Genomic DNA, 56753 nt, shown 5'->3' with positions numbered 1-56753 from the left:
GATCTGCGTCATGTCCCCGCAGGCGCGCATCACATCCGCCATCTTGTCCGAGTCGTACTCGTTCATCTGGCAGCCATAGGTCTTGATGTACAACTTGTTTTTCATGCGGCGTTCCGTTCTGGCTGGTTCTGCCCGCCGGACAACAACCCTCAAACAAAAGGGATATTCCCGACAAATATACTCATATAATTATTTCTGCCCGTGCTAATTCGGCACGGGACATCTTCAAAAAACAATTTAGCCAAAGGGGAATACATGTCTTACATCGCAGATTTCACTGCCATCGGCGTTGCCATCTTCTCGGTCGGTTTTTCTGTCTGGATGGTGCTCCAGATGTTCGCCAAAGAGTAATTGTAATCCACGCGGGCCGGAGGCAATCTCCGGCCCTGCTTCCTTTTTTCTACCGTCCCCGTAGCCGAGCTACAGAGTCGGGTATTCCCCTCCTAACATCTTGCTCATCCAAATGTTTGTGCTACGATTGCCCCTGCTTTTTTTGTTGGTATGTTCAACTTGAATCTCTGGGAGGGGAAACATCATGTCTTTCATCGCTGACCTGTCTGCCATCGGTACTGCTGCTGTTGCCGTTATTTTTTCGCTGTGGATGCTGAAGCAGCTGTTCTCGGATTAAGTTCGTCGAGCACGCTCGCGGTAAAAACAGAACCCCGGCCCAAACCGGGGTTCTGTTTTTTCTCGGCAGTTTGTCAGAATCCCGACAACCCGATCGACCCTGCGGTCAAGGTCGTCTTCGTCCAAGCCTGCCCGTCATCACCCCTGATGTATCGCGGCCTCGCGCCAGATGCGCCACAGCGCATCCCTCAGGCTGGCACGTACCGTTTGCAGATACACCGCGCTGGCGCTCAAGTCGCGCACCAAACGCCGGTGTGCCTTGCCCAAGTTGTGATACGGCATCTTCGGGAACAGGTGGTGGGTGGCATGATAACGCAGTCCGACCGGCGCCCAGAGTGCGGTTAAAAACAGATTGCCCGGCACATTGACGGAGTCAAGAAACTGCTCTCCAACCGTCAACCGGTGATCCGGCGGATTGCGGTAGGCGTGTGCGGCCAGCGTGCGCAACGCGTTGATTGAAAAAATCAGCGCCATGATGGCGTACCACAGCACCAGCACTTGATAGCCCAGAATATCCAGCGCAACACCCGCAAGCAACACGACCGCAAACACAAACGCGCCAAACTCCTGCAAGACCCAGCGGTGGTCGTTGCGAATGGCTTTGGGCGACCGCACGTAATTCAGATCTATCGTCAACGAAGAGGCGCGCGCCCACACCCAACGGCGCACGGGCGGGGAAACCCATGACAGCGGGGTCAGCAACAGAAAGCGCGCCACCACCAACAGGGGCAACACCAGCGACAACAGCACATACACGATCATGCCGAAAGGCGGCTGAAGGGCAAAGGGAACATATTCCCCATCATTGCCCGTTCCATAGACATCCCGTTTATGGTGGTCGTTATGCACGCCATCGTAGGTAAAGGATGGCGTCAGCAGGGGAATGCCGCAGGTGAGGTTCCACACCACCCGAAACACGCGGAACGTTCCCTTTTTCAGATGCGCCAATTCGTGAATAAAAATGACCGCGCGATAAAATGCCAGTGCGGCGATCAGATACGCCGCGATTTGCCCCACGGAAAACGCGGGCACACGCAACGTCACGGCGACCGCCCCCCAGGCGAGCAAGATATGGAACAGAAAATCCGCCCAGTAAATCCACGGGGTTGGCGTCATCAAGTCGCGCACCAATGCGCGCGCCTCGGTGAATGGAAATTCGGAGGGATTTGTCACGGCAAACTCGGGATTTTCGTTCAAAATGGGTTGTCATTTTAACATGGCCGTTCGTGGCGCACGCCGGGAATTCCCCATACCGTATCCCCACTGAAATGACCGCGCCCGGTCTGTCTTTGGGCTGGCTCTGCGATGACCAGCCGTCTGCAATGACGCCCTTTCGGTTCGTGCGTTTCACCGCTCATCCGGGCGCAGCGCCGGATAGCGCCCGGTGCCGGTGCCCGGGCGGAACGCCGCCCATTTGCGCGAACTTTCCAGGCTGGCCTGCTTGTCTTCCGCGCGCACGCCATGCCGGTTTGGAAAATAGCCTTCCAGCCAGCGCACGATGGGCATGAACTCCTGCCGCTCTTTCGCGCTGTCGTTTTCGTCCAGCTCGAAGAGCCCCACACCCTGCTCGGACGCCTGCAAATAGATTTCGCTGTCGCTCAAACTGGCAAGGAAAGGCATCTTGAGCGAGGTCAGGAATCGTTCCAGCGCGGCATAGGCGGTACTGCCGCGGTTGCGCACCCGGCTGGCAACGACGGCCATGCGCGCGGTGGCGGTGCGGGCGCCGCCCACCAGAAACAGATCCTTGATGAAATCGGCGGAGGCGCGGATGTCGATCGGCGAAGGCGCGACCGGAATGAGGATGAAGTTGGCTTTGCGCACCAGCTCCTTCAGCAGCAATCCGCCGATACCGGCCGGCGCATCGATGAGCAGCACTTCGGTTTCAGGCGGGACAAAGCCCTGACGGCTGCCCAGGCGCACATTACCCTTCGCCGGTGCGCCGCTGGCGGCATGGATGACGGGCAGGTTCTTCGGCCGCGCCTGCAGCCAGTGCAGGCTGGAACCCTGCGGGTCGTAGTCGATGATGGCCGTGCGGCGCTGGCGCGTGGCGTAGTAGCCGGCGAGATTGGTGGTCAGCGTGGTCTTGCCCGATCCGCCCTTGGAATTGATCACCAGTATGGTCAGCACTTATCCCCCCCTTCACCCAGCAGCTTCACACTGCCCCACTGGCGCCGGCTGATCGGCAACTTCTCGTCCAGTCCGTGCAATTTCAGCAGCCAGCCGCTTTCGCCCTCGTCGCCGCCTTTTTCGAAACCCGCCACGGCCGCCTTCGCCACCAGGCAACTGCGGTGGATGCGCGCGAAGCGCGCAGCATATTCCTTTTCCAGCGCGGTCAGCGCCTCCTCGATCAGGTACTCGCGCTGGGCCGTGCGCACCGTGACGTATTTCATTTCCGCGCGCAGATAGAGTACCTCCTCGATCGGCACCAGGATGACTTTGCCGCGCTCGTGCACCGACAGATGGGTGCGCGCCTCCGGCATCAGCTCCTGCAACAGCTCGGTGCGCAGCGGCACCGCGTCGCGCGCGCGCGTCAGCGCCTCGAACAGACGGCCGAGGCGAATCGGCTTGAGCAGATAATCTATGGCGCGCCGTTCAAAGGCCTGGATGGCATATCCATCGTAGGCGGTGGTGAAGATGACGACCGGCGGATGCTCAAGTTTGTTCAGGTGCTGCGCCAGTTCCAGCCCGTCCATCTGCGGCATGCGGATATCCATCAGCACCACCTCGGCCGGCGTTTCGCCCAACTTGTCCAGCGCTTCCTGCCCGTTGCCCGCCTCGCCCACCAGATGCAACTCGATCTGCGCGGCGCAATCGTCGAGCAGTTCTTTCAGGCGGCGGCGCGCCAGCGGTTCGTCGTCCACCACGAACACGGTCATCGGCAGGGTAACGGTATCGTTCATGTCTGTTCCTGTTTCAGCCAGGGAATGATGATATGCACCGCGTAACGGTCGGCGTTGTGTTCCACCCGATACTCGGCCTCGACATCGAACAGCAACGCCAGGCGCTCGCGGATATTCGCCAGGGCCATGCGGTTGCCGCCCGTCGCCACGGCTGCCGCGGGCAGCGGGTTCTGCACCTCAAGGTGCAAGCGCTTGTCCGCCGTGTAGAGACTGACCTCGATGAGGCCGCCGACCGCCAGCGGCTCGATGCCGTGATAGACCGCATTTTCCAGCAGGGGCTGCAACACCAGCGGCGGGATCAGCGCATTGTCCGGCATGTTCATGATATGCCAGCGCACTTGCAGACGCTCGCCCATGCGCAACTGCTCCAGCGCCAGATAGCGCTGCGCCAGCGCGACCTCGTCTTGCAACGCCACCAGCTCATGCGTGTCGCTCATCGCCATGCGGAACAGGTCGGCCATGTCTTCCAGCGCGGCCTCCGCCCGTTTGGGTTCGGTGCGCACGATGGCGAGCACGGCATTGATGCTGTTGAACAGGAAATGCGGGCGGATGCGCGCCTGCAATGCCTGCAAACGCGCTTCCTGCAACACGGGCGACAGCGCCTGCGCGCGCCAGCGGAAATAACCCAGCAGCAGCGCTACGATGAGCGCGCTTAACAACAGGCGGCGCAGCTCGGCGAATCCGCCGTACCCGTTCGCGGCCGCGAACAATTCCCCGCCCATCCGGCCCAGCGCGAAAGTGAGCAGCACCACCCCGGCCACGATCAGCATTGCCGCCTGCCCGTACGCCAGCCGTCCCAGCGCCGGATCGAGCGCGTACAACAACAGCAGGGCACTCAACAGCACGGGTTGCAACAGGGCGGAACCGAGCAGCACTTGTTGCCACAGATCGTCTGGCGATGCCGCTGCGGCCAGCGCCAGAAACAGCGCCGTCGCGTTCACCAGCAGCACGATGCGCAACACCGTGCCCATGTTGCGGAAGTCGGGCAACCATCGGGGCTGAATGTTTTGATTTATACTGCGCGTCCGTTTCATCGCATAACTATTTATTTGGGTACCCACCCTCCTCCCAACCTTCTTCCGGCGGGAGAGTTGCAAACGCCGCGCATCCGCGCGGATCTATTGGCATGAGTGGGCACTCATTCTGGACAAGACATGGCAACGATGCAAGACAATGCAGCCTGGTCGGGACGTTTCAATGAGCCCGTGGCAGAACTGGTGAAGCGCTATACCGCTTCGGTGGATTTCGATCAGCGCCTGGCGCTGGTCGATATCCAGGGCTCGCTGGCGCATGCGCAGATGCTGGCGGAGTGCGCCATCATCAGCACCCAGGACCTGCAGGACATCCGGCGCGGACTGGCGCAGATCGAAAACGAAGTCATCAGCGGCGACTTCGACTGGCAGCTCGATCTGGAAGACGTGCACCTCAATATCGAGAAGCGCCTCACCACGCTGGTCGGCGACGCGGGCAAGCGCCTGCACACCGGCCGTTCGCGCAACGATCAGGTGGCGACCGACATCCGCCTGTATTTGCGCCACGAAATCGACAATCTCGTGGCCTTGCTGAAAAACCTGCAGACTGCCTTGCTCGATCTGGCGGAACCGAACACGCACACCATCCTGCCCGGGTTCACCCATCTGCAGGTGGCGCAGCCGGTCAGCTTCGCCCACCACCTGATGGCCTACTTCGAGATGCTGCAACGCGACACCGAACGTTTTGTCGACGCGCGCCGCCGCGTCAACCGTCTGCCGCTGGGCGCGGCGGCGCTGACCGGCACCAGCTACCCGATCAAGCGCGAGCGCGTGGCCGAGCTGCTCGGCTTCGAGGCGGTGTGCCAGAACTCGCTGGACGCGGTGTCCGACCGCGACTTCGCCATCGAATTCACCGCCGCTGCCGCGCTGGTGATGACCCATCTGTCGCGCCTGTCGGAGGAACTGATCCTGTGGATGAGCCCGCGCTTCGGCTTCATCGACATCGCCGACCGCTTCTGCACCGGATCAAGCATCATGCCGCAGAAGAAAAACCCCGACGTGCCAGAACTGGTGCGCGGCAAGACCGGCCGTGTGAACGGCCATCTGGTCGCCCTGCTGACCCTGATGAAAGGCCAGCCGCTGGCGTACAACAAGGACAATCAGGAAGACAAGGAACCGCTGTTCGACACCGTGGATACGCTGACCCAGACCCTGCGCATCTACGCCGACATGATGCGCGGCATCACCGTCAAACCGGATGCGATGCGTGCAGCGGCTTTGCAGGGTTATGCCACCGCCACCGACCTGGCGGATTATCTGGTGAAAAAAGGCCTGCCCTTCCGCGACGCGCATGAAGCCGTCGCGCTGGCGGTGCGTCATGCCGAGCAGAAAGGCTGCGACCTGGCCGAACTCAAGCTCGATGAATTGCAGCAGTTCTCCGCGCTCATCACGGACGACATCTACGGCGTGTTGACGCTGGAAGGCTCGCTCGCCGCGCGCAACCACACCGGCGGCACCGCTCCGCAACAGGTGACGGCAGCCATCGCGCGTGCGCGCAAGCTGCTTGCCGGGTAAGCCCTTGCCGGATCGCAAAAGAAAGGGCGCAATCAATTGCGCCCTTTTGTTCTCTGTGGGTCGGGTTTTAACCCGACATTGTCGGACTGAGGTCGGACCCACAGGTTTTATCCCAGGCTCAAATCTGGCCAACTCCCGTGGGGCGCGATCAAGGTTTAGTGTTTCTCCTGGTGCCCGCCGAACTCGTAGCGCAGCGCCGACAGCAGCTTGTTGCCATAGTCGTCCTCGTTGCGCGAGCTGAAGCGCGAAAACAGCGCGGTGGTCAGCACCGGGGCCGGCGTGCCGGATTCGATGGCGGCGATACTGGTCCAGCGCCCTTCTCCGGAGTCGGATACCTTGCCGCTGAATTTGGACAGGCTCGCGTCGCCTTGCAGGGCGTGCGCGCTCAGGTCCAGCAGCCAGGAACTCACCACGCTGCCGCGCCGCCACAACTCCGCCACTTCCGCCACATTGATGTCGTAACGGAACGCTTCCGGTTCGCGCAGCGGGGTGGTTTCCGCGTCGGTCTCGCGTTTTGCGCCGCCGACGTTGGCGTGTTTGAGCAGGTTGAAGCCCTCGGCGTAGGCGGCCATCATGCCGTACTCGATGCCGTTGTGAACCATCTTGACGAAGTGTCCCGCGCCTTCCGGGCCGCAATGCAGATAGCCCTGTTCGGCGCTGCTGGGTTGACCTGCCTTGCCTTCGGTGCGCGGGGCGGATTCGACGCCCGGAGCGAGCGAGACGAAGACCGGCTGCAGACGCGCAAAGGTCTGCGCTTGCGCGCCGATCATCAGGCAGTAGCCGCGTTCCAGTCCCCAGGTGCCGCCGCTGACGCCGACATCGGCATATTGAATGGATTTTGCAGACAGACTTTTCGCGCGCGCGATGTCGTCCTTGTAGTACGAGTTGCCGCCATCGATAAGGATGTCGCCCGCGCCCAACAGCGGGGTCAACTCGGCAATCGCGGCATCCACCACGGCGGCCGGCAACATCAGCCAGATGGCGCGCGGTGCCTGGAGCTTGCCCACCAGCTCCGCCACGCTGGCGGCGGCGGTCAATCCCTCCTGCGCCAGCGTCTGCACCGCCGCCTGATTGCGGTCATATACCACGCAGTCGTGTCCCGCCTTGTGCAGGCGGCGCGCCATGTTGGCGCCCATGCGCCCCAGTCCGATCATTGCGATTTGCATCTTCTTCTCCTTGGTTAAACTTAAACGTAAAAATCTTGCTCCACCGCGTCACGCGGATGCGCGCCGGGCCGTTCAGCTCACGGGCACGGCAGCCTTATCCAGAAACCATTCGGCGTCCTTCACCCCTGCGGCGGGCAGCGCCTCGCCGCGCGCAATGCGTTGCAGGGCGTCGCGCTTGCCGCTGCCCGCCACCAGAAACAGTTTGTGCCGCGCCGCGTTCAGCGTGGCGAGGCTCAGGCTGACGCGTTGCGGCGGCGGTTTGGGCGCATCGAACACCGCCACCGCGGGCTCAGCGCGTTGCAACGCCGGGTTGCCCGGAAACAGGCTGGCGGTGTGGCCGTCCTCTCCCAAGCCCAGCAGCACGAGGTCGAGTGCGCCCGCCTGCGCCAGCCATTCGCTGTAGCGCGCGGCGGCCGCTTGCGCGCCCAGTTCCGCCGGAATGGCGTGCAGATGCGTGGCGGGCAGCGCCACGTGCCGCAACAGGCTGTCTTGCGCCATGGTGTCGTTGCGCTGCGCGTCGCCCACGGGCAGGCAACGCTCGTCGCCGAAATAGACCTGCACGCGCCCCCAATCCACCGGCATCGCGCGCAACGCGGCGTAACAGCGGCGCGGAGTTTCGCCGCCGGCCAGTGCGATGCGGCAATGCGCGCGCTGCGCCAGCGTGGCGGCGATCAGTTCGGCGATGCGCGCGGCACAGGCGGCCGCCAGCGCATCGGCATCCGCGCTGACATGCAGCCGACTGGCATTGGGCAAATCAAACGCGTTCATGCCGCCCCCGCCTGCGCCGCGAACAGCGCGGGACCGTACAGCGCGGCACGGTCGTTCAGGATGACCTTGACCGGCATCGCCTGCAGCAGCGGACGCATGCGTCCCTTGTCGTTGAACGCGGCGAGAAAGCCGCCCGTCTGCAACAGCGGCAGAATCTTCGGTGCGATGCCGCCGCCAATGAACAGGCCGCCGCGACTCATGGTTTTCAGGGCCAGATTGCCGGCCTCCGCGCCGTATAGCGCGACGAACCAGTCCAGGGTTTCCACGCACAGCGGATCGCGCTGTTGCAGCGCGGCAGTGGAAATGGCGGCAGCGGCGTTTGCCCCCGGCACGTCTTGCGCCAGCCAGTCCGGCAACGGCGCATGACGATGCTGGCGCAGGAAGGAATAGAGATCGGGCAAGGCCATGCCGGACACCACCCGCTCCCAACTCACGTGTTCGCGCTGCTGTTGCAAGTGTTGCAACAGTGCAACCTCGAGTGCGTTGCGCGGGGCGAAGGTGGCGTGCCCGCCCTCGCTGGCAAAGGGATGATGGCGTTGCCCATCCCAATACAGTCCCGCTTCGCCCAGTCCCGTGCCCGCCGCGATCACCGCCTGGTTGCCCTGCGCGCCGGGCGTTCCGGCTTGCAGGGTGAGCAGGTCGGCGTCGCCCAATGCGGGGATGCCCCAGGCCGTCGCTTCCAGATCGTTCAGCAGATGGCAGCGCGCGAACCCGAAGCGGGTTTGCAGGGCATCGGCCTCCAGCCGCCAGGGCAGATTGGTGGCCTGTGCCACGCGACCGTTGACCGGCCCGGCCACGCCGAACGCGGCGGCGCGCACCGCTCCGGTATCGCCCAGGAATTCGCCCAGCAAGGCATCGAAGGTCGGGTACTGTTGGCTGGCAAAACTCTGCTCGCGCCGAATCTCGACCCGCGTGCCGTCCACCTCGGCCAGCGCCAGCCGGGTCTTGGTGCCGCCGATGTCGCCGGTCAGAAACATCTTAATAGGCTTCCAGCTTGCCGCCATTCAGCGCCAGGGAATGGCGCCAGAACTGGTCTTCGCGGTCAAACAGGCGATAGGTGCCGCGCGGGCCCCAACTGCCCGCGGCATAGGTATTGATGAACTCGCGTTCCATCGCCCACACCTTGAGCACCGGATCAACCACGCGCCAGGCCGCTTCCACCTCGTCGATGCGCAGGAACAGCGAATGGTCGCCCGCAATCACGTCCAGCAACAGGCTTTCATAAGCATCGAAATCCTGGTCGCCTTCCTTGCGGTAGGTCGCATCCAGGCTGATGGTGCGCGTTTGCACGTCCAGCCCCGGCACCTTCACCTGCAATTCCATGCGCATGCATTCGTCCGGCTGGATGCCGAGCATGATCCAGTTGGGCTGCTGCGGTCCCTGCCGCGCATGGCGCAGCAAATCCTGCGGCGGATTCTTGAAGCGGATGCAGACCGCCGAACTGTTCTCGGCGAGGCGCTTGCCGGTGCGCAGGTAGAACGGCACGCCCGCCCAGCGCCAGTTGTCGATGAACAGTTTCATCGCGGCATAAGTTTCGGTGGTGCTTTCCGCCGCCACGTTCTTTTCCTCGCGGTAACCGGGCACGGTCTGGCCGCCGATGGTGCCGCTGGCATACTGGCCGCGGAAGGCATGCGCGTGGACCGCATTCTGCGTGATGGGGCGGATTGCCTTCAACACTTTCACTTTTTCGTCGCGCAGATGCTCGGCCGACATCGTTACCGGAGGCTCCATCGCGACCAGCGCCAGGAGTTGCATCAGATGGCTCTGCATCATGTCGCGCAGCGCCCCGGCGCCCTCGTAATAGTCGGCCCGTCCTTCCACCCCCAGCGTTTCGGAATGGGTGATTTGCACATGGTCGATGTAGTGGTGGTTCCACAACGGTTCCAGCAACAGGTTGGCGAAGCGGAACACCATCACGTTCTGCACCGTGCCTTTGCCGAGATAGTGGTCGATGCGGAAGATTTGCGGTTCGTCCAGATGGCGGTACAGGCTGGCTTGCAGGGTTTGCGCCGAGAGCAGGTCATAGCCGAACGGCTTTTCGACCACCACGCGGCGCCAGCCGTTCTTCTGCTTGAGCAGGCCGACGCCGCCCAGTTTTTCCACGATGGCGGGATAGTCGGCCGGGCGCACTGCCATGTAATACATGATGTTGGGGGGGAAATTGGGATCGTCGTCCAGCAGCTTTTGCAGGCGCGCGTAAGCGCCATCGTCGCCCGGAGGCACGGCAAAATAATGGAGGCGCGCGCAAAAACGTTTCAGCACCGTCTGGTCCAGCTTTTCGCCATAACGCTCGTGCACGATGTCGCCCACCATCGCGTGCCAGGCATCGGTTTCGTAATGCGTAATATCGCAACCGAGAATGACCAGGTCTTGCGGCAGTCGCCCCAGCATTTCCAGATGGAACAGCGCGGGGATCAGTTTTTTGCGGCTCAAATTGCCGCCCGCCCCGAAAAAGACCAGGGTGCAGGGTTCCAGCGTTTTCATGGTGTGTCGTCCTTGTGAGATTGGGTGTGTAGCAGGCAGAGCAGATTGGCAACCAATCCGGTCCAGCCGGTCTGGTGCGATGCCCCCAAACCTTGTCCCGTGTCGCCGTGATAATACTCGTTGAACAGCAATAAGTTGCGCCAGTGTGCGTTGTCCTGGTGCGGATCGTCGCGGGCGAAAGCGGGAATATGGCCTTCGGCATCCCGCTGAAATATGGCCGTTATACGCTCCGCCAGCAGGCACGCCACCTCGCGCAAAGTCATCTCGCAATCATCCAGACAGGGCACGGCCACCTTGAAATTATCCCCGAGATACTGATGAAACTTCAGCAGCGTTTCAATCAGCAAATAGTTCACCGGCAACCACACCGGCCCGCGCCAGTTGGAATTGCCGCCGAACAGCCCGCTGTTCGATTCGCCCGGCAGATATTCGATCAGCGCGTGCCCCACCGCAGGCAGCCAGCCCAGATCATGGTGCGTGGCATGGATGCGGCTGACGCTGCGCACGCCGTGTGCGGACAGGAACTCGTTCTCGTTCAACAGGCGGCGCAGAATCGGCGGCAGCATGGTGTGGTCGGCCAGTGCCAGCAAATGCTCGCCGCGCTCGTTGGTGTGTGCCGGACAGGCGCAGATGGTGTGGCCGTCGAACATGCCGCCGGCATGGGCCAGCAGCATTTTTTCGAAGCGCGGCACATTCTTCAGCAGGCGCGGCTCGACCACTTCACAGGCGAACAGCGGGATGATGCCGACCATGGAAAACACGTCGATGCGGTGGCGCTCGCCCTGCGGCGTAACGATCACATCCTTGAAGAAGCCGTCCTGTGCGTCCCACAGTGACGGGCTGTGATCCACATTGCCCGCCATCACGTTCGCCATGGACAAAAACTGGCTGTAGCACTGCAGGGCAACCTCTTCGTAATCCGGCTCCTCCACCGCCAGTTCGAGCGCGATCAGCGTCATGTTGAGCGCGAACATCGCCATCCAGCCGGTGGCATCCGCCTGTTTCAGCCGGTAGCCTTCGGGCAGCGGCTGCGAGCGGTCATACACCGAGATGTTGTCCAGCCCCAGAAAGCCGCCCTCGAATACGCCGTGGCCTTCGCTGTCCTTGGCATTCAGCCACCAGGCGAAATTGAGCAGCAGCTTGTGCAGGCTGCGCCGCAGAAAACTGCGGTCGCCCGTGCCGCCTTGTGCACGCTCCATGCGGTACAGTTTGAGCACCGCCATCGCCTGCACCGGCGGATTGACATCGCCGAACGCCCACTCGTAGGCGGGAATCTGGCCGCCGGGGTGCAGCGTGTCCTCGCGCAGCAAGGTGCCCAGTTGTGCCTTGGCAAACTCGATATCCAGCAGTCCCAGCGACAGCGTGTGGAAGGCCAGGTCCCACGCCGCAAACCACGGAAACTCCCAACTGTCCGGCACCGACATCACTTGCGCCAGTTTGAAATGACGCCAGTTTTTGTTGCGCCCGAACTGGTGTGACGCTGGCGGGCGTGAAGTATCGCCATCCAGCCAGCGCGCCACGTCGTAGTGATAGAACTGCTGGTTCCACAGCATGCCCGCCAGCGCCTGGCGCAGGACGGTGCGCTCTGCTTCCTTGCCCGGCAACAGGGCGCGATAGAAATCGTCCGCCTCCCGTTCGCGTTGGGCAAACGTCTCTTCGCTGGCAGCAAAGGGTTCCAGCAGCGGCGTAGCGGACAGCACAAGTTCCAGCGTCATGGTCTCGCCTGCCGCGACGGTCAGCGTATGCCAGGCGGCGAACTTGGTGCCGGTGTGCGCCGGATTCACCGCCGCCGCTTCGCCCTGCACCACGCGCCGGTGAAAGGCATCTTTGACGAACGGTGTGCGGTTGGACTGCCCCCAGAGTTTTTCCGCATTGCTGTCGTTTTCGGTGAACAGGGGTTGCGCGCTTTGCCTGCCGTACAAATGATAGTCGCCCAGGCCTTCGACTTTCGCGCGGATCGCCCAGGCCGCCCCCTTGGGCGCATCCGTCAGTGCCAGATGCGGTTTGAATCCAATGTCATCGCCCCATGCCCAGGTATTGCGGCACCACAGCGTCGGCAGCAGATGCAGGGTGGCCGTTTCCGGGCCGCGATTGCTCGCCACAATGCGAATGTGCATCAGTTCCGGTGCGGCCTTGGCATACGCGACTTCGATATCCCAGTAACGGTCGTGCACAAACACGCCGCTATCAAGCAGATTGAACGGCGGATCGGCGCGCGTGCGGCGCGCGTTTTCATCGACCAGTTGGCTGTAGGGAAACGCCGCCTGCGGATATTTGTAGCGGTAGCGTAAAAAACTGTGGCTGGGGGTGGCGTCCACGTAAAAATACACTTCCTTCACATCCTCGCCGTGGTTGCCCTGATTGCCGGTGAGTCCGAAGGCGCGCTCTTTCAGGATGGCGTCCTGGCCATTCCACAACGCCAGCGCAAAACACAGGCGTTGCTGTTCGTCGCAGAGGCCGCCCATGCCGTCTTCGCTCCAGCGATAAGCGCGCGAACGCGCCTGATCGTGGTCAAAATATTCCCATGCCGTGCCGTCCGCGCTGTAGTCCTCGCGCACCGTGCCCCAGGCCCGCTCGGACAGATATGGCCCCCACAGTCGCCAGGGTTCGCGGCCTTCTTTTTGCGCGGCAAGGCGCTGCTGTTCTGCCGCACCGGTTTTGCTGTTCCGTTTCATGACGACCCTTTCTGTTGGTGCGCGCGTTGCCGGTGCCGGATCTTCCACCACGCCTCCAGCAGACAGGCGACCGACCAGGCCTGACTGGGCGCACCGCGCGGTATATGCGGCGCATCGCCATCGAAGATTTCACTCACGGTCCCGAGTCCGGCATCGGAAAGATGTTGCGGCAGCGCATTCAGCCGCGACAAAGCCAGCGTCGCATCATCCGTGACCCGGTATTCGGCCAACATGTAATGTCCCAGCAGCCACGCCCACACCGTACCTTGGTGATAGGCGCTGTCGCGGGAACGGACATCGCCTGCGTAGCGCCCACGGTAGGCGGGATGCGCGGGGTCGAGCGAGCGCAAGCCGAAGGGGGTCAGCAAACGGTCGCGGCAGATGGCCAGCACGGTCTGCCGCGTGTGCGCATCCAGCGGCGAGAACGGCAGGCTGACGGCGAAAATCTGATTGGGGCGGACGGCATCATCATGCGCCTGCGCACCATCCAGCACGTCATACAGACCCAGACCATCGGCGCGCACGAAACGCTGAAAACCGTGCCGGGTGTGCGCAGCCATTTCCCGGTATTCCGCAGCGCGCGCCTCGTCTTTCATCAGGCCGGCGAATTGCGCCATGGTTTGCAGGGCGTTGAACCACAGCGCGTTGACCTCGACCGGCTTGCCGTGACGCGGCGTGATGACCTCGTCCCCCACCTTGGCATCCATCCAGGTCAGTTGCACCCCGGCCTCGCCCGCATGCAACAAACCGTCGCCGGCATCCATGCCGATCCCATGGCGCGTGCCGTCGCGGTAATGCGCGATGATCTGCTGCAGCACCGGCCATGCCTGGACGATGGCGTGCGTATCGTTGATGGCGGTGAGATAGGCGCACCACGCTTCGATGTACCACAGCGCGGCATCAACCGTGTTGTATTGCGGCGCATCGCCGTCGTTGGGAAACCAGTTGGGCAACATGCCGCGGTCCACCAGCGGCAGGTAGCCCAACAGCAATTCGCGTGCTTCCGCATAATGTCCCGTGGCCAGCAACAGGCCGGGCAGGGCGATCATGCTGTCGCGCCCCCATTCGCCGAACCACGGATAACCGGCGATGAGCGCGAAACGTCCAGGCGGTATGCGCAGCACAAAATTTTCAGACGCCAGGATCAACTGGTCCACACCGGACGGCGTATCGGTGAATGCCGGCACCGTCATCTTGACTTGCGTCAATCGCGCCAGGTCCCGTGCCTGAGCGCGCCGCATCGCCTCTTCCACATAACACACCGGTTCATCTTTTTCGATGGACGCGGTCAGTCCGACCCAGTGCCCGAGGTGAATGGGAAAGGTCATGAATCCGACGCACAAGTGGCGGTCGCGGCTGGAGAGGCCGCGTTCGCGCTCCTCTGACAGGTCAAAGTTTTCTACGCAGAAATGCGCCTGTTCCGCCACCCCGCAGCGCGAGTGAAAATGCAACGTGGGGCAATCGGGATACTGCACATCCAGCTCGTGGTCGCTGATTTGCAGCGCGGGTAAAGCCGTGTCGTAACCGCTTTCGCCATGATGGTCGCGGGTGTTGGTCATCAGGCGCAGACGCAACTGCAACTTGCGCTGGTGCGGGTTTTCCAGCAGGCGCCAAGCCAGATGGGTGCTGTGCCGGCCGTGTTCCATCCAGATGCGCGCTTCGAGCAGCAGGTCATCCAGACGGTAGCGCCACACCGGCATGCGCCCGTCCAGGCGGAACGATTCAAGCGCCAGATTGCCCTGCGGCTCAACAACGCCGCCGCCCCAGCGATTGGTATGCACGGGAATGACACGCTCTCCTTCCAGTAACTCGGCATCCGCTTTGGCGAACAGCAGATGACGCTGCAGGGCTCGCCCGATCGGCGCGACCAGCAAACCGTGGTAACGCCGGGTCAGCGTGCCGGCCACCGTGCCCCCGGCATAACCGCCTTTGCCATCCGACAACCACCACTCGCGCTGCTCCGCCTGCGCCAGATCGGTGCACAGTGCGCGGTCGAGTTGCACCTGTTGCGGCAGTTCGGTTTTCATCGCAATGTCTGATGAGGGTGGCGGAATAACATCCGGTCAGAGCTGCTCTGCCAGCCTGTTTTCGAGCTTGATCTGGTCAGCCGTAAAACCACGGATACCTTCCGCCAGCTTCTCGGTGGCCATGGCGTCTTCGTTCATCAGCCAGCGGAATTCGGCTTCGCTCAACGGCTTCGGGCGCGGTTCGGTCGCGCCGTTATCAACCAGTTTGCGTTCCAGAACGCCCTCGGTCGTGTCCAGTTCTTTCAGCAGCGCGGGCGCAATGGTCAACCGGTCGCAACCGGCGAGCGCAAGGATCTCGCCCATGTTGCGGAACGAGGCGCCCATCACGATGGTCGGGTAACCGTGCGCCTTGTAATAGGCATAAATTTTTCGCACCGATTGCACGCCCGGGTCTTCTTCCGCCGCAAAATCCTTGCCGGTTTTGACTTTGTACCAGTCGAGAATGCGCCCGACGAAGGGCGAGATCAGGGTTGCCCCGGCTTCGGCGCAGGCGCGTGCCTGGGCGAAACCGAACAGCAGGGTGAGATTGCAATGAATGCCCTCGCGTTCGAGAATTTCTGCCGCGCGGATGCCTTCCCAGGTCGAGGCGATCTTGATCAGCACGCGCGCGTTGCCGACCCCCGCCTCGTTGTACAGCGCGATCAGCTTGCGCGCTTTTGCGATCGTCGCGGCGGTGTCGAACGACAGGCGCGCGTCCACTTCGGTCGAGATGCGGCCGGGAACGGATTTGAGCACTTCCACACCGACCGCGACCGCCAGCTTGTCCATTGCATCGTGCGCCAGCTGTGCGCGGTCATTGCCCTGCAATTTTGCCCAGGCGATCGCATCAACGATCAGCGGCCCATATTCCGGCAGCGTTGCCGCCTTGAACAAAAGCGAGGGATTGGTGGTGGCATCCTGCGGGTGGTGGTGGCGGATGGCGTCGATGTCGCCGGTGTCCGCCACGATGGTGGTCATGCTTTCGAGTTGTTGCAACAGCGTGCTCATACAACCTCCTGGATTGGCCTTTGCTCGCGAATCGAGCATCGGCCTGCCTAGGTAGTCGAGAGAAACGCCGCGCCCTTACATTTCAACAGGTGCGGTCACCACGGGGCACTGATGGACAGCCGCCCAATGGAGTATCCGGGTTCAGTTTATGCGCAGACCTTCGATACCGCTCATCACGTCGCGGTCCTTGGTGGCCTGGCCTTCGAGCTTGATCTTCAGGCGCAGGTCGTTGACCGAGTCGGCGTTCTTCAGCGCTTCCTCGTAACTGATCATGCCGGCCTCGTGCAGGTCGAACAGCGCCTGGTCGAAGGTCTGCATGCCGATCTCGCGCGACTTGGACATCACCTCCTTGATCTCGTGCACCTGTCCCTTGAAGATCAGATCCGCGATCAGCGGAGAATTGAGCAGGATTTCGAACGCGGCCGCGCGACCCTTGCCGTCCCGTTTCGGGATCAGGCGCTGCGAGATGAGCGACTTGACGTTGAGCGACAGGTCCATCAGCAATTGTTCGCGGCGTTCTTCCGGGAAGAAGTTGATGATGCGGTCCAGCGCCTGGTTGGCGCTGTTGGCGTGCAACGTCGCCATGCACAGGTGTCCGGTCTCGGCGAAGGCCACCGCGTATTCCATGGTCTCGCGGTCGCGGATCTCGCCGATCAGGATCACGTCCGGCGCCTGGCGCAGGGTGTTCTTCAGCGCGTTCTGCCAGTTGTCCGTGTCCACCCCGACTTCGCGGTGGGTGATGATGCACTTGTCGTGTTCGTGCACATATTCCACCGGGTCTTCGATGGTGATGATGTGGCCATAGCTGTTGTGGTTGCGGTGGCCGATCATCGCGGCGAGCGTGGTGGATTTGCCGGAGCCGGTGCCGCCGACCAGGATCACCAGCCCGCGCTTGGTCATCACCACATCCTTCAGGATCGGCGGCAGGCTCAAATCTTCAAAGCTCGGAATTTTGGTGGTGATGGTGCGCAGCACCATGCCGACGCGCTGTTGCTGCATGAACACATTGACGCGGAAGCGCCCGATGCCGGGGGGATTGATGGCGAAATTGCTTTCGTGGGTCGATTCGAATTCGGCCGCCTGGCGGTCGTTCATGATGCTGCGCGCCAGTTCCTGGGTGTGTTGCGCGGTCAGCGCCTGGTTCGACACCGGGGTCATCTTGCCGTCGATCTTGAACGCGGGCGGAAAACCGGCCGTCACGAACAGGTCGGACGCATTCTGCGAGATCATCCCGCGCAACAGGTTGTGAACGAGTTCGGTCGCCTGGTTTCTTTCCATGAGAGTTCTCCTTGATCAGCCCGGGAACAGGTCCTTGTTCGCGGCTTTGCCGCGCGCTTCGGCCGAACTGACGACGCCGCGTTTCACCAGGTCGGTCAGGCACTGGTCGAGCGTCTGCATGCCGATGCTGCCGCCGGTCTGGATGGCGGAATACATCTGCGGCACTTTCGCTTCGCGGATCAGGTTGCGGATGGCGGGGGTGCACAGCATGATCTCGTGCGCGGCGGCGCGGCCGCTGCCGTCCTTGGTCTTGAGCAGGGTCTGCGAGATCACCGCGCGCAGCGATTCGGACAACATCGCGCGCACCATCTCCTTCTCGTCGGCGGGGAACACGTCGATGATGCGGTCGATGGTCTTGGCGGCGGAGCTGGTGTGCAGCGTGCCGAACACCAGGTGGCCGGTCTCGGCGGCGGACATCGCCAGGCGGATGGTTTCCAGGTCGCGCATTTCGCCGACCAGAATCACGTCCGGGTCTTCGCGCAGGGCCGAGCGCAGGGCATTGTTGAACGACAGCGTGTGCGGGCCGACTTCACGCTGGTTGATCAGGCACTTCTTCGATTCGTGCACGAATTCGATCGGGTCTTCCACGGTCAGGATGTGGCCCATCTCTTTTTCGTTGATGTGGTTGACCATGGCCGCCAGCGTGGTCGACTTGCCGGAACCGGTGGGGCCGGTCACCAGCACCAGGCCGCGCGGATACTCCGAGATGGCCTCGAAGATCTTCGGACACTTGAGGTCTTCGAGGCTCATGATCTTGGAGGGAATGGTGCGCATCACCGCGCCCGCGCCGCGGTTCTGCACAAAGGCATTGACCCGGAAACGCGCCAGATTCGGCACTTCGAACGAGAAGTCGACTTCCTTGTTCTCCTCGTAATGCTTGCGCTGCCCGTCGTTCATGATGTCGTACACCATGGCGTGCACTTCCTTGTGTTCCATCGGCGGCAGGTTGATGCGGCGCATGTCGCCGTGCACGCGGATCATCGGCGGCAGGCCGGCAGAAAGGTGCAGGTCGGAGGCTTGGTTCTTCACGCCGAAGGCGAGCAGTTCGGTGATATCCATATATAATTCCCCAGTCGTTAAACAACCGCCAACACCGCGCAGGCCGCCGGATTATGACTGCAATCCTTTCCAACTTGCAAGCCGTGAAGCGGGCCATTGCCGCGGCGGCCAGCGCGGCGGGGCGCCGCGGGGACGCGGTGCGGCTGCTGGCGGTCAGCAAGACCTTTCCGGCAACTTCCGTACGCGAGGCATACCAGTCCGGACAGACCGCTTTCGGCGAGAATTACCTGCAGGCAGCGCTGGACAAGATCGACGCCTTGCGCGACCTGCCCCTGGAGTGGCATTTCATCGGTCCCATCCAGAGCAACAAGACGCGCCCCATCGCCGAAAACTTCGCCTGGGTGCACGGCGTGGAGCGCTTGAAGATCGCCGAACGCCTGTCCGCGCAGCGCCCGTCGCAGCTGCCGCCGCTCAATCTCTGCCTGCAGGTCAACGTGAGTGGCGAAGCAAGCAAGAGCGGGGTCGCGCCGAACGATTTGCTGCCGCTGGCGCGGGCGGTGGCCGGCTTGCCGCATCTCCGCCTGCGCGGCCTGATGGCGATTCCGGCACCGGCCACGGACGAGGAGGCACAGCGGGTTCCCTTTGCGCGGATGCGCGAATGGCTGGAATTCCTGAACCGGCAAGGCCTGCAGTTGGATACACTGTCCATGGGCATGTCGCATGATTTTGCGGCGGCGATCCGGGAAGGTGCGACCCTCGTGCGCATTGGCACCGCCATCTTTGGCGCACGTCATCAGGGAGAAAAGAAATGAATATCTGTTTTATCGGCGGCGGCAATATGGCCAAGGCGCTGGTGGGCGGCATGCTCAAGCGCGGCTATGCCCCCTCCAAGATCCGGGTGGTCGAGCTGGAAGAAGCGCGGTGCGCGGCGCTCCACGAGGAATTCGTGGTGCGTGCGACGACCAACATGAGCGATGCCGTTTCGTATTGCGAGATCGTGCTGCTGACGGTGAAGCCGCAACAATTGCGCGGGGTATGCGCCGATCTGGCCCCCCTGCTGACGGGGCAGCTGGTGATTTCGATTGCCGCCGGAATTCGCGCGCGGGACATCGCGCGCTGGCTGGGCACGCACCATGTGGTGCGCGCCATGCCGAACACGCCGGCGCTGATTCGCCATGGGGTGACCGGACTGTATGCCCTGCCGCAAGTACCGAAAAAAGGGCGCGAGCAGGCGGACTCCATCCTCGAGGCGGTGGGCACCACGTTGTGGGTTGAGCAGGAAACGCAACTGGATGGCGTCACCGCGATTTCGGGCAGCGGTCCGGCCTACGTGTTCTATTTCATCGAGGCCCTGCAGCAGGCGGCGCGCGAACTCGGCCTGGACGAATTGCAGGCGCGGCAACTGGTGCTCGATACCTTTATCGGCGCGGCCAAGCTGGCCGATGCCAGCCCGGAAGATGTGGCCACCCTGCGTGCCCGGGTCACGTCCCGGAACGGCACCACCGAACGTGCCTTGGTCAGCATGGAATCGAATCGCGTGCGGCAACACATCATCGCCGCCGCTCATGCCGCGGCCCGCCGTTCGCAAGAGCTGGGCGACGAGCTCGGGAAGGATGACTGATGCTGGCGGAAGCCCTGCAACTCCTGCTCGATGCCCTGCTGCAACCGTTTGCGGCCGTCCTGTTGTTTCGTTTTCATGCGGTATGGCTGCGCGTCCCGATGCGCAACCCGCTGGGGGAATTCGTGATGGCGGTTACCGATTTTCTGGTGCTGCGCGCGCGCCGTGTGATTCCCGCGGCGTGGGGGCTGGATAGTGCCACCCTGTTGCTGGCATTCGGTTTTGAATTCCTCTACCTTGCGGCCTTTCTAGCCTTGCAGGGATACGCCTATGCACATTTCCCGCTCACCGGATTGCTGCTGTGGACGGCGGTCAGGCTGCTCAAATTGAGCCTCTATCTGCTGATTGCCAGTCTGCTGGTCGAAGCCCTCTTGTCCTGGTTCAATCCGCACACGCCGATCGCCCCCCTGCTGGCCGCGGTCAACCGGCCATTCCTGCAACCCGTACGCCGCATCATGCCGCCGCTGGGAAGGGTCGATCTCTCCATCCTGCTGCTGTTTCTCGTGTGCCAGATGGTGCTGATCGTGATTGTCGGCGGGCTGGAGCAGTTTGCTACGCGCCTGCTTTGAGCAGGCGGATGCGGCGGAACCAGCCCCCGGCCAGTGCCGGGGTGTCTTCCACCACCTGCAGTTCCGGCACGGCGCGCAGCACCTCCTCGAACACCACATCCATGCGCGTGGCCAGTCGACGGGTAAGCACGTTGAACAGGCGGCGCAGCGGCGCGCTTTGTCCCGGCTGCAAGAACTTGTCGAACAATAAAATGGTGCCGCCGGGTTTCAGCACGCGCGCGGCTTCCGCCAGGCAGCGCTGCGGGTCGGGCACCACCGCCGTGATGAGGTGCAGCACGACCCAGTCGAACTGCGCGTCGGCAAACGGCAGCGCCATGCTGTCGCCCAGCACAAAATCCACCTTCAACTTTTCGCCGCGCGGCCGCGCGTGAGCCAGCATCGCCGGATTGAAATCCAGCGCGGTGTAATGGTGTTTTTCGGGCACCCAGGGCAGGTCCAGCCCGGTACCGACACCGCTGATGAGCACGCTCCCGGGAGTATCGGCGGGCAGGGCGGCAAGCGAATGCCTGCGCGCCGTGCGCATCGGGCGTTCGATGACGAAATCGTAAATCGGCGCGATGAAGCTATAGCTCACCCGCAGCAACGGGTTACGGCGGTAGGGTTGCTCGCTCATGGTGGGTCCAGAGGTTGGATGCCGCTTACTTTAGCCTGTGCCACCGCCTGTGCCAATGCCCCGATCGCTTCCGTACGGGGAAAGCTCTTGCGCCAGGCCAACGCGATGCGGCGCGAGGGTACGGGCTTGGTGAAGGGCACGATGCTCAGCAGCTTGCTGCGGTAGCGCGCGCTGTTGGCCGAAGCCGGCAACACGGTGATGCCGAGGCCGGATGCCACCATGTTGCGGATGGTCTCCAGCGAGGTACCGTGCTGCACGTTGTCGTTCCTGCGGCTGCCGGGGCAGGCCTCGTCCACCTGATTGCTGTAGCAGTGGCCGGAATCCAGTAACAGCACTTTCTCCTGTGCCAGTTCGGCCGGTTTGACACTGCGGCGCGCGGCCCAGCGGTGGTCGTTGCTCACCACCACCTCGAACGGTTCGTCATACAGGGGATGGGTGAGGATGCTGGAGTCCCCGAACGGCAGGGCGATGATGATCACATCCAGCTTGCCATTGCGCAGCAAAGCTTCGAGGTTGGCAGTGATGTTCTCCTCTACGTCCAGCGCCATCTGCGGGGCGAGTTTTTTCAACTGCGGGATCAGGTCGGGCAACAGGTAAGGGCTGACGCTGTGAATGATGCCGAGGCGCAGCGGGGTGATTAGCTGGTTCTTGCCCTGCGCGGCGATCTCGCGGATGCGCTCCGCTTCTTCCAGAACGCGCTGGGCCTGCTCGACGATGACGCCACCGATGGGCGTGACGCTGACCTCGTTCTTGCCGCGCTCGAAAATCTGCACACCCAGTTCGTCTTCAAGCTTCTTGATCGCCAGCGACAGCGCGGGCTGGCTGATGTACGCCTTCTCCGCCGCGCGGCGAAAGTTGCGTTCCTGCGCCACAGCGACGATAAAGCGAAGTTCGTTGAGCGTCACACCAGCCTCCTTGGGGAGTCATTCCCGCGCAGGCGGGAATGACGAATATGCGATTTGGATAATAAATCATATCGCTTTGAACAATCAATTGGATTGATGAATGGGCACAGCCTAAATTGTGGTCGTGGTTACCCGCCACCCATCAAACAACCCGACCAGGAGAGAAAAAATGACAACCGAATCGAAATGCCCCTTCAATCACACGGCCGCCACCGCAAAGTCAAACCGTGAATGGTGGCCCAATCAGTTAAATCTTAAAATCCTGAACCAGTTTTCCCCGCAGACCAGTCCGATGGAGCCAGGGTTCGATTACGCAGCGGAATTCGAAAAGCTCGATCTCGCCGCAGTCAAAAAAGACCTGGTCGCGCTGATGACCGACTCGCAGGACTGGTGGCCGGCCGACTACGGCCACTACGGCCCATTGTTCATTCGCATGGCCTGGCACGCCGCCGGCACTTACCGCATCGGCGACGGGCGCGGCGGTGCGGGCTTGGGCCAGCAGCGTTTCGCCCCGACCAACTCCTGGCCGGACAACGTCAACCTGGACAAGGCGCGCCGCCTGTTGTGGCCGGTCAAGCAGAAATACGGCAACCAGATTTCCTGGGCCGACCTGATCGTATTGGCCGGCAACTGCGCGCTGGAATCGATGGGTTTCAAGACCTTCGGCTTTGGCGGCGGCCGTGCCGACGTGTACGAGCCGGATGAATCCGTGTATTGGGGATCTGAGAAGGACTGGCTGGGCGATGAACGTCACGGCACCCAGCCCGACCTCGACAATCCCTTGGCCGCGGTGCAGATGGGACTGATCTACGTCAATCCCGAAGGTCCGGGCGGCAAGTCTGATCCGCTGCAATCCGGGCGCATGGTGCGTGAAACCTTCGCACGCATGGCGATGGACGACACCGAAACGGTGGCGCTGACCTGCGGCGGCCACACCTTCGGCAAATGCCACGGCGCGGGAGACGCGGCGCTGGTCGGCCCGGCACCGGCAGGCGCCGACATCGAGCACCAGGGCTTCGGCTGGATCAGCAAATATGGCTCTGGCCGTGGTGGCGACCAGATCGGCAGCGGTCTGGAAGGTTCGTGGACACCGACCCCGACGAAATGGGATATGAGTTACCTCGACATGCTGTTTGGCAACGAATGGATTCCGTCGCGCAGCCCGGCGGGAGCTTCGCAGTGGACACCGCTGCGGCACACCGATGCCAACATGGCGCCGGCCGCGCACGATGCCTCGAAGAAGGCGGCTATCATCATGACCGATGCCGATATGGCGATGCGCTACGACCCGGCGTACGAGAAGATCGCACGCCACTTCCATGCACATCCAGCGGAATTCGCCGATGCCTTCGCGCGTGCCTGGTTCAAGCTCACCCACCGCGACATGGGACCGAAGACACGCTACCACGGCCCCGAAGTGCCCAAGGAAGACCTGATCTGGCAGGACCCGATCCCCGCCGTAAATCATGCGCTGGCGGATGCCCAGGACATTGCCGCGCTCAAGACCAAGGTGCTGGCCTCTGGGCTGTCCGCGTCCGAACTGGTCTATACCGCGTGGTCATCGGCTGCCACGTTCCGGGGCAGCGACAAGCGCGGCGGCGCCAACGGGGCGCGCATCCGCCTCGCACCGATGAAGGACTGGGCGGTCAACCAGCCGGCACAACTTGCCAAGGTGCTGGACAAGCTGGAAGCCATTCAGGCTGACTTCAACGGCAAGGCCGCCGGTGGCAAGAAGATATCCCTCGCCGACCTCATCGTGCTGGCCGGTTGTGCTGCGGTTGAAGCGGCCGCACACAGGGCCGGGCAGAACGTGACCGTGCCGTTCACACCCGGGCGCATGGACGCGCTGCCGGAACAGACCGATGCCGCTTCCTTCGCGCCGCTGGAACCGATCGCGGACGGCTTTCGCAACTACCGCAGCAGCCGCTTCCCGGACATCCCCGCCGAGGCGCTGCTGGTAGACAAGGCGCAACTGCTCACCCTGACCGCACCGGAAATGACCGTGCTGATTGGAGGCCTGCGGGTGCTGGAGGCAAATTTCGACGGCACGCAGCACGGCGTGTTCACCGACCGGCCGGGGACGCTGACAACCGATTTCTTCGTCAACCTGCTCGACATGGGCAACGAATGGAAACCGGTATCAGCCGACAAGAATGTGTTCGAGGTGCGCGAGCGCAAGAGCGGCAAGGTCAAGTGGACCGCCACCCGCGCCGACCTTGTATTCGGTGCCAATGCCGAGTTGCGCGCCCTCGCCGAAGTCTATGGCAGCGCGGACGCGCAGGAAAAGTTCGTGCGCGATTTCGTTGCCGCCTGGAGCAAGGTGATGAATCTGGATCGCTTCGATCTTGCGTGATTTTTGTCGGGACGGTGGCTCGGGACAAGCCGCCGTCCCTCACGCTGAAAGTGCAGGGAAACTTTTCAGAAAGGAGAAACACCATGAACACATTGCACCATTTTTCGCAGCAAGGTATGTTGCTGGCGCAGTTTTTTGTAGCGGCACTGGTGATGCTGGGACTTGGTTTGGAAGGCTACTCAGCAAACCAAGGCTTGGAAATTGAATCGCACGAATCTAATCAAGGAGAATGACATGAGCAAGATCAGCCCTATCAACATTGGCATCGCAGAACAAGACCGCAAGGAAATCGCGGACGGTCTGGCGCGTATGCTGGCCGACACTTATACCCTCTACCTCAAGACCCACAATTTCCACTGGAACGTCACCGGTCCGATGTTCCAGACCCTGCACCTCATGTTCATGACGCAGTACACCGAAACGTGGAATGCGGTGGATCTAGTGGCCGAGCGCATCCGCGCACTCGGTTATCCCGCCCCTGGCAGCTACAAAGAATTTGCCGCCCTCACGTGCATCAAGGAAAGCACAGGTTCGGTCAGCGCGAAAGACATGATCAATCAACTCGTCGCCGGACAGGAAGCGGTCGTGCGCACCGCGCGCGAAGTGTTGCCCATCGCCGAAAAGGCGGGTGACCAACCGACAGTCGATCTCCTTTCAGCCCGCATGGAAGTGCATGAAAAGAACGCCTGGATGTTAAGAAGTCTTTTAGAAGAGTAGCTGAAATATTGTGCATCGCAACTCTGGCGTTCTTCCGGCGAAGACTCATGCGGCAGTTTCATCGCCGCGTGATGTTAAATCCAAAAAATGCGTGGATGTTCAGGAGTCTGCTCGAAGCGTAACCGGATGGTCAGCCTCCCTGCGTTAGTGCAGTGTTGCATTCTTGATGGTGCTTATTGCGGACGCCTGTGGGTCGGACTTTAGTCCGACGCGGCCGGATGAATTTAACCCCCTGTCGGACTAAAGCCCGACCCACAAAGACCTTGCCGCACATTGGCACAAGGGCGCCTCTAAAACACATGGCCGTGGCGCGCATTTTATTTGCCAATCGCCTCGAATCAGTCCATAGTGCGCGCCGCGATCATCAGACGCTCGTGTCATTGTTGGGTTTCCACGCACTCGCGGTAGCCGTTTCTTCATTCCCTTGCCGTCTCGAAAGTCGCCTATCATGGGGCTTGTCCCGTTGTTTTATCAGGAGATTTTGCATGGCAAAAGAAGAGTTGCTCGAAATGGATGGCGTGGTTGATGAGGTGCTGCCGGACTCGCGTTACCGCGTCACGCTGGACAATGGTCACCAGCTCATCGCCTACAGCGCGGGCAAAATGAAGAAGAATCACATCCGCATCATCGCCGGCGACAAGGTTTCGCTGGAACTTTCTCCCTACGATTTGAGCAAGGCGCGCATCACCTTCCGCCACATCGAAGGCCGTGGCGCTTTCGTGCCGCAACAAAAACGCCGCTACTGATTCGCGGCGAATCATCGGCTGCGCGCAGGGCATCCGGCCACTTTTCAAGTGCCACGGTTTAGTCCGACACGACGCTTACCAATGTTTCGCCACGGGATTGCTGCAGTTCACCTGAAACAATCGCCGGTCTCCCAGACGCATCGCCGTCATCGGCCCCCCCCACAGACAGCCCGTGTCCAGCGCGATGACTTTCGGCTCGACCTTCAGCCCCAGCGCCGACCAATGGCCAAAGATGACCGTTGCGTCGGCGCTCTTGCGTCCGGACACCTCGAACCACGGCACATACCCGTCGGGAATGTTCTCCACTTCGCCTTTGAACTTGAACTCCATCCCGCCCTGAGGCGTGCAGACGCGCAGCCGCGTGAACGCATTGACGATGACGCGCAGCCGTTTGTAACCCGCCAGCCCGTCGTCCCAACCCTGCGGCGTGTTGCCATACATCTGTTCCAGAAACGCCGAGTGGTTTTCGCTGCGCAAGACCGATTCCACCTCGTGCGCCAATCCCAGCGCTTGTCCCACCGTCCACTGCGGCAGCAGCCCCGCATGCACCAGTACGTGCTCACCTTCCGCATGCATGAGACGTTGATGGCGCAACCAGTGCAGCAACGCTTCGCGGTCGGGTGCGGCAAGGATCTCATCCAGCGTGTCGCTTTTGTGCAACTGGCCGATGCCGGCGTCCACCGCGATCAGATGCAGATCGTGATTGCCCAGCACCGTGATCGCGCTGTCGCCCAGCGACTTGACCAGCCGCAGCACCTCCAGTGAACCGGGGCCGCGATTGACCAGGTCGCCGACGAACCACAACTTGTCCTGTGCCGGGTCGAAGCGGATTTGTTCCAGCAGTTGCTGCAACTCGTCATAACAGCCTTGTATGTCGCCTATCGCATAAATCGCCATCGAGAATCTGCGGTCTCCGTGTACGAACAAATCAACTCAAAATTGCCACCGCGCCCGCGTCAATCACCCTTGTGCCAGGCGCCTCGTCCCGGCAGCGGGTCCCACGCCTCGATGCCGTCCAGCGGGTAACCGTAGCGCAGGGCATAGCGCACCCGCCTTAACTTTCCAAGCCAGGTCGGGCGCACGCAATGGTGCGGATTATCCGGGGTGCAACCGCCATCCGGACGGCGCAGCGAGGGCAAGTAATAGCGATAGAACTCCAGCTGCGTGATACCCCATTTCATCACGAACATGCGGCCGCCCTGATTGTGAGTGATGCGCCCGGTGCTGGCCATGCCGAAATGGTAGAAGCGGCTGGCGCCCACGATGCGAAAGTTGCGGCAGCCCGTCACCCAAAACTTCATCAGCAGGTCGTCGTCGCTGCTCATGCCGGGCGAGAATTCCAGGCTGTAGCCGCCCACCATCTGCCACCATTTCTTGTGGAACAGCGTGGGCTGCGAGGCTGCACCTTCCTTATCGCCGCGCGCATCATCCCGATAGTGACGCAGAAATGCCGCTTCATCGAAGTCATCCGGTATGCGTCCGAAATCGCGCTGGATGATGATGTCGTTGCCGCCGTCTTCCGGCTGAATCAGCGTGCCGAAGAATAAAGCCAAGTCGGTATCAACCGACTCGATCGCCTCGGCAAAGGCCGTATCCCAGCCCGGCGCCGCCACCATATCGTCGTTCATGAACAGCACCCAGTCGTGCTTCGCCTGCGCCACCGCGTGATTCACCGCCAGACAGACGCCGACATTCTTGGCGCTGTGCGTGTATTTGATCCCGTGGGCCTGCACCCATTCCAGCGAACCGTCGGAACCGTCGTTCAGGTGCACGATGATCTCGTGCGCATGCGCCGAGTGTCTTTGCAGGCTCTCCACGCACAACTTCAGGTGCGCAAGATTGTTCCAGGTGGGGATGACGATGCTGAACATAATGTCCTCGTGGCACGGGTTATACAATGTCCGACAGCCGCAACCGGGGACGCTCAATCGTCCAGCGGGAAAGCGGTGCCGCAGTCCACAGGCGCGCCAACACGCCGCACAATCCGGGGGATGGACGGATCGCTACGCTCAATACGCGCCCTGACCCCGTATCCCACAGCGAAGGGTCAGCAGAATAATCTTCAAGTCGAACCAAAGCGACCAATTGTTGATGTATTCCAGATCGTACCGCACGCGCATTTCCATTTTCTGACAGGTATCGGTTTCGCCACGCCAACCGTTCACCTGCGCCCAACCCGTGATCCCCGGCTTGACCTTGTGGCGCAGCATATAGCCGTGAATGCGGTTGCGATACGCCTCGTTATGTGCAACCGCATGGGGGCGCGGACCGACGATGGACATCGTCCCTTGCAGCACGTTAAAGAACTGGGGCAATTCATCCAGTGAGTTGCGTCGCAGGAACGCGCCCAGTGGGGTCACGCGGGGATCGTTGCGGGTTGCCTGCGGCACATCCGGACCATCCTCCTGAACGCTCATGCTGCGGAACTTCCACACTTCGATCACCTGTCCGTTCAGCCCGTAACGGCGCTGTTTGAACAACACCGGGCCCGGTGAAGTCACGCGCACCGCCACTGCGATCAGCAGCAGCACAGGCGCAATCAGCACCAGAATCAAACTGCCCAGCACCACATCTTCCATGCGCTTGACGAACAACCCCATACCGTAAATCGGGCTCTCAAATACATTGACCAGCGGAATATCGCCCACGCTGCTCCAGCGCGACTGCAGCAAATCCGAAGCAAAAAAATCCGGGACGATGCTCACCGCCACCGTACTGTCCGCCAGTTGCTCCAGCAGGGCCCTGATCTTCGCTTCCTCGCGCATTGGATAAGTGAGGTATAGATGATCAATCTGTTTTGCGCGAACCTTGGCAAGCAACGCGTCGACATCCCCCGCACCGGCAAGTCCTGACAAGGTTGCCTCCGCATTGTCATAGACCCCCTCGACCCGCAACCCCATCCAGGGCGAATTTGTGATGGTTTCAATCAATTTCGCGGCATGCCTGCCGCCGCCGACAATCGCCACAGAGCGCGTGTTAAAACCCTTTTTTCTGAAATGCCGGATCACATAACGAATGATGACCCGCACCCCAACCAGCATGAAGGGCGTCCCCAGCCCCCACAGACTCACCGCCACCCGCGAGAATTGAATCGCCGACTTGCTCAAAAAAATCACCGCCAGCAAAATGCCGCAGGTCAGCAACCAGATCACAAAAATTGTTCTTGCCTCGTGCCACAGCGAATCAATCCGCCAGGATTTATACAGCGCATGCCATTCGGCGAAGAGCAGAAAACTACTGATCGAAATCAGCGCCGCCAACTTGTAATGCAAGATCGGAGTGACGCCATAGCCGATTGTCACCAGCCACAGCAGCAACACAATGACGAGCGCATCCACCAGACGCTGGAACAGGCCCAGTTCCCAGCTATATTGACGCGCCAATCCGGAAGAAGGAAACATTGAATAATCCTGTTTATTACTTGCATGATGCCCGGAAATCAAGGCCTCCGGTTTGCGTTCCAGCAACCCGGTTGCCCCTTATGAACCTGACGCAACGGCCGACAATGCCCGCGCAAAATCAGCCAGCACCCGCTCCTTATCCAGGAACCCGGCTGCATATTCGCGTCCAGCCTGCCCCAGCTTTGTCCGCAAACCAACATCCACGGCCAGCCGCATGATCGCGGCCGCAAAAGCCCGGCCGTCTTCGGGCGCCACCACTAATCCGCATACCGCCACGACGGCGGCCACCTCGGTGCCCTGCCGCGCGTTGGCCACCACCGGCCGGGCGCTCGCCAACATCCCACCCAATTTCGACGGCATCACCAAATCCGCCGCATCGGCGCGTTGCGGCAGCAGGTGAATATCTGCGGTCGCCAACAGCTCACCCAAACGCTCAACCGGCTGCAGATCCAGAAAATGCACATTGGGCAGATTCTCGCACAAAGCAACCAGATCATCTCGCCCCGCCCCCGCCCCACAAAATATGAATACAACCTCCGCTGTAGGTCGGATTTCAACCCGACGCCCATCCGCCTCTTCCCCCGTGGGTCGGACTTCAGTCCGACAACTGCCAGTCGGACTGAAGTCCGACCCACGAAGCAGTTCCGGGTTGAAGCCCGACCTGCCGCTCTCCCCGCAAATCCTTGCCGCTTCCGCCAAAATCTCCAGCCCCTGCTTGCCGCCCATATTTCCGGAATACAAGGCGACCACCGCATCGTCCGCAATACCCAGCTCCGCCCGGTACCCTCCGGCCTCGCCCTGCCCCTTGCGCCTTGTGCCTTGCTCCTGACCTATCGCCACCCAATTGCGGAACAACACTATGCGCCCCGGGGAAACTCCTTTCGTCACCGCCCGCTCCAGCATGCGTTGCGAGATGGTCGAAACCCGGTCAAACCGGCGCATCCACCACCGCTCCCCCGCAGCCGCCAGTTGTCGCAGCCCTCTGCCCCGCAACAGCCCCAGCTCAAATGCCGCATCCACCTCATAATCCTGGATGTGCAACCACGCCTTGCCCCCGCTGAGCCGCGCCACCAGCCACGCCTGGGGCGCGCAAACCAACGGCGGCTCCACCACCCACACCACATCGGGTCGCCAGAAAATCTGCCGCAACATGACCGGAAAACTGGAGAGCGCAAAGCTGGCCAAATGCAGGACGCGCTTCAATCCGGACGGCCTGGCCGGAACCCACAACGGACAGCGATAGACAACCAGCGAGCCTCTCGCCGCCATAGGTCGGGATACCCGCTGCTCATCTGCCTCTGTGGGTCGGGTTTCAACCCGACGCCCACTTGTCGGACTGAAGTCCGACCCACTAACCACGCCGTTCCCTGTGGGCCGGGTTTCAACCCGACCGGGGTTGAATTTGTCCTGCTGCGTCGGCCTGAAGTCCGACCCACAATTGCTTCCGCCTTGTCTCTTGCCACTCGCCCCTTGCCCCTTGAAACCTGTACCGTATATCCGTTCCTTGCTCCACCCATTGGCAAACCCATCGGCGATCTTCCATTGCGGATAATACGGCGGTGCCGTCACCACCCTGACCTCATGCCCCTGCGCGGCCAGCCACTCCGCCATTTCGCCGGAATACTTGCCGATGCCAGTTAGCTCAGGAGAGAAATTAATCCCGTGAATTAATATTCGCACGAAGCGCCACGGAATCGAGATTTAACTGGCTTTGCAGGAGAGCCAAAGCACACCATCATCGGCGGCAGATCATGGAATACTGAGCTCCGAGCTCCCACTACCGCACCTTCGCCAATTGTCACGCCAGGCGCAACAAAAACATCTGTTGCAAGCCAAGAATATGCACTGATGCAAATCTTTTTGCTTTCAATGGGAAAGTCTGACTGTGTAAAATCATGACTAGCTGCACATAAATAAGAACGTTGCGATACCACTGCATTCGCACCGATTTCAATCTCCCCCAGACTGTACAACACTACATCATCGCCAATCCAAGCGAAGTCACCGATAATTACTTTCCACGGGTAAGTCACTTTGACCGAAGGGCGCACCTTCACACCTCGCCCAACATTAGCACCGAAGATTTGCAATAACCAACGCCGCCAGCCAAACATAAATTGGGGAGAACAAGCAAACAGTGTGGCTTGTATCAGCCACCATAATTGCACAACAAAGGCAGAGCGCCCGCGAAAACCGGGTGGCAATTGAAAAGACTTTAGGTGTTGAACTCCCGAAGCATTTTCTGTCATTTGCACTCCCGAATAATTTCCACCAATCTCCGTGCAGCACGCTTCACATGAAAGTGCTCCTGAAAGCACTGCAGGGTTTTTGCCCGCATCACAGCAAAATCTTCTGTGTTTAAGGCCAACCAGCAGTTCAACAGTTCTTCAGTGCCCGCCTGAGTATCATCCGCGACAAAGCCTGCACCTGCGGCTTCAATCTCGCGCCAGATATTTACCTTGTTACTTATCAACACCGGCTTGCCACATGCTAACGCCTCTGCCACCACAATGCCAAAATTCTCCTGATGCGAGGGCAAACAAAACACCTCTGCCGCATAAAAAGCCCCCCACTTCATATCGCCCTGCAGCATGCCAGACCAAGTAATTCGATGTGGAATTCCCAATTCCTCAGCATGAGCCTGCAGCTTAGGCAACCAGCCGGTTGGGTCCGGCCCAGCCATCACCAAATGCAAATTTGCATCACGCACCGCCACCTTGGCAAAAGCCTCAATCAGCAAATCGCAGCCTTTCTTTTCGTGGATTCGACCAAGGTACAAGACAATTCGCTTACTTTGAAGATCCGGATATTGATTTAAGAATCCGGCGGCCAGCCCCTCCCCATTTTCCGGAGGCGTAGCCACGCCAAGCGCTCCAACTGCGGCATTCACCTTGTATAGCCAAAATGATTTTTTGGCCAGACGGCGCTCTTCATCACAAGTAAAAATCACCCTCCGTGCATCACGTAACGCGCGGTATTCAGCCCAAGGCCAATACAACCATTTTTTAAAATGTTTAAGTGGATATGCTTGTTTAAACCACGGATCAAGCATGCCGTGAGGAAATATATAGTAAGGCGTTGCCGCCCCCCTCAATGCTCGCCAGACCGCAAAACTATGGTATTGCCAAATTCCTTCGGCAATTACTGCATCAAAGCGATGTGCATTGGCACGCAACCATGGAAGCAAATGAGGTGTATAGCCGTAACTATACTTTGAGGGGCCCAGTGCCTGTACTGGCAATTGCCCATTCAACCATGGCGAATCGGGAGAGTCACAAGAAACTATTTCTACTTCCACCCCACAAGCCAACAAGGGGGCCTGCTGCAATCTAACTGCTTCGATAACGCCGCCTAGCTTTGGATCGGCTGAATACAGCACCCGGAGAATCCTCAAGTCAACACCCCGGCTCTTTATTAATTGCTATCTGATTTACCGCGGACTTCCCAATGTAGAAAACAATTCCTATTCCGCACAATGCAACAAGCAATTGGTTTTCGAAAACATTCTGAACAAGTGTTAACAAAAATATCATGCCGGCCAACACATACAGCCTGGCCTTGTCTTCGTATTTTTTTAGCCTTTTATTCGCTGCTTTTATCAGGCTAAATACTACGAATACCAACACGGCATAACCCAATAGCCCAAACTGGACAATGAAGGTGACATGGGTACTATCGATCGGTTTAACCCAAGTAGAAGGTCCAGATACATTTGGATTCATATGAAGCGCCGTGTTAGTACCAAATCCAAGCCCCCGTCCGAGCATAGTTGTTGATAACGGCTGATTTTTCATAACCTCAATAAAAGATCTCATATTTTCCAAACGTGAGCCGTGAATAATTTTTGCTGTTTCTGCGCTTGGTGATTCCAGCATGATTGCTATGCCCCGAGTCGCGAGCAGCCCCCCCTCTGTGAGCCTACGGATAGTCGAACACGGCAAAGCCAACCAAACATACCCCAGACTTTCTCATTGCACGCCCCCCCTGTTCGCCACATCCCTCGCAATACACTCCCTCCGCCATTTGGCACTGGCTGAAACCGCAACGATCATAAGCAAGAAACCACCACTAAAATATCCTGGGGAACGAATGAAGGCTTGAGCAATAAAAGTAAATATCAATGCCATTTGGATCGAAATGGCGGCGGTTGTTTTATTTAAACCATATTTACGAAACTTTTTCTCTATCCGGATCCACCACCAGATAATTACAATAAAAAACAAAATGCCGAAAATGCCAGCTTCTGAAACAATCTTGCCAAATAAATGCGAACCATCCTCAGAATTAAGTTCAATATGCATTACGCTTGACAAGATATCTCGCGCCTGAACATCAGGCAAAGGAGTACACCCCATCATGTTAAAACCAAGCCCCAGCCCTTCTGTACGTAACAAATTATTCCAAGCATCTTGCCAACCTTGAAGATAAACCAAACTAGACATGTTTTGCGTCTCGCTCGCTCCAACTACGCCAGCGACCCTTTCCAGAGTCGGCCCCACAAATCGGTCATAATCCACCATCGCACCCAATGCGACAATCAATGCCATCGCTGGCACAGCCAACAGCACTTGACGAAACTTTCCTTGGGCAAACATGCGATACGAGACCCAGACCACAATCAAGGCAATCAATGTCGATGAACGGGAAAACAGGAGCAAGCTGACAAGTGCCAATATTCCCTTGCGCCGCATTGGTTTACTCTCGGCTACCAGTAAAATCGCGATACTTGGAAATAAAGAAAATGCAACATGGCTAGGTTCAGCAAATAGTCCTGAAAACTTGCCTTCTGATCGGGAGCCCGCTTGAAGTGGGAAACTTCCAGGTAGCAACGCCTCGATTATGAATCCGGCAAATGCCACCAGCAAAACCCATTGAGACACTTTCTGTAAATTCAACCAATCGTTATCGGTTGAACGCCATCCAACCTCTAGCCCAACGAAAATTAAGAAAATAAAAACGGGGGCAGTCAATGCAAATTTTAGAAATTTGTCCGTACAAATACCGGTGATCGCTGCCAGGTACGAAAATATCAGAAAGATAAATAAACCAGAAAGCACATTCACAGAATAGCCTGAAAATCTTTGATTCTTTAAAAGCCACACTGTCCCCACTAAAGTAAGCAAGATGACGTTCAGGCCAAGCTTTAATCCTCCTGCATCAACATTGAATGGCCAAAGTAACGTATTGGCAACAAACCATAGTTTCAACATGCGCTTTATCTTACAATCATCAATTTAATAACCCCGGAACAAAGGTCGAACAATGCGTTTTGCCAGGGCAAGTGAAAGTTCTAATACGGCAGACATAGTAGCCACGTACTTTTTATGGATACGATAAGTTTCAAATAATCCTTTGTAACCATTACTACCCCCCCCGACCAACATCTCGGCTGTAACAGTGCCCAAATACGCCGTTTTCAAGCCAGGTCCGCACCTTATTAAAAATTCATAATCAGCCGACAAAGAGTATGAGGTATCAAAAACACCCTGTTTCTTGAACAGGCTTTTATGATGCAAAGCCCCGACATGGGCAACAGTCATATATCGAACAAATGTTTCCCACTTGAATGGCATCCCTATAACTCTCAAAGTTAGCCCTTTGCTATCCACCAATCGCACTTTCGAACTCACAAATTCCGGAACATCTGATGACAAACCAATTGCACGCATATAACCATCTATTGCGTCGGCGTTATAACTATCTCCAGCCCCAAGAAAAGCGATCCAATCTCCGCGCGCAAGGGATATTCCCTTATTCCACGCATCGTAAATTCCTCCATCAGGCTCACTTAACCAATAATCGATTACGTCCTCATTTTGTTTAAGCAATTCAACGGTTTCATCAGTAGAATTTCCATCTACGACAATCCACTCAACATTTCCATAAGACAGCTTACGAATTGACTTGATCGTGTTCGGTAAATGTTCAGATGCATTGAAAGTGGCCGTTATGATAGAGACGAGAGGCTTACCAATCGTTGACTTCTTTCCCTCACTTTTTAGACGTATCCCGCCTTTCATCTGTGACGGTGGTGCTTCAGGCCTGTTTGGCATGGTAATTATTCATCTCCAACGCTTGCACTATGGCGGACATCTTTGGCCTTCCTCCGGGAAACCCCTTTCTCAGGGTAACGTAAAGAATAGCCTGGATTGGGGAGTCAATCCAAACCTCCTCAACACTTTCTAGGTCAAAACCACCAAGTGTTTGGAGTGCGCGCCTTGCACCGCGTCGGGAACAATCCGCTGATCAAACGTAACAAACCGCCCGCCGTGATGCACCGCAAGCGACAACAGATAAACATCTGTGACTTGCCGATGTCCCAGCACCCTGGTCCAGTCAAACACACCGCCGGCAAGCATGTTGACATCCGCCGGCCAGAATTCATGCTTGGGATTATTGGCCGCTTCCGCCAATCTGTCAGCCACCTGCGCCGCCGGCAAACTGCCTGGATACCTGGGTTGCGACATGATGCGTATGCAACCGTTCTGGGTAAGCGGGCAGGAGGCCCAACCATGTCGAATCTGGCTGTCCAGCCAAGCCATCGCAAGACTGTGATGCACATGCCCCGCATCCAATAAAGCGATCAGCACGTTCACATCCAGCAACGCGCGCATCAAATACCTTCCTGATCGCGCAATGCGTTGATTTGCTCATTGGTCACCAACGACCCGCGTGCCGGGAATGGCCTGAATCCGGCGACGTGTTTCTTTCCGGCTCGCCCCTGTTGATGACCGGCCAGCGCCTCTCTCACCAACTTTGAAACGATATAACCCGCAGAAACATTTTGTGCGCGCGCCAATTCCTTGGCGGCGGCCAGCACATCGTCCTCAATATCAATCGTCGTGCGCATGATTCCTCCTGATGTGAGCGCATCATGATGATGTCGCATCATCTTGTCAAGAACGAGCACTATCCAGACCTTTTAATAATCACCTGGTGTAGTGCATCGTTCTTGACGACACTTATGCGCAAACCCTTGCAGGTCGGGCTTCAGCCCGACTTGTCGGGTTGAAACCCGACCTACCAGACAGTGCGGGCCATTGTTATAAGTTCCAAGTAGCGTGCAACACCACACCAGGTAGTTTTAAGCGCGCACCAACAGCAGAGGTCGTGTTACTCATAAATCTCGCTGGTTAACATTTGAAGTTCAACGTCTGTCTTGATGAATGGGGGCCAAAATTAAGCAATTTTCCCGTAATACTTGTCGATTACTTTTTCGAGGTAATCTTTGCCAAATTTGGCGCCTGCTTTTTCCAACACGAGCAATAGGGCGCTGGCATCGATGCGAAGTGCCGAGCCACGCTCCACAATTTCGTACACCGCACGCTTGCCCACAACATGCTCCATCGCACCGACAATTTCAGTCATCGGGTCATTCACCACATTTGGAATACGTACAACCCCAAACCGCCACAGTCTGACACTTTCGTGATTTCTCGTTTTTCAATGGAACGTGGCCAGAAACTTGTTCGGCGCTTCAGACAGTCTGGAAAAATTGTCCGGCGTCAAGACCACCGGTATGGCCTCGGGAAAATTTCGCATGAATGCCTCAAGCCCTTTGGCGGATTTTCTCCGCCCGGATTTGACTTCGATCGCATACAGTCTTTCCTGGTGGCGATAGACAAAATCGACTTCAGCGTTTTTTTCTCTCCAGTAAAAGAGCTCGCCCGGCAGTTGCAACAACTCGACGCCCACCGCCAGTTCAAAGACGCGCCCGCGTTGCTCCGGATCTGACAGTGTCTGTTGCCCCGCTGTCATGGTGTGCAAGGCCGGGCAGGCCATGAGAATCTTCGGGCTGGAGGTGCGCGTCAGCCACCTCTTGGCCGAATACTTTCTCAGTGAATACACCAGGAACGCCCCCGCATAGAGTTCCAGATAGTATTTGACCAGATCGGTATTGCCCTTATCCTGCAACTGTCCGAGCAGCTTGGTGTAGCTTATTTCCTGAGCCGGATAGCGACAGAGAATCTCAAAAGCCTGCCTGAACAGGGCCGGATTGGCTACTTTGCGATTCTGCAGGATGTCCTTGCCGATGACCGCCTCCACGATTGCATCCTTGAGATAGGCATACCAGCGGTTATATTCGTTTTCGAACGCGACCGCACCGGGGTAGCCCCCATACAAAAGATAACGCTCAAGGTCGTAGCCGAACGCAGCTTTGAGCTCGGTATAGGTCCAATGGAAAATCCGGGTCAACTCAAAACGCCCGGCCAGACTCTCGGTCAGACCGCTCTGGATCTGCAATGAACTCGACCCGAGCACCACCACCCGCAGGCGGTGAGGTTGCCTGTCCCACAGCGACTTGATCACCTCCGGCCAGTTGTGCACTTTCTGTATCTCATCAATGACCAGCAGCGCGCCATCCCCCAACAGCAAAGCCTTCTGCCATTGTTCCAGCAACCAGGTACGGTCGGTGACCAGCAGATCGTCGGCATTGGCATAGTGGCTGTTGCCCGGGATGCGCGCCAGCAACTGGCTCATGCCAGTGGTCTTGCCCACCTGACGCGGCCCGACCAACACCTGGATCAGCGGCGATCCACCCCGCAGGCGTTTTTCAAGTTGCGCCACAAAGGCGCGTTCATAGGATATTGACATGAGACGAGTGTATTTCCATTCAATACATGTGTCTAGTAAAAACAATAGGTGTATGTTGTAAATGTTGAGATTAAGTCCTCGGATTTAGAATAAAAATCGAGCAGCGATTCATTCACTCAATCCCAACACAATCGCATGTCCAGACTATATGCAGCGCGGCTTCCCGCTTGATCCATGCACGGCCAGGCTCAAACGCTTCTGCCGTAATACCGGCCGATTACTTTTTCGAGGTAATCTTTGCCAAATTCGATCCCCGCTTTTCCCAGCACGGGCAATAGGGCGCTGGCGTCGATGCGAAATGCCGAGCCACGCTCCACAATTTCGTACACCGCACGCTTGCCCACAACATGCTCCATCGCACCGACAATTTCAGTCATCGGGTAATTCACCACATTTGCAACATTCACCGTCACATTCCGCACCGAACTATCCGCAATCAATTGCCGGGCGATAGCGGCCACATCAACCACGTCGATGATGTTGCGTTCCGCCTTGCTCCACAACTTGAAGGATTCGCTGCGCGAAATGCGCGCGTACAGGAAATTCAACAAGGTATGCGGGTTGGGCGTCTTTCCTGCGACTTGCGGCAAACGCAAAATTAAACTCTGCGGGTGGGCGCAAACCATTTTTTCCATCGCCAGTTTATGTTGAACATAAGGCGTGTCCCGCACTTCAGGATCGGCCACGCTACAAGTCCCGAAATATACGAACGCATCCACATTGGCAGTCCGATGCAATGCATCGGCAAGGCGTTCACGTTCACGCGCAAATTCGCGGGTATCCGTACAACTTGAATTGGAAACTCCGGCCGCATAAATACACACATCCGGGCGTGAAATGAAAGTACCCGGAAATGCACGGGCCAATAAACCGGAGCCGATGATCATGACGACAGAAACCGTCTGTAAATACGGAAAGTCATTTGAGAATGCTTTGATAAAGCGCCAGATAGCGGCGCGCGACCGTCTTTAATTCGTAGCGCTCCAGCACCGTCTGGCGCGCGCGCTGCGAAAGCGAATCATGACGTTCGCCATTTTCCAGCACCCACATCACGCCTGCGGCGAGATCGTTCGGATCAAAAGGTTTTGCAAGATAGCCATTGACCTGGTGATCGATCATGTCGGGCATGCCCCCGATATCAAAAGCCACCACGGGCGTCCCGCATGCGAGCGATTCCATGACCGCATTAGACAAATTCTCCTGCATGGATGGGGCGACCACAACGTCCGCAGCGGAATAAAGCAGTACCTGGCTTATCTCGTCATGCAGGTATCCCATGTAATGCACGTTCATGCCCAGATCCGGCGGGCTCTCCGGCCTGGATGCACCAACGACCAGCAACTCGGTTTTTGCACCCCAACCGGCCTGCGACATCTTTTCCAGAGCCTGGACCAGAAACTGGTTACCCTTGCGCTTGTCGCTGGTCGCACAGAATGCCGAAAACAGTACCAGATGCTTGTCTTGCGGCAGATTGTAAGCTGCGCGCGCTGCAACTTTATCCAGCGGCTTGTAGGTCTCCGTATCCAGACCGTTCGGAATCACCTCGATCCGCTGATCCCTGAATAGCGAGCTCGAACGCGCCATGTCGGCGAGCCAGCGGCTGGTTGCAACCACCACGATCGGCACACCCTCCCAGGACGCTTGCTTGCGCCGCCACACACGCCGCGACAGATCGCTCTCCTGCTCCGAATTCAATACAGGGCAGTTGCCGCAGGACTGCCGGAATCTTCCGCATTCGTCGTCGTAGTGACACCCGCCGGTAAATGGCCACATGTCATGCAGTGTCCAGATGATCGGCTGTTTGATCTTTCTTAATGTTTCGATTCGGAGGAAACCGCTGCTTACCCAGAACAGATGGACAATGTCCGGCTTCAGGCTTGGGACTATGGATGCCAATTTCTCCGGAAGCACAGCAGGAGAAAAAAGCACATTCTGGCGCTTGCGATAAGAATTGGTAATAAGCGCGTCAAAATGCGGCCGCAATAACGCGATGCCCTTTTGCAACCTTGTTTCCGGACCAATGACGTTGGCGTCGTCGGATTTCTTGTCCTGCACCAGCAAGTGTGAATCGACTCCGATGGCGCGCAAGCCACGGTGCAAGCGATAGGTCGCCATCGCGGCACCGCCGTGATTATCGAACGTGTTCAGCATCAGCAGGTTCACGGCCACTACATTCCCATCCTGCGACGGATCGCGCCCAGAACGGGAACCATCCTGTTTAGCAACGGGGCAACGACTTTCGCAATCACGCTCAGCAGCGCGGTCATGGTTTTGTCGGGATCCCCCACTCTTTTGAAAACCAGTGCATGGTCAACTCCGTCCACCCGCCCCACACACTTCAGTCCCATTCCCCTGACCACCCAAGTAAAGGTATGGCGCAGATAGAAAGTCGAAGGCAAGTGGCACTTGATCACGGGATAAAAACAATTCGCATAGATCAGGTGGCCGCCCAGCTTGGTTGCTTGCACCATTTGTTCGGTCAACGCCAAGGGCTGTTCCACGTGTTCAAGGACATCTTGCGCGATGACACAGTCGTACTGACCATCAAAGCTCTTCACGAATCTGATCCCCGGGATACCCTCCACGCGCAACATCCCGAGCTTTGACGGATACGGCTCCACAATGTCTATTTGCGCCTGCGGTACGGCAGCGTTCAGCTTCTTCGCCAGTTCGCCAAAGCCGCCGCCATAGTCAGCCACTCGCCCCACACCCAGCCGGCTGACATACGATGCGATCGATTCGCGATGCCGGACCGAGTCCGGATCGGTAGCGGAGAACACGCCATTCACGACCCATACAGGGTGCGAATAGAAATCGCCTATCGCCTGCTCGCTCAACGCTGATGCATTATCAAGAGCCAGCGCATCCCAGACCCTGTCCATTTCCTGCCACATCCACTCGACCGTGGGCCGTTCCATTTTGGCGATAGCAACCAGATATTCGATATCCGCTTGTGGCAACGCCTCTACAGGCAATCGCTCTCCCCAAAGCATAATTTCATTCATGATTTCTTGATTATCCGCACGAAATAGTTAGTCAGAATTTGTCAACGCCAAAATCATCATAAGGTTAAGTGTTCACCTTTTACGCGTGAATTCACTGATTGGTTACAAAAAACGGCCTAAGTTCATCAACAAAAAAACTAGCGAGTGAAGAACTGGCCCAATAAGTCAGGTGTGGAGAACTATCAAGGTAAAGAAGTTGGCTGCCCAACCAATTGCTACAACGAAGACCACCATCCGCCTGTTCGCAGAGTCTGTCATGTGGGTCAAGGATGGTCACATTCTTTTCTTCTTTGATACTACTGTAGATTGCTGACAGCGCTTTGCGCTCGGTTCGTGAATCCACAGCTGAAATGGTGCAAGCCTGTCGTTGAATGGATGATTTCAGGTAATCGCTGTCGTTATGACATACCTTGGGAATATCCTCCACCAGGACCACCTTCAGACGAGTTGAACTCACCTCACTTATGAAAGCCGTAAGGTTATGCTGAAAGATATCGTTCCTACCTGTATTGTATCCCTTTCAAATCGGTCTCTGGCGAAACTGATAGCCACGACGTCCCCAGGTCTGGATATTGTTTTTAACCGAGCTGCAAGATCTGAGAACGTCCCCTCGGGGCATAGGAAAGGAGTACATTGGCTCGAAAGCGACGCAAATAGACTGCGGCTCGTCAAGTGTTGAACACCAACCCCTAACGTTTTGGCAGCACTTGCCAATGAGACCGAAAAATTTCCAGCGTGAGAATCGCCGACCAGCCAGATGGTATTTCCCCCTCCTGCATTCTCTTTAAGGCAGTCCATTAGCCCATTCTCGTTCGGAATATGGCATGGATCGCTCTTGAGAAACTGGGTTTCTAACATCTGCTGTGGTCCCAGATAGAGCAGAGGCTTAGCAAGCCATACGCTCGCAATCATTAGCGTGGCAGCAATAGCGTAGGAAGGGACTGCGATAAAAAAACGATTTTGGAACCAAGTCCACTTGCGGAATCGAAGTGGTTGCTCAATTCCATAGTAAGAAGATATTGAAAGTCCTGTCGTCAGAACAATGTAGGCCGGCAGTACCAATTCCGTTGGGAAGGTCAGCTTGCTGAACACGGCAACTGGCCAATGCCATAGGTAAATCGAATAAGATATTTTTCCGATGAAGAGAGATATTGGATTGAGGAGTATGGGATTTGGATTGCTGCCCCGGCCCGAAAGATAAAGCACGCCACAGGAAGCTAGTACGCATAAAGCGGTCGCGAGGAGCTCCGGCAAACCGTCAGAAAACAGCACTATCAGCAGAGCGAGCAGAAGTCCATATTTCAGCAGACTCTGGTGATGCGGCTTCAACAAGCACCCCCGAGTGCGGTAGGCTATACACACCAGTGCGCCCGCCATAAGTTCCCAAAGGCGAAATGGTGTTAAATAGAACACGCTCGCACGATGCTCATGCCACATCCAGATATAACTTGTGAGACTTATAATCGCGACACTAGCAAGTAGCAAGAACATTACCTTACGCGACGCCCTGAACAGCAAAAGGAGAAAAGGAAAGAATAAGTAGAACTGCTCCTCAGCACCGAGGCTCCAAGTGTGGGTAAGTGGATTCCATTCAGCTGAAAAAGCAAAGTAATCTTGGTTGGCGAACCACAGCAAAATGTTCGAAGCCCCCACAAGGGCCGCGGCACCAGTTGCCAACGGCATTTTTCCTGGCATAAGCACCGCTGCAACAATGATTGAAACGCCAATCATGGCAGCCAGTGCCGGGAGCAAGCGCTTTGCCCTGCGCATAAAAAAATCTGTATACGTAAAGAGCCCCGCTTCCGCTCTATCCAAGATGGACTTGGTAATCACATAGCCTGAAATAGCAAAAAAAATGTCAACACCCAAGTAGCCGAAAGGTAGGTATTCCTTATTGAAGTGATAAATAACAACGGCAAGAACCGCTATAGCCCTTAGACCGTCGATTTCTCTCAAATGATGACTCATGCCTCTAACTGCCTAATGTTGTAGCACTTTGATGCATCTTGCAGGAACACCCGCCCAAAGCTGGTTGCCCGGAATGTTCCTGGTCACTACGGAACCCGCACCGATCACCGCATTCTCTCCGATATCAACTCCAGGCAACACGGTGACGCCAGCACCGATCCATACATTACGACCCACTGTCACTCCAAACCGGTTTGAATCCCAGGGTTGATCCCTGTAGGGAAGCGCCGTCGTGGTCAACAGATGGTTTGCTGCAATAAGCGAAACATCCTGGGCCAGCAACGCATTCTCGCCAATGACGATCTGGCCGCCGGCCGCACGAATATTGGCTCCCTTGCCGATTATGACCCTATCGCCGATCTCAAGAGCTCCTTTTATCGGAGAGAACGATGTGCTTTCAAGCACCACGATCTCCGAAAACGCCCCGATGAAAATATTCTTTCCCAAGCGCAATGCTTCGTGCCGGTCGAAACTTATCTTGATCGGCATATCGAGCTCGAGCGTCGGATGATTGCGGCGAAGTTTTGCCAAGCGGTAATACCCCAACACCGATCGCCCGACGAGTCTCAACATGATCGCAACGATCGATGAATTGAAGTAGCCCCGGATTTTTGAATGCGAGCGGCTCATTTTTGACGTGGCAACACGAACCCAAGTAATCTTTTCACGATACCTCGAATGGAGCGCCTCTGATCGATCGAGAACAGATATCGGTCACTCCACGCATCGGCCTCGACATCGCGCACCATGCAAGGCGGATGAACCAGCGGAAATACCATCTGTTCCAATGCCAGCTCCAAATGTCCGCTCCCCGCGGTATGCGTGGCATCATGTTCAAACCCGATGTTCCTGACCAGGTTCTTCGACGGCAGGATGCTCAATCCATTCTGCGCCCAACATGAGAAGGTCCAGCGATAGGCCCACGAATCAATCTTGCCCGCGTGGACGCGATCGAATATCTCGGTCCAGTATCTTTGGAATGCCCGGCTGCCATTGCCGACGCCAAGCAGCCAATCGGTCTCGCGCAATTCCGGCCAAAAAGACATTTCACGGTCATACAGCTTCCAGGCCCTGCGCCAACTGGCCCAGCCCCAGCAATGGCTGTTGCGGCTAAAGAAATAGCTGTAGGGTGGTTGATGCGCTGCGCCATGAAAATGGCTGGCACCGATCGTCATGACACGCTCATCGTCCCGGTAGCGCTCCAGCAATTCGTTGGCGAAGCGAAAGTAACTTGGGTCAGGCACGCAGTCATCTTCCAGAATGATGCCCTCTTCCACATTTTCAAAGAACCAGTCAATGGCACCACTGACCGCGCGGTAGCATCCCAGGTTCTCCTCCCGAAAAAGTGTGCTGACCTCGCATGGCCAATCGATCGCCGTGGCCATCTTCCGCGCGGCTTCGGTTTTTGTTCTCTCTTCGGGTCTCGTAGCCCGCGCGCCATCAGCCGCGACATACAGATGCCTTGGCTTTATTTCGCGCAGTGCATCTATCACCTTCCCAACAGTATCCGGTCTGTTGAAAATCAAAAGCAATACGGGCACTTCGGTGATTTTGCTATTGATCATTTATCTCTCACGCCCCATCGACACTCAACAGCTCCAAGCTCCGCCGCAATATTGCGCGAGCCGAGCGGCTCCACACCTTTAACAGAAGCCACGGAATGTTGACTTTCGGTGTTGCCAGCAATACAAATGTTGACCAATAGAACGGGTTTGAGGCGGATTTGATCGAAAAGTACTTTTTCAGGAAATCCGTGAATGATTCCCCTTCAAAAACCCGGTATCCAGTCGCCCCTCGGTCAAACTCAATGACGAGTTCAGGCGTCGTTGCAAGCGGGACACCCAGCCTGTGCGCACGGATGGTGTATTCATAATCCGACAGGTAATGGGGAAGCAGCCTCGGGAAGAAATCCCCCACCTTCTTCACCACCGACAGCTTCATGAACAATCCGCGCGTGGGCAAGCAATTGATGCGCGCAGCACTTGTTGCTGTCTTGAACGTGAGTCTGCTCAAATCCGCCTCGACACCCGACTCTTCTATGTTTCCCGTCTTGTCATTCACCACCTGCGGAAGCAGCATGCCGCCAAACTGATCGAGCAACTGCACGCCTTTCAGCAGGAAGCCGGGGGCGAATGTCACGTCGTCATTGATGAACACGACGATGTCATCGTCCGTAGCGTTTATCTTCAGCCAGTCTATTCCCTGTTGCAGGCTGCCGGCCCACCACCAATTGCCCGCCCCGCGAAGGACGGTCAGATTGGCGATCCTAGCACTAACCATTTCGCTGGTGCCATCCGTGGAGCCATCGTCAATCAGGATCAGGTGATAGTTCGTGTATGACTGCGCAGCAAGGCAGTCGATGAACTTTTCCGTTATCGCGCGCCTGTTGTGCACCGGCAGCAGGATATGCACCTTCGAAGTCATGGCTTCTTCAGAATAAACACAAAGTTGTCACCCAAGCCCAGACCATCAAGGAGGCGCGTCACCCAATGATTGATCTTGGTTCTATGCAAGAGTGAAAGTAATCTCACCATGATCTTTTGATGGGCACGTGCGCCAGATTTATCGGGCGACCAGAACCAGGACGGCTTGCCTGGTTTTGGATAGGTCACCAGATGTATCCATTGGTAATGAAGCCATTCAGAATTGGTGACGGTCTTCACCTCCGTCAGCACCAAACCGGACTGCTCTGCAGCCTGCCGCATCGATTCTCGCGTGAAGAATTGAAGATGGTATGGCGTATGCCAATTGATCCAGCGCTTGCCAAACAGCCTTGACCCCCAACCGCGCGCATTGGGTGTGCTCAGAATAGCCGTGCCGCCGGATTTAAGGATCCGCGCAACGCCACGTAGCGTTGCGATTGGATCGGTGACGTGTTCGATCACCTGATCCATCGTGACAAAGTCAAAGAAATCCTGCTCATACACCTTGTCGTCGAACAGGCCGACATGCACCTTGAATCCGAACTTTTCCACTACGCGACGAATATTTTCATCGGCCTCTACGCCGTAAACGTCGCAGCCCCTTGCGGTGTGATAACCCAGTGATTGGCCGAAGCCGCAACCTACATCCAGCACGCGCACATTTCTGGGCACCCAGCGAAACGCGGAACTGCCCGAGCCATTGAACCAGGCAGTGAAGCCGTTTTGCTCCGTATGCGGTGTGTAGTTCGCGATATCGAGGCACTTGCGCGGATAGTAATTGGTATATAACTCGGTCAACTCGCTTGCAGACAAGTTGCAGTCCAGGAATTCGTGTCCGCAGTGTTGGCACTGCATCAGGGTGAACGACCCTTGATAACCATAGCGGTCGTCGTAGGTCTGCATGAGGGCATGGGGTTGTTGCTCTTTACAGATTGGACAATTCATTTGTTTAACACCACTAAAACATGGTCTGGCCCCAGTGACGGCAAGCCCGTATATATTCTTCCACGCAACATTCCTTTCAGCATTCCCCAGACTGCTTTATTGATTGGGTTCTGGTAGCCTTTTGACGCATATGTCGATACCCATTTTTGTATCTTCATACCGGAGTACTCAGAGAAATATTTACGGGAGGGGAAAATGATGTGTTCAGGGTATTGGGCATACCACCAATGTGCTCGCGCCAGTTGCGCACTCAAGGAACCAATGTTTCCCGTAAGAATTACTAGTTTGCCGTTCTCGGCGAGTTTCTCGCGGCAGTTTTTCAGGAAGGTGGGAACATCATACAGATGCTCGACCAGATCAAAAGCCGCTATCACGTCATAGCCTCCCGACGCATCTTCAAATGAAGAGTACGCACCGTGCCCCTTGTCAGCAAGTATTGCGCGGCTTGCAGCTGAATACTCCACACCCCACGTTCTGCACCCGAAGCTCTGTGCGAAATCGAGCAGTTCCCCCGTGTTGCATCCCACATCCAGCACGTTTCCTTTGTCTCTGAAGATAACGGACATGGTATCAATCACGTTCCTTGTCTTGTTCTGCTCGAACGGGACAGTTGACCATCGTTCACCTGCCTGACCAGTTGAGTAGAGCATCTTGGCAGTTTCTTCATCTACCGTGTGTTGCACGAAACCGGATAAACACACGTCACAATTCCACAGTTCCGGCAAATGCATAAGTTCAATTTCTCTAGAAGAAAATTTGGTTCTGCCTACATAATCCAGACGCCCTTGGGGGCTAATGCTATTGGCCCCACACAGTGGACAACAATTTTTGTAGATATTGTTTTCAATTTGCTGAAAATTCACTTGCCCCCCATCCAACTTCTCATCATTATCTGCAAATGCTTGAGCAATTGATTATGAATTGCGAATGTTAGTACAAATGTTATTAGTTGACTCAACACAGCTGCCAAAGCTGCGCCTGCTACTCCAACTAGCGGTATCAATATAAAATTCAATGCAATATTCAGCGACATTCCGATGAATGTTAGCAACGGACTCACGTGTTGCAGATTCTCCGCCAGCAGCCATTTTCCAAAAATCGCCGAAAAGCAAATCAGCAGGAAATTCCAGATATGTATCTGCAGCACGCCGGATGATTCTGCAAATTTTTGTCCGTACAACAAACTGATTATCGGTGCCGCGAATACTGACACAAACAGGCAAACCAGCAAGCCGAAAAAAAGACTGTATTTGTACAACAACGACAATCTTCTGTTGTACATCTCCTCGGATTGCTGCTTGGCATTCAATATTGCCGGAAACAGGGAATTCGCAGTCAGCATCGGCAAAAAATAGAGCGCGTTAACCAGCCCGGTCGCGGCCACATACAGGCCAACTTCGCGCACCCCGAGCAGTTCCTTGATAATCACCCGGTCTATGCTCGTGTATACCGACACCAATATCCCAGAGATGATCAGCGGCTTTGCGCTCATCAGCAATTCCCTTGCGACTGCCTTGTCGAACTGAATGTAGAAAGCACCGAACTTTTGCTTTGAATACGCATAAGCCAGCGCAGCCGCCAGGCTCACTTGATCTATGAGACTTACCAGCACGAACCAGAACAAGTCCGCATTGACGGCTACGAAATACAGTTTGAGCAGCGACGAGAGCAGCAGTTGGGATATCTTGCAGATCGACACGTATTTGGACAACACGCGCGACTGGAAATAGAAGTCCACAACCTCGAACGACTGGAAAACCAGCCCGCTCGCGATGATCCCTATATACAGATTCGTCGTGTCGTCGTTATCAGCAATGGCCAATGCAACAGCTATACCCGCACCAGCCAATATGGCGCCCATGACCTTCAACCAGAATGCTGTCCCGAGATAGGCATCGCGCTTTCCTGGTGCGTTGACCAAGTCCCTGACGATGATCCCGTCCAACCCCAGCTTGGCGACCGACGCGAACAGGGCTACAAACGCCAGCGCATAGCTGAACAGGCCGAACTTTTCCGGGCCAAGATATCGCGCAACATAGATGCCCACCAGCAGCCCAGCGATGATTCGCAGGATCTGCTCCGCGAATAGCCAAGATGTATTCGCGAGGTACTTTCGGAAGCCTTGGTGGGCCAATACCTCTTCAAAAGAGGTGCGCATTTTTTTAATCACGCGGCCATCTTGGATTCAAGGTTGAAGGGATAAGGTTCAGATTCAAGTTTGGTTCTCTATTTGATCTTGCTCAACATATCCTGGTAGGACAACTCAATGCCCTTCTTCAGTGGCATCGTGTGCGTCCAGCCCAGCGCGTTGATGCGGGAGACATCCATCACCTTGCGCATCGTGCCGTCGGGTTTGCTGGGGTCGAAGGTGAGGTTGCCCTTGAAGCCGACCACTTCCGCGACCCGTTCGGCCAGTTCGCGGATGGTGAGGTCTTCGCCGCAGCCGATGTTGACCAGCGGCGGTTGGTCGTTGTTGAACAGGCCAGCGAGTTTGCCCTCCGCCTGTTCGAGCAGATAGATGCAGGCGCCCGCCATGTCTTCACTGTAGAGGAATTCGCGCTTGGGCGTGCCGGTTCCCCACACGACCACCTCCTTGTCGCCGCGCTGTTTGGCTTCGTGCATCTTGCGGATGAGTGCGGGGAGGACGTGAGAGTTGTTGAGGTCGTAGTTGTCGTTGGGGCCGTACAGGTTGGTGGGCATGGCGGCCATATACCGGGTGCCGTATTGGCGGTTGTACGACCAGCACATCTCAATGCCGGCGATCTTGGCCAGCGCATAGGGGCGATTGGTTAGCTCCAGCGGGCCAGTCAACAGGCATTCTTCCTTCATCGGTTGCGGTGCATTCTTGGGGTAGATACAGGACGAACCCAGAAACAATAATCGCTGCACCTTGTTTTGGTAGGCGCTGTGGATGACGTTGGACTGGATGACGAGATTGTCGCGGATGAATTCTGCCGGGTAGGTGTTGTTGGCGTGGATCCCGCCCACTTTCGCTGCGGCCAGGAGGACGACTTCCGGCTTCTCGGCCTCGAAGAAGGCGCGTACCGCGTGCTGATCGGTCAGGTCGAGTTCGGCATGCGTGCGCACGACAAGGTTGTGGTAGCCGCGCGCCTTGAGGCGGCGCACCAAGGCGGAACCGACCAGACCGCGATGGCCGGCGACATAAATTTTTGCGTCTTTGTTCATGCTGTTCATTTTCGTTCAAATTCTTTGTGGGGCTGGCTGTCGGGTTAAAACCCGACCTACAAAAACCCGTTTCCCCGTAGGTCGGGTTTCAACCCGACCGGCTTGGCTGTCAGGCTCAAGCCCGGCCTACAGTGATTACATCAATGGCTTGCGACCCAATTCTCAACTTGTAGCGCTGGTACTTTTTCAAATTCCTTAATATTGTTAGTTACCAGCACAAGTCCTTCGCTACGCGCATGTGCAGCAATGTGCAAGTCGTTCACACCGATGGGTTGCCCCATCATTTCAAGTGACGCTCGAATCGAGCCGTAGTGCTGTGCTGCCTTGGGTGTGTACGACAACACCTCTAATCGGCTGCAAAAGTCTTCGACTACCGCAAGGTTGGACGTTGGCTGTGCACTTTTCTCTGCGCCATGCAATAGCTCCGCCAGCGTTACAACCGATATCGCCATGCGGCTCGCATTTGCATTAAATAAACCTAACACCTCGAGCGGCCTGCGTTTAATCACGTAGATGACGATATTGGTGTCAAGCAGGTATTTCAGCATCAGAGTGCTTCACGAGGGGTTTGTTCTTGCAGCTCTCTGACCTCCATAAAATCAGGTGAAGCGCGCACCCCATTCTCGAAGAAGCTATTCCACGTTTCCGTTATTGGACTAATGATTCGTTCATTCCCCACTGCGCGGACATTTACCTGCTTGATTTCTTCAGAAAATCTCATCTCAGCAGGCAACCTGACCGCTTGTGTCCGGTTATTCGTAAACACTGTGCTCGTTGTCATGAGGTGACCTCCCATATGTATATAGCACAAGTATATGGCAATGCGTATTCACTTTCAATAGTGCGTTGGCTGCCAAGCTGCACCCGTAAGCGGCAGGACGTGGCTGTAAGGGACTAAAGCTCCAACACCACACTATCAGGCCCGGCCTACAAAATCACTCGTGATAGTCCATGGCCTTGTAGCCGTGCTTCTTGACCAGTTCGTCGCGCTCGGCGGACTTGAGGTCTTCGCGCACCATTTCGGCAACCAGTTCGTCGAAGGTGATCTTGGGTGTCCAACCGAGTTTTTGTTTGGCCTTGGTCGGATCGCCGAGCAGGGTCTCGACTTCGGTGGGGCGGAAGTAGCGCGGGTCAACCTGGATGATGCAGCGTTCGCCCTCACCCCCAGCCCCTCTCCCATCGGGCGAGGGGAGGTAACCTTTTTCGTCCACGCCCTTGCCTTCCCAGCGTATTTCCATGCCCAGCTCCTTGGCGGCGGCATTGACGAAATCGCGCACGCTGTATTGCACGCCGGTGGCGATGACAAAGTCTTCCGGCTGGTCTTGTTGCAGCATGAGCCATTGCATTTCGACGTAGTCCTTGGCGTGCCCCCAGTCGCGCAGCGAATCCAGGTTGCCGAGATACAGGCAGTCCTGCAGGCCGAGCTTGATGCGCGCCAGGGCGCGGGTGATCTTGCGCGTAACAAAGGTTTCGCCCCGGATGGGCGATTCGTGGTTGAACAGGATGCCGTTGCAGGCATACATGCCGTACGCTTCACGGTAGTTGACGGTGATCCAGTAGGCATACAGCTTGGCGCAGGCGTAGGGGCTGCGCGGGTAGAACGGAGTGGTTTCCTTTTGCGGGATTTCCTGCACCTGGCCGAACAGTTCTGAAGTGGAAGCCTGGTAGAAGCGGGTCTTCTTTTCCAGGCCCAGGATGCGGATGGCTTCGAGGATGCGCAGGGTGCCGATGCCGTCGGCATTGGCGGTGTATTCAGGGGTGTCGAATGACACGGCCACATGACTCATCGCCGCAAGATTATAAATCTCGTCCGGCTGGGTTTGCTGGATGATGCGAATGAGGTTGGTGGAGTCGGTCAGATCGCCGTAGTGCAATTTGAACTTGGCGTTGTTCACGTGCGGGTCTTGGTACAGATGGTCGATGCGATCCGTGTTGAACAAGGAGGAACGGCGCTTGACCCCGTGCACGAGGTAGCCTTTTTTCAACAGCAGTTCGGCCAGATAGGCGCCGTCCTGGCCGGTGATGCCGGTGATGAGGGCGACCTTCTGCGCCGGAGAATTGCGTGAAGGGTCGAGTTTGCCGTGTTGGTTCATTGTGTCATCTCTTCAGTGTTGGCAGCGGTGCTGCCGGTTTGGATAATAGAGCGCCGCACATCGCGGTGTCGGCGGTGCATTGTATCGAACTCCCGCCCCGCAACGCGGTATCGCACGTCGTGCTATCGATTGAGTGTATGCCATGCCGTTTTTGCCAGCGCGAGCGCAATCCCCAGCGCGATGCCCAGCAGAAGTCCGATGAGTAACGACAATTTCACCCGGGGTGAAACCGGACTGCCGGATGTACTGATGGGCACCGCCAGTTTGGTCGGGGACGCATGAGCCAACGCGTTCCGGCTTTCCAGTTCGTCGATGCGGGAACGCAATGCAGACAGCTGGTCGAGCCTGGCCAGATAGGCAATGTTGGCCACGTCTGTTTTCCGCACCCGTTCCAGTTGGTGCATTTCGTCGGCCAGCGACTGGCGGTAGCCCGCCAACTGCAGGTTCCCGCCCTGAAGCTGCTCTTCGACCATGTCGTATTGCTGCTTGCCGATCAGGCCGACTACAGATTCCAGGCATTGTTTCGCCCGCGCCGGGGTCGCCGTGCGAACGCGCAAGTCGAGTGTGTCCGGCAGCGTTTTGAGGGTCGAGGTCTTGATCATGCCGCCCAGATAGTCGCCGACCGCATCCGGGTTGGCGATCCCGCATTCCGTCAAAGCGGTCGAACTATAGCTTGCCGCATGGCGCAGGCGCTCGCCCAGAGCGGACGGGGTTTCGATGTCAAGGCCCTTGAATTTCGCCATTTGCACAACGCTGCTGGCCTCATATTTCTTCGGCGCAAACTGCACGTAAGCCACCGCCAGCAGGAACACGGCGACCGTAACGGCGGCAATGAGCCCGGCGTTGTTCCTGAAAAAATCGATGATGTCCCACAGGCTTATTTCATCGTTCTCTATGATGGGTTGTTCGTTGTTCATCTTTATCCTCTGCATTTGCTCAAATTTTACCCGGAATCAATCCGCACTTCCCTCGATCAGCGTTTCGAGCTGCCGCACGTGCCGTGCAACGGCGGGCAGGTCGCCGCGCGTTTCGACATTCAAGCGCAACAACGGCTCGGTGTTTGACCCGCGCAGGTTGAAGCGCCAATCGGCGAATTCTACACTCACCCCGTCGGTGCGATCGACCCCGGGAGCCTGGGGCAGGTAATGCGACAGGATGCGCTCGATGGTCTGGTTCACATCGCTCACGCGGTAGTTGATCTCGCCGCTGCACGGGTAGGCAGCGATGCGCTCCCCGACTAATTGCGACAAACGTTTGCCGCTGCGGCTCAACAGTTCGGCCACCAGCAGCCACGGGATCATGCCGCTGTCGCAGTAGGCAAAGTCGCGGAAGTAGTGGTGCGCGCTCATCTCGCCACCGTAGATCGCGTTCTCGGCGCGCATGCGTTCTTTGATGAAGGCGTGACCCGTCTTGGACTGGATGGGAATGCCACCGGATTGTTTGACGACGTCGACGGTGTTCCAGGTCAGGCGCGGGTCGTGGATGATCTTTTCGCCGGGTTGTTTGGCCAGGAAGGCGGCGGCGAGCAGGCCGACGATGTAATAGCCTTCGATGAATTCGCCGCGCTCGTCAAACAGGAAACAGCGGTCGAAGTCGCCATCCCAGGCGATGCCCATGTCGGCCTGATGCGCCTTCACCGCATCGGAGGTGGCGGCGCGGTTCTCGGGCAGCAGCGGGTTGGGGATGCCGTTGGGGAAGGTGCCATCAGCTTCGTGATGAATCTTGATGAAGGCGACGGGGATGTTCAATTGCTTGAAGCGCGCTTCGAGTGCGTCGATGACGTGCCCTGCGGCGCCATTGCCCGCGTTGACCACGAGCTTCAGCGATTTGATGGCGGCGGGTTCGATGTAGGTCAGCAGGTGATCTACATATGGATCGAGGATTGAGGATTGAGTCAGCGAACCACGTTTTTGTAGGTCGGGTTTTAACCCGACAGTGTCTTGTCGGACTGAAGTCCGACCTACAGGGGCAGCGGCATTTTGTAGGTCGGGTTTTAACCCGACAGAGTCTTGTCGGGTTAAAACCCGACCCACAGAAATCTCGGCCAGGGCCTGGATGGCTTTGAGGCCGGTGTCGCCGCTGATCGGCACCGCCCCTCTGGCAACCAGTTTCATGCCGTTGTAATCCATCGGGTTGTGGCTGGCGGTGACTTCGATGCCGCCGTCCACATCCAGATGGAAGGCAGCGAAGTAGATCTCTTCTGTTCCCGCCCTGCCGATGTCGATGACGTCGCATCCCGCATCCATCAAGCCGTTCGCCAGTGCGTTCTTGAGTTCCGCGCTGGTCAGGCGCACGTCGCCGCCCACCACCACGCGTTTGGCCTGCAGGTGCTGCGCATAGGCACGGCCGATGCGATAGGCGATGTCTTCATTGAGTTCTTCGCCCAGTTTGCCACGGATGTCGTAGGCTTTGAAACAGGTTAGTGTCTGTTTGGTCATGCGTTTCGCTTCTTTTTCACTGTGTATTTCCAGTGGCTGCGGTTAGTGCGATGAGCGGCGTAGTGTTGGTGACAATGATCTTGCTTCTATCAGGCATTGGTGATGTCCTCTGCAATTTCGTCATCTTCAAGATTTATCACGGCAACGCCATACCGATGCAATTCTCCAAGAAATTGCACTCGGCTCATTCCGGCAAGCGATGCGGCCATACCCGATGATAGACGCTTTATTTCAAATAGCTTGATGGACATTGCCAACTTCGCCTCTTGGGCAAACTGTTGCGGCGTGCACTGAATTGCGTCAGGCAGGTTGGCTGGAACTTCAACTAGTATTTGCATGATGGATTCCCCTGTATTTCGCCTTTGTTGCATCATAATTTCATTCCTGCATTGAAGTCGAAAACTTCGACTTCAATTTGTCCCACTCGCTCTTGCTCAATTCTAATGATGTATTCGGCGGGGAATTTTTCCGGGTTATTTTTTACCGCCTCATTGATGCGCTTGGTCTCAACACCGTAAAGTTACGCCACATCGCTATCCAGCAAGACATCCTGCCCGCGCAATTCGATGAGTTTGTTTTTCAGGTTTTCGATTTTCGAAATATCACTCATCGCATACCCCCGGCTTATTTCCGCCCGTACACGTCATCGAAACGCACGATGTCGTCTTCGCCCAGATATTCGCCGCTCTGTACTTCGATCATCACCAGCGGCAACATGCCGGGGTTTTCCAGCCGGTGCTTGTGCCCGGCGGGGATGTAGGTGGATTCGTTGGTGTGCACAAAGAGTTCCTGCTGCCCGTTCACCACGCGCGCCATGCCGCTGACGACGACCCAGTGTTCGCTGCGGTGGTGGTGCATTTGCAGGCTCAGGCTGGCGCCGGGTTTGACTTCGATGCGTTTGATCTTGAAGTGTTGTCCCTCTTCCAGCACGGTGTAGGTGCCCCACGGGCGATGCACGGTGCGGTGCAAGCGATGCGCCGGATGATCCTGCTTTTTGAGCGCGGCGTAGAGGTGCTTGACGTCCTGCGCGCGACTGCGGTCGGCGACGAGCAGTGCATCCGGAGTGTCGATGATGATGAGGCCGTCGATGCCGACCGCACCGACGAGGCGGTCGCCGCTGTGGATGGTGCAGTTGCTGACTTGGTGCAGTACGACTTCGCCTTGAATGCGGTTTCCCTGTTCGTTCGCCGGCGTAAGGTCGCCCAGCGCCACCCAGGAACCGATGTCGCTCCAGCCGATGTCGCAGGGAACTACGGCGACGTTGGCCGACTTTTCCATGACGGCGTAGTCGATGGAATCATCCGGGATTTGTTTGAAGGCGTTCGCGTCCAGTTCGGTCTGGCTGAACCCTTTGCCTTCGGCACTGCGCGACTGGGCGATGCAGGCCCGGGTGGTTTCGAGAATGGCCGGACAGTGTTTTTCCATCTCGCGCAGCAGGGTGCCCGCCTGGAAACAGAACATGCCGGAATTCCACAGGAAACGGCCCGAGGCGAGATATTCCCGGGCTTTTTCCAGATCAGGTTTTTCGACAAAGCGCAGAACCGGAAAACCCGTCCGCTCCCCCGACCCGTCTCCCGCTTGCGTGAGCTGGGAATCCAGGTCGGCCTCGATGTAACCGTAACCGGTCTCGGGCAGATCCGGCTTGATGCCGAAGGTGACGAGTTTGCCCTGGGCGGCGAGTTGCAGGGCGGACGCGACCGCACGGGCGAAGGCGGCCTGGTCAACGATGAGGTGATCGGCAGCGAGCACGAGCAGGCAGGCATCTTCACCGTGGATTGCGGCAATTTGCAATGCCGCAGCGGCGATGGCGGGCGCGGTGTTGCGCCCGAAGGGTTCGAGGATGAAGCGGTTGGTGAGTGATTTGTTGTCCGGGGTATGGGCAACTTCGCGGTATTCGTCTTCGATCTTGAAGAAGAGTTCGCGGTTGGTGACGGTCAGGGTTTCGGCCACATCGGCAAGCACGGCCCCGCGCAGCCAGGCTTTTTGCAGCAGGCTTTGCCCGTCGGCCAGACGGATGAAGGGCTTGGGATGCAGTTCGCGTGAAACCGGCCAGAGTCGGGAGCCGGCTCCGCCGCAGAGGATCGTGGGAATGAGTGTCATAAGGGCGGCAAGGCCAATCGGGTTATTGCGCGCCTACCCGGGCGCGGGGTTCGTATTTTACACACAGCGGCGGCCAAACATTCATCCTAAAAAACGTATTCATCCACGAACGACACGAAAAAACACGAAAAAATTCAGCGGGTTTTTGGAAGCGGTGGATGCTCCTGCCGGGTGAGTTGCAATTTCAAACCAACGTGTTGCTTGTTTTAGTTGGTGACTTTCGTGCATTTCGTGGACTGACCAGGATTTTTAGGGCTATGTGCAAAGTAAGGTTGGATGCAACCAGTCGGTTTTACTTGAATCTCCGATGCCGTTGTACTAATATTTGTACAACAGGAGGTAGATATGGAAGCCATAACTTATAGCCACACTCGTCAGCATTTGGCGGAAATCATGAACAAGGTTGCAGATGATCGCTCCCCAGTTTTGATTACACGCCAAGCCGGGCAGCCAGTAGTCATGATGTCGCTGCAAGACTTCAATGCCCTTGAAGAAACCGCATACCTGATGCGTAGCCCGAAGAACGCGAAGCGGCTCATGGAGTCAATCGAACAGCTTGCTGTAAGCGGAGGTCAAACCCGAGCGCTGATCGATGCCGATTAAATTCTCAGACCAGGCTTG

Annotated in this window: 59 protein-coding genes (2 of these 59 running past the window's edge); 10 read left to right on the top strand and 49 right to left on the bottom strand. The window is 57.6% G+C overall.

All coding sequences use genetic code 11. The features are described 5' to 3' along the window. From miaB to ACKTSJ_RS02545, 5 genes are all read right to left on the bottom strand, one after another. A protein-coding gene (gene miaB / locus ACKTSJ_RS02565; protein ID WP_407897086.1) for a tRNA (N6-isopentenyl adenosine(37)-C2)-methylthiotransferase MiaB crosses the window boundary here: on the bottom strand, positions 1–105 show its 5' portion. Its footprint begins 1224 nt before the window's first position; 105 of the gene's 1329 nt are visible here — the first part of the coding sequence; its start codon is at positions 103–105; the stop codon falls past the left edge of the window. A 660-nt stretch (positions 106–765) separates the two neighbouring features. Next, positions 766–1800 (bottom strand): fatty acid desaturase family protein, encoded by a 1035-nt coding sequence (locus ACKTSJ_RS02560; protein WP_407897085.1) that lies wholly within the window; start codon positions 1798–1800, stop codon positions 766–768. A 174-nt stretch (positions 1801–1974) separates the two neighbouring features. Then, positions 1975–2754 carry an AAA family ATPase gene (locus ACKTSJ_RS02555; protein ID WP_407897083.1) on the bottom strand — a complete coding sequence of 260 codons (780 nt, stop codon included), beginning with the start codon at positions 2752–2754 and terminating at the stop codon, positions 1975–1977. Further along, positions 2748–3527: a LytR/AlgR family response regulator transcription factor gene (locus ACKTSJ_RS02550; protein WP_407897081.1), complete on the bottom strand. Its 780-nt coding sequence runs from the start codon at positions 3525–3527 to the stop codon at positions 2748–2750. The genes ACKTSJ_RS02555 and ACKTSJ_RS02550 overlap by 7 nt, the downstream gene beginning before the upstream one ends. Next, on the bottom strand, positions 3524–4516 hold the full coding sequence (locus ACKTSJ_RS02545; protein ID WP_407897079.1) for a sensor histidine kinase: 993 nt from the start codon (positions 4514–4516) through the stop codon (positions 3524–3526). The genes ACKTSJ_RS02550 and ACKTSJ_RS02545 overlap by 4 nt, the downstream gene beginning before the upstream one ends. Positions 4517–4681: 165 nt before the next feature. On the opposite strand from ACKTSJ_RS02545, the gene argH reads away from it, so the two are divergent. Beyond that, entirely contained in the window at positions 4682–6073 is a 1392-nt protein-coding gene (gene argH / locus ACKTSJ_RS02540; RefSeq protein WP_407897077.1) for an argininosuccinate lyase, read from the top strand. Between the two features lie 155 nt (positions 6074–6228). Here the strand turns inward: argH and gnd are convergent, their stop codons facing one another. The 9 genes from gnd to ACKTSJ_RS02495 form a co-directional block, all read right to left on the bottom strand. Then, positions 6229–7239, bottom strand: a complete 1011-nt coding sequence (gene gnd, locus ACKTSJ_RS02535) for a phosphogluconate dehydrogenase (NAD(+)-dependent, decarboxylating) (protein WP_407897075.1) — start codon at positions 7237–7239, stop codon at positions 6229–6231. A 72-nt stretch (positions 7240–7311) separates the two neighbouring features. Then, positions 7312–8007 carry a 6-phosphogluconolactonase gene (pgl, locus tag ACKTSJ_RS02530; RefSeq protein ID WP_407897073.1) on the bottom strand — a complete coding sequence of 232 codons (696 nt, stop codon included), beginning with the start codon at positions 8005–8007 and terminating at the stop codon, positions 7312–7314. Continuing rightward, entirely contained in the window at positions 8004–8984 is a 981-nt protein-coding gene (gene glk, locus ACKTSJ_RS02525; protein ID WP_407897071.1) for a glucokinase, read from the bottom strand. Before glk ends, pgl begins: the two co-directional genes overlap by 4 nt. A 1-nt stretch (position 8985) precedes the next feature. Further along, the gene (gene zwf / locus ACKTSJ_RS02520) at positions 8986–10491 is read right to left on the bottom strand and encodes a glucose-6-phosphate dehydrogenase (protein WP_407897069.1); all 1506 of its coding nucleotides are present in this window, start codon (positions 10489–10491) and stop codon (positions 8986–8988) included. Continuing rightward, entirely contained in the window at positions 10488–13166 is a 2679-nt protein-coding gene (locus ACKTSJ_RS02515) for an MGH1-like glycoside hydrolase domain-containing protein (protein WP_407897067.1), read from the bottom strand. The genes zwf and ACKTSJ_RS02515 overlap by 4 nt, the downstream gene beginning before the upstream one ends. After that, complete coding sequence (locus tag ACKTSJ_RS02510) at positions 13163–15193, bottom strand: amylo-alpha-1,6-glucosidase (RefSeq protein ID WP_407897065.1); 2031 nt, start codon at positions 15191–15193, stop codon at positions 13163–13165. The genes ACKTSJ_RS02515 and ACKTSJ_RS02510 overlap by 4 nt, the downstream gene beginning before the upstream one ends. A gap of 36 nt (positions 15194–15229) precedes the next feature. Continuing rightward, positions 15230–16180, bottom strand: coding sequence for a transaldolase (gene tal, locus ACKTSJ_RS02505; RefSeq protein WP_407897063.1), 951 nt, complete (start codon positions 16178–16180; stop codon positions 15230–15232). 141 nt (positions 16181–16321) lie between these two features. Further along, complete coding sequence (locus tag ACKTSJ_RS02500) at positions 16322–17458, bottom strand: PilT/PilU family type 4a pilus ATPase (protein WP_407897061.1); 1137 nt, start codon at positions 17456–17458, stop codon at positions 16322–16324. A 15-nt stretch (positions 17459–17473) separates the two neighbouring features. Then, positions 17474–18517, bottom strand: coding sequence for a type IV pilus twitching motility protein PilT (locus tag ACKTSJ_RS02495; protein WP_407897059.1), 1044 nt, complete (start codon positions 18515–18517; stop codon positions 17474–17476). Between the two features lie 53 nt (positions 18518–18570). Here ACKTSJ_RS02495 and ACKTSJ_RS02490 point away from each other — a divergent pair, with 53 nt between their 5' ends. From ACKTSJ_RS02490 to ACKTSJ_RS02480, 3 genes are read left to right on the top strand one after another with little or no spacing between them, the layout of a single operon-like run. Continuing rightward, positions 18571–19269, top strand: coding sequence for a YggS family pyridoxal phosphate-dependent enzyme (locus ACKTSJ_RS02490; protein ID WP_407897057.1), 699 nt, complete (start codon positions 18571–18573; stop codon positions 19267–19269). After that, on the top strand, positions 19266–20078 hold the full coding sequence (gene proC, locus ACKTSJ_RS02485; protein ID WP_407897055.1) for a pyrroline-5-carboxylate reductase: 813 nt from the start codon (positions 19266–19268) through the stop codon (positions 20076–20078). The genes ACKTSJ_RS02490 and proC overlap by 4 nt, the downstream gene beginning before the upstream one ends. After that, positions 20078–20644, top strand: coding sequence for a YggT family protein (locus ACKTSJ_RS02480; protein ID WP_407897053.1), 567 nt, complete (start codon positions 20078–20080; stop codon positions 20642–20644). Before proC ends, ACKTSJ_RS02480 begins: the two co-directional genes overlap by 1 nt. On the opposite strand, the gene ACKTSJ_RS02475 is transcribed toward ACKTSJ_RS02480, so the two are convergent. Both ACKTSJ_RS02475 and ACKTSJ_RS02470 read right to left on the bottom strand, forming a co-directional pair. Further along, positions 20628–21257: a class I SAM-dependent methyltransferase gene (locus ACKTSJ_RS02475; protein ID WP_407897052.1), complete on the bottom strand. Its 630-nt coding sequence runs from the start codon at positions 21255–21257 to the stop codon at positions 20628–20630. The genes ACKTSJ_RS02480 and ACKTSJ_RS02475 overlap by 17 nt on opposite strands. After that, a complete protein-coding gene (locus tag ACKTSJ_RS02470) occupies positions 21254–22162 on the bottom strand; it encodes a hydrogen peroxide-inducible genes activator (protein WP_407897050.1) in 909 nt (302 codons plus the stop codon). The genes ACKTSJ_RS02475 and ACKTSJ_RS02470 overlap by 4 nt, the downstream gene beginning before the upstream one ends. 169 nt (positions 22163–22331) lie before the next feature. Here ACKTSJ_RS02470 and katG point away from each other — a divergent pair, with 169 nt between their 5' ends. From katG to infA, 4 genes are all read left to right on the top strand, one after another. Then, entirely contained in the window at positions 22332–24515 is a 2184-nt protein-coding gene (katG, locus tag ACKTSJ_RS02465; protein ID WP_407897048.1) for a catalase/peroxidase HPI, read from the top strand. A gap of 83 nt (positions 24516–24598) precedes the next feature. Continuing rightward, on the top strand, positions 24599–24748 hold the full coding sequence (locus tag ACKTSJ_RS02460) for a hypothetical protein (protein ID WP_407897046.1): 150 nt from the start codon (positions 24599–24601) through the stop codon (positions 24746–24748). A gap of 1 nt (position 24749) precedes the next feature. After that, positions 24750–25232, top strand: coding sequence for a Dps family protein (locus ACKTSJ_RS02455; protein WP_407897044.1), 483 nt, complete (start codon positions 24750–24752; stop codon positions 25230–25232). Between the two features lie 485 nt (positions 25233–25717). Continuing rightward, a complete protein-coding gene (gene infA, locus ACKTSJ_RS02450) occupies positions 25718–25978 on the top strand; it encodes a translation initiation factor IF-1 (protein ID WP_407897043.1) in 261 nt (86 codons plus the stop codon). Positions 25979–26053: 75 nt separating this feature from the next. Here the strand turns inward: infA and ACKTSJ_RS02445 are convergent, their stop codons facing one another. From ACKTSJ_RS02445 to ACKTSJ_RS02285, 33 genes are all read right to left on the bottom strand, one after another. Beyond that, complete coding sequence (locus ACKTSJ_RS02445) at positions 26054–26875, bottom strand: symmetrical bis(5'-nucleosyl)-tetraphosphatase (protein WP_407897041.1); 822 nt, start codon at positions 26873–26875, stop codon at positions 26054–26056. A 59-nt stretch (positions 26876–26934) separates the two neighbouring features. After that, on the bottom strand, positions 26935–27849 hold the full coding sequence (locus ACKTSJ_RS02440) for a glycosyltransferase family 2 protein (RefSeq protein WP_407897039.1): 915 nt from the start codon (positions 27847–27849) through the stop codon (positions 26935–26937). A 138-nt stretch (positions 27850–27987) separates the two neighbouring features. Beyond that, positions 27988–29379 carry an undecaprenyl-phosphate glucose phosphotransferase gene (locus ACKTSJ_RS02435; RefSeq protein ID WP_407897037.1) on the bottom strand — a complete coding sequence of 464 codons (1392 nt, stop codon included), beginning with the start codon at positions 29377–29379 and terminating at the stop codon, positions 27988–27990. A gap of 78 nt (positions 29380–29457) precedes the next feature. After that, the gene (locus ACKTSJ_RS02430; protein WP_407897035.1) at positions 29458–30648 is read right to left on the bottom strand and encodes a WcaI family glycosyltransferase; all 1191 of its coding nucleotides are present in this window, start codon (positions 30646–30648) and stop codon (positions 29458–29460) included. Positions 30649–31046: 398 nt separating this feature from the next. Continuing rightward, the gene (locus tag ACKTSJ_RS02425) at positions 31047–31628 is read right to left on the bottom strand and encodes a putative colanic acid biosynthesis acetyltransferase (RefSeq protein WP_407897033.1); all 582 of its coding nucleotides are present in this window, start codon (positions 31626–31628) and stop codon (positions 31047–31049) included. Beyond that, entirely contained in the window at positions 31625–32758 is a 1134-nt protein-coding gene (locus tag ACKTSJ_RS02420; protein ID WP_407897031.1) for a glycosyltransferase, read from the bottom strand. Before ACKTSJ_RS02420 ends, ACKTSJ_RS02425 begins: the two co-directional genes overlap by 4 nt. Before the next feature lie 16 nt (positions 32759–32774). Continuing rightward, the gene (locus ACKTSJ_RS02415) at positions 32775–33254 is read right to left on the bottom strand and encodes a hypothetical protein (protein WP_407897030.1); all 480 of its coding nucleotides are present in this window, start codon (positions 33252–33254) and stop codon (positions 32775–32777) included. Positions 33255–33347: 93 nt separating this feature from the next. Beyond that, the gene (locus tag ACKTSJ_RS02410) at positions 33348–34589 is read right to left on the bottom strand and encodes a hypothetical protein (RefSeq protein WP_407897028.1); all 1242 of its coding nucleotides are present in this window, start codon (positions 34587–34589) and stop codon (positions 33348–33350) included. 24 nt (positions 34590–34613) lie between these two features. Beyond that, complete coding sequence (locus tag ACKTSJ_RS02405) at positions 34614–35432, bottom strand: glycosyltransferase family 2 protein (protein ID WP_407897026.1); 819 nt, start codon at positions 35430–35432, stop codon at positions 34614–34616. A gap of 129 nt (positions 35433–35561) precedes the next feature. Then, a complete protein-coding gene (locus ACKTSJ_RS02400; RefSeq protein ID WP_407897024.1) occupies positions 35562–35993 on the bottom strand; it encodes a TA system VapC family ribonuclease toxin in 432 nt (143 codons plus the stop codon). After that, positions 35993–36289 carry a CopG family transcriptional regulator gene (locus tag ACKTSJ_RS02395; protein ID WP_407897022.1) on the bottom strand — a complete coding sequence of 99 codons (297 nt, stop codon included), beginning with the start codon at positions 36287–36289 and terminating at the stop codon, positions 35993–35995. Before ACKTSJ_RS02395 ends, ACKTSJ_RS02400 begins: the two co-directional genes overlap by 1 nt. A gap of 269 nt (positions 36290–36558) precedes the next feature. Continuing rightward, entirely contained in the window at positions 36559–36747 is a 189-nt protein-coding gene (locus tag ACKTSJ_RS02390; protein ID WP_407897020.1) for a hypothetical protein, read from the bottom strand. A 75-nt stretch (positions 36748–36822) separates the two neighbouring features. Then, the gene (locus tag ACKTSJ_RS02385; RefSeq protein ID WP_407897018.1) at positions 36823–37974 is read right to left on the bottom strand and encodes an ATP-binding protein; all 1152 of its coding nucleotides are present in this window, start codon (positions 37972–37974) and stop codon (positions 36823–36825) included. 188 nt (positions 37975–38162) lie between these two features. After that, complete coding sequence (locus ACKTSJ_RS02380; protein WP_407897016.1) at positions 38163–38861, bottom strand: NAD-dependent epimerase/dehydratase family protein; 699 nt, start codon at positions 38859–38861, stop codon at positions 38163–38165. Positions 38862–38892: 31 nt separating this feature from the next. After that, positions 38893–40137, bottom strand: a complete 1245-nt coding sequence (locus tag ACKTSJ_RS02375; RefSeq protein ID WP_407897014.1) for a glycosyltransferase family 4 protein — start codon at positions 40135–40137, stop codon at positions 38893–38895. 5 nt (positions 40138–40142) lie between these two features. Next, positions 40143–40979, bottom strand: coding sequence for a class I SAM-dependent methyltransferase (locus tag ACKTSJ_RS02370; RefSeq protein ID WP_407897012.1), 837 nt, complete (start codon positions 40977–40979; stop codon positions 40143–40145). 91 nt (positions 40980–41070) lie between these two features. After that, the gene (locus ACKTSJ_RS02365) at positions 41071–41415 is read right to left on the bottom strand and encodes an SGNH hydrolase domain-containing protein (protein ID WP_407897115.1); all 345 of its coding nucleotides are present in this window, start codon (positions 41413–41415) and stop codon (positions 41071–41073) included. A 26-nt stretch (positions 41416–41441) separates the two neighbouring features. Continuing rightward, positions 41442–42947, bottom strand: coding sequence for an acyltransferase family protein (locus ACKTSJ_RS02360; protein WP_407897010.1), 1506 nt, complete (start codon positions 42945–42947; stop codon positions 41442–41444). Between the two features lie 12 nt (positions 42948–42959). Continuing rightward, the gene (locus ACKTSJ_RS02355) at positions 42960–43577 is read right to left on the bottom strand and encodes an acyltransferase (protein ID WP_407897008.1); all 618 of its coding nucleotides are present in this window, start codon (positions 43575–43577) and stop codon (positions 42960–42962) included. Beyond that, the gene (locus tag ACKTSJ_RS02350; protein ID WP_407897006.1) at positions 43574–44512 is read right to left on the bottom strand and encodes a glycosyltransferase family 2 protein; all 939 of its coding nucleotides are present in this window, start codon (positions 44510–44512) and stop codon (positions 43574–43576) included. The genes ACKTSJ_RS02355 and ACKTSJ_RS02350 overlap by 4 nt, the downstream gene beginning before the upstream one ends. 7 nt (positions 44513–44519) lie before the next feature. Next, positions 44520–45371, bottom strand: a complete 852-nt coding sequence (locus tag ACKTSJ_RS02345) for a glycosyltransferase family 2 protein (protein ID WP_407897004.1) — start codon at positions 45369–45371, stop codon at positions 44520–44522. Further along, positions 45368–46273: a class I SAM-dependent methyltransferase gene (locus tag ACKTSJ_RS02340; protein WP_407897002.1), complete on the bottom strand. Its 906-nt coding sequence runs from the start codon at positions 46271–46273 to the stop codon at positions 45368–45370. Before ACKTSJ_RS02340 ends, ACKTSJ_RS02345 begins: the two co-directional genes overlap by 4 nt. Positions 46274–46311: 38 nt before the next feature. Then, positions 46312–47178 carry a class I SAM-dependent methyltransferase gene (locus ACKTSJ_RS02335; RefSeq protein WP_407897000.1) on the bottom strand — a complete coding sequence of 289 codons (867 nt, stop codon included), beginning with the start codon at positions 47176–47178 and terminating at the stop codon, positions 46312–46314. Continuing rightward, the gene (locus ACKTSJ_RS02330) at positions 47175–48485 is read right to left on the bottom strand and encodes a flippase (RefSeq protein ID WP_407896998.1); all 1311 of its coding nucleotides are present in this window, start codon (positions 48483–48485) and stop codon (positions 47175–47177) included. The genes ACKTSJ_RS02335 and ACKTSJ_RS02330 overlap by 4 nt, the downstream gene beginning before the upstream one ends. A 56-nt stretch (positions 48486–48541) precedes the next feature. Next, positions 48542–49501 carry a GDP-L-fucose synthase family protein gene (locus tag ACKTSJ_RS02325; RefSeq protein ID WP_407896996.1) on the bottom strand — a complete coding sequence of 320 codons (960 nt, stop codon included), beginning with the start codon at positions 49499–49501 and terminating at the stop codon, positions 48542–48544. Positions 49502–49641: 140 nt separating this feature from the next. Further along, a complete protein-coding gene (locus tag ACKTSJ_RS02320) occupies positions 49642–50049 on the bottom strand; it encodes a type II toxin-antitoxin system VapC family toxin (protein ID WP_407896994.1) in 408 nt (135 codons plus the stop codon). Continuing rightward, positions 50049–50282, bottom strand: coding sequence for a type II toxin-antitoxin system VapB family antitoxin (gene vapB, locus ACKTSJ_RS02315; protein ID WP_407896992.1), 234 nt, complete (start codon positions 50280–50282; stop codon positions 50049–50051). The genes ACKTSJ_RS02320 and vapB overlap by 1 nt, the downstream gene beginning before the upstream one ends. 154 nt (positions 50283–50436) lie before the next feature. Next, complete coding sequence (gene gmd / locus ACKTSJ_RS02310) at positions 50437–51594, bottom strand: GDP-mannose 4,6-dehydratase (RefSeq protein ID WP_407896990.1); 1158 nt, start codon at positions 51592–51594, stop codon at positions 50437–50439. A gap of 122 nt (positions 51595–51716) precedes the next feature. Beyond that, positions 51717–52511, bottom strand: a complete 795-nt coding sequence (locus tag ACKTSJ_RS02305) for a Wzz/FepE/Etk N-terminal domain-containing protein (protein WP_407896988.1) — start codon at positions 52509–52511, stop codon at positions 51717–51719. A gap of 36 nt (positions 52512–52547) precedes the next feature. Next, complete coding sequence (locus tag ACKTSJ_RS02300; protein ID WP_407896987.1) at positions 52548–54032, bottom strand: phosphomannomutase CpsG; 1485 nt, start codon at positions 54030–54032, stop codon at positions 52548–52550. A gap of 89 nt (positions 54033–54121) precedes the next feature. After that, entirely contained in the window at positions 54122–54370 is a 249-nt protein-coding gene (locus tag ACKTSJ_RS02295) for a UPF0175 family protein (RefSeq protein ID WP_407896985.1), read from the bottom strand. 32 nt (positions 54371–54402) lie between these two features. Beyond that, positions 54403–54528, bottom strand: coding sequence for a hypothetical protein (locus tag ACKTSJ_RS02290; RefSeq protein ID WP_407897113.1), 126 nt, complete (start codon positions 54526–54528; stop codon positions 54403–54405). 128 nt (positions 54529–54656) lie between these two features. Then, entirely contained in the window at positions 54657–56132 is a 1476-nt protein-coding gene (locus ACKTSJ_RS02285) for a mannose-1-phosphate guanylyltransferase/mannose-6-phosphate isomerase (RefSeq protein WP_407896983.1), read from the bottom strand. Between the two features lie 345 nt (positions 56133–56477). On the opposite strand from ACKTSJ_RS02285, the gene ACKTSJ_RS02280 reads away from it, so the two are divergent. Next, positions 56478–56735, top strand: coding sequence for a type II toxin-antitoxin system prevent-host-death family antitoxin (locus ACKTSJ_RS02280; protein WP_407896981.1), 258 nt, complete (start codon positions 56478–56480; stop codon positions 56733–56735). Next, a protein-coding gene (locus ACKTSJ_RS02275; RefSeq protein WP_407896979.1) for a Txe/YoeB family addiction module toxin crosses the window boundary here: on the top strand, positions 56725–56753 show its start. The gene runs 226 nt beyond the window's last position; the window shows 29 of its 255 coding nt (coding positions 1–29); it begins with the start codon at positions 56725–56727; its stop codon lies beyond the right edge, outside the window. Before ACKTSJ_RS02280 ends, ACKTSJ_RS02275 begins: the two co-directional genes overlap by 11 nt.

It is taken from the genome of Ferrigenium sp. UT5 (assembly GCF_045866295.1).
In the GTDB taxonomy this organism is placed as follows: domain Bacteria; phylum Pseudomonadota; class Gammaproteobacteria; order Burkholderiales; family Gallionellaceae; genus Sideroxyarcus.
This window is presented reverse-complemented; position numbering and strand designations above follow the sequence as displayed.

Excerpts from the sequence above, each read along its gene's own strand:
- ACKTSJ_RS02550 (WP_407897081.1), bottom strand. The coding sequence starts at position 3,527 with ATGAACGATACCGTTACCCTGCCGATGACCGTGTTCGTGGTGGACGAC.
- argH (WP_407897077.1), top strand. The coding sequence starts at position 4,682 with ATGGCAACGATGCAAGACAATGCAGCCTGGTCGGGACGTTTCAATGAG.
- gnd (WP_407897075.1), bottom strand. The coding sequence starts at position 7,239 with ATGCAAATCGCAATGATCGGACTGGGGCGCATGGGCGCCAACATGGCG.
- pgl (WP_407897073.1), bottom strand. The coding sequence starts at position 8,007 with ATGAACGCGTTTGATTTGCCCAATGCCAGTCGGCTGCATGTCAGCGCG.
- glk (WP_407897071.1), bottom strand. The coding sequence starts at position 8,984 with ATGTTTCTGACCGGCGACATCGGCGGCACCAAGACCCGGCTGGCGCTG.
- zwf (WP_407897069.1), bottom strand. The coding sequence starts at position 10,491 with ATGAAAACGCTGGAACCCTGCACCCTGGTCTTTTTCGGGGCGGGCGGC.
- ACKTSJ_RS02515 (WP_407897067.1), bottom strand. The coding sequence starts at position 13,166 with ATGAAACGGAACAGCAAAACCGGTGCGGCAGAACAGCAGCGCCTTGCC.
- ACKTSJ_RS02510 (WP_407897065.1), bottom strand. The coding sequence starts at position 15,193 with ATGAAAACCGAACTGCCGCAACAGGTGCAACTCGACCGCGCACTGTGC.
- tal (WP_407897063.1), bottom strand. The coding sequence starts at position 16,180 with ATGAGCACGCTGTTGCAACAACTCGAAAGCATGACCACCATCGTGGCG.
- ACKTSJ_RS02500 (WP_407897061.1), bottom strand. The coding sequence starts at position 17,458 with ATGGAAAGAAACCAGGCGACCGAACTCGTTCACAACCTGTTGCGCGGG.
- ACKTSJ_RS02495 (WP_407897059.1), bottom strand. The coding sequence starts at position 18,517 with ATGGATATCACCGAACTGCTCGCCTTCGGCGTGAAGAACCAAGCCTCC.
- ACKTSJ_RS02490 (WP_407897057.1), top strand. The coding sequence starts at position 18,571 with ATGACTGCAATCCTTTCCAACTTGCAAGCCGTGAAGCGGGCCATTGCC.
- proC (WP_407897055.1), top strand. The coding sequence starts at position 19,266 with ATGAATATCTGTTTTATCGGCGGCGGCAATATGGCCAAGGCGCTGGTG.
- ACKTSJ_RS02480 (WP_407897053.1), top strand. The coding sequence starts at position 20,078 with ATGCTGGCGGAAGCCCTGCAACTCCTGCTCGATGCCCTGCTGCAACCG.
- ACKTSJ_RS02475 (WP_407897052.1), bottom strand. The coding sequence starts at position 21,257 with ATGAGCGAGCAACCCTACCGCCGTAACCCGTTGCTGCGGGTGAGCTAT.
- katG (WP_407897048.1), top strand. The coding sequence starts at position 22,332 with ATGACAACCGAATCGAAATGCCCCTTCAATCACACGGCCGCCACCGCA.
- ACKTSJ_RS02460 (WP_407897046.1), top strand. The coding sequence starts at position 24,599 with ATGAACACATTGCACCATTTTTCGCAGCAAGGTATGTTGCTGGCGCAG.
- ACKTSJ_RS02455 (WP_407897044.1), top strand. The coding sequence starts at position 24,750 with ATGAGCAAGATCAGCCCTATCAACATTGGCATCGCAGAACAAGACCGC.
- infA (WP_407897043.1), top strand. The coding sequence starts at position 25,718 with ATGGCAAAAGAAGAGTTGCTCGAAATGGATGGCGTGGTTGATGAGGTG.
- ACKTSJ_RS02445 (WP_407897041.1), bottom strand. The coding sequence starts at position 26,875 with ATGGCGATTTATGCGATAGGCGACATACAAGGCTGTTATGACGAGTTG.
- ACKTSJ_RS02440 (WP_407897039.1), bottom strand. The coding sequence starts at position 27,849 with ATGTTCAGCATCGTCATCCCCACCTGGAACAATCTTGCGCACCTGAAG.
- ACKTSJ_RS02435 (WP_407897037.1), bottom strand. The coding sequence starts at position 29,379 with ATGTTTCCTTCTTCCGGATTGGCGCGTCAATATAGCTGGGAACTGGGC.
- ACKTSJ_RS02430 (WP_407897035.1), bottom strand. The coding sequence starts at position 30,648 with ATGGCGGCGAGAGGCTCGCTGGTTGTCTATCGCTGTCCGTTGTGGGTT.
- ACKTSJ_RS02425 (WP_407897033.1), bottom strand. The coding sequence starts at position 31,628 with ATGACAGAAAATGCTTCGGGAGTTCAACACCTAAAGTCTTTTCAATTG.
- ACKTSJ_RS02415 (WP_407897030.1), bottom strand. The coding sequence starts at position 33,254 with ATGCTGGAATCACCAAGCGCAGAAACAGCAAAAATTATTCACGGCTCA.
- ACKTSJ_RS02410 (WP_407897028.1), bottom strand. The coding sequence starts at position 34,589 with ATGTTGAAACTATGGTTTGTTGCCAATACGTTACTTTGGCCATTCAAT.
- ACKTSJ_RS02405 (WP_407897026.1), bottom strand. The coding sequence starts at position 35,432 with ATGCCAAACAGGCCTGAAGCACCACCGTCACAGATGAAAGGCGGGATA.
- ACKTSJ_RS02400 (WP_407897024.1), bottom strand. The coding sequence starts at position 35,993 with ATGCGCGCGTTGCTGGATGTGAACGTGCTGATCGCTTTATTGGATGCG.
- ACKTSJ_RS02390 (WP_407897020.1), bottom strand. The coding sequence starts at position 36,747 with ATGACTGAAATTGTCGGTGCGATGGAGCATGTTGTGGGCAAGCGTGCG.
- ACKTSJ_RS02385 (WP_407897018.1), bottom strand. The coding sequence starts at position 37,974 with ATGTCAATATCCTATGAACGCGCCTTTGTGGCGCAACTTGAAAAACGC.
- ACKTSJ_RS02380 (WP_407897016.1), bottom strand. The coding sequence starts at position 38,861 with ATGATCATCGGCTCCGGTTTATTGGCCCGTGCATTTCCGGGTACTTTC.
- ACKTSJ_RS02370 (WP_407897012.1), bottom strand. The coding sequence starts at position 40,979 with ATGAATGAAATTATGCTTTGGGGAGAGCGATTGCCTGTAGAGGCGTTG.
- ACKTSJ_RS02360 (WP_407897010.1), bottom strand. The coding sequence starts at position 42,947 with ATGAGTCATCATTTGAGAGAAATCGACGGTCTAAGGGCTATAGCGGTT.
- ACKTSJ_RS02355 (WP_407897008.1), bottom strand. The coding sequence starts at position 43,577 with ATGAGCCGCTCGCATTCAAAAATCCGGGGCTACTTCAATTCATCGATC.
- ACKTSJ_RS02350 (WP_407897006.1), bottom strand. The coding sequence starts at position 44,512 with ATGATCAATAGCAAAATCACCGAAGTGCCCGTATTGCTTTTGATTTTC.
- ACKTSJ_RS02345 (WP_407897004.1), bottom strand. The coding sequence starts at position 45,371 with ATGACTTCGAAGGTGCATATCCTGCTGCCGGTGCACAACAGGCGCGCG.
- ACKTSJ_RS02340 (WP_407897002.1), bottom strand. The coding sequence starts at position 46,273 with ATGCAGACCTACGACGACCGCTATGGTTATCAAGGGTCGTTCACCCTG.
- ACKTSJ_RS02325 (WP_407896996.1), bottom strand. The coding sequence starts at position 49,501 with ATGAACAAAGACGCAAAAATTTATGTCGCCGGCCATCGCGGTCTGGTC.
- ACKTSJ_RS02320 (WP_407896994.1), bottom strand. The coding sequence starts at position 50,049 with ATGCTGAAATACCTGCTTGACACCAATATCGTCATCTACGTGATTAAA.
- vapB (WP_407896992.1), bottom strand. The coding sequence starts at position 50,282 with ATGACAACGAGCACAGTGTTTACGAATAACCGGACACAAGCGGTCAGG.
- gmd (WP_407896990.1), bottom strand. The coding sequence starts at position 51,594 with ATGAACCAACACGGCAAACTCGACCCTTCACGCAATTCTCCGGCGCAG.
- ACKTSJ_RS02305 (WP_407896988.1), bottom strand. The coding sequence starts at position 52,511 with ATGAACAACGAACAACCCATCATAGAGAACGATGAAATAAGCCTGTGG.
- ACKTSJ_RS02300 (WP_407896987.1), bottom strand. The coding sequence starts at position 54,032 with ATGACCAAACAGACACTAACCTGTTTCAAAGCCTACGACATCCGTGGC.
- ACKTSJ_RS02295 (WP_407896985.1), bottom strand. The coding sequence starts at position 54,370 with ATGCAAATACTAGTTGAAGTTCCAGCCAACCTGCCTGACGCAATTCAG.
- ACKTSJ_RS02285 (WP_407896983.1), bottom strand. The coding sequence starts at position 56,132 with ATGACACTCATTCCCACGATCCTCTGCGGCGGAGCCGGCTCCCGACTC.
- ACKTSJ_RS02280 (WP_407896981.1), top strand. The coding sequence starts at position 56,478 with ATGGAAGCCATAACTTATAGCCACACTCGTCAGCATTTGGCGGAAATC.